A 57,671-nucleotide genomic window follows, 5' to 3' on the forward strand; every position below is an offset into this window, starting at 1 on the left:
GCAGCGATTGCAGTGTCTTCAAGTCGAAGAGTACGAATGCAGGCTGATGGAACGCGCCGATAATATTTTTCGCATGGGGATGGTTAACGGCTACTTTACCACCAACGCTGCTGTCATGTGCAAGTATCGTCGTCGGGATCTGCACGAAACGAATGCCGCGCATATAAGCCGCTGCAACATAACCTGCGAGATCGCCTACTACTCCGCCTCCAAGCGCAATAATCGTCGATTTGCGGTCCAGGCCCGCTTCAAGCGCTTTCGTAATCAAGTTCTCAAACATGGACAATGACTTCGAAGCTTCACCAGCTGGCACGACTGCCGATGCCACCGTATAACCCGCATTCGTCAAGCTCGATACTAGCGTATCTAAATACAACGGTGCAGTATTGTCATCCGAAATGATCATAAGCGACGATTTCTTGCTCACGCCATGCTGCTCAAGATATGCCGAGGTCTCCTGAAGGAGTCCTTCCCCTATATAAATCGGGTAAGAGCGTTCGCCCAAATCAACTGTTAGTTCTCTTACTACATTAGTACCGTCTACCATAATTGCGCTCCCTTCACCGGCTAATGGCAGCCCGGCTCAATATGCCCGTAACATCTTTGCTCATTATAGTACAGCCCCGCTGGTTTGACAAGAAACGTCAAAATCATGAACATGCTGATTTCTCTAGGTTTCTGCGGCATTTCTCGCTGTTTCAATGACCTCTGTGAATGCAAAAAACCAGCCGCAATTCATGCAGCTGGTTCCGCTTCTCGCCTTCACATTTAGTGCATTAAGGAGGCGCGTTCATTCCGTTCTGACGTCTCAACTGTCTGCATTGCTCCATCCATAATTGAACGCAGCTGTTCAATGCTCATGCCGACAATTTGCGCGCATTCCGAAATCGTGATCCAGCCCCGCCGGTAAGCGGCGAAGGCTTTTCGCTTATCCATCTTGTCCCTCCATGGTGTTCAATTCCATTACCCTAGTATAGCAACAAGATGGAGCGGTCATACATGATGATGCATTATTGAGAGAAGTGTATATTAGGCCGAATAAATCGAATGAAAAACCATTATTTTTTACGATAGAAGAATGTTTCCGCTGTCTCGAAGTCATATTGCTGCGGCGTAAAAATTTGTTCCGTGCTTCCGACGAATAGAATACCGCCCGGCTTCAGCGCATTCGAGAACCGCTGGTAGATCTGATGCTTGGCCTCTTCTGTGAAGTAGATCATGACGTTGCGGCAAATAATCAAATCATAAGGACCACCATATGGGTCATGCAATAGGTTGTGCTGCTTGAATCGAATGGATCGCTTAATTCGCTCATCCACTGAATAGATATCGCCGTCATAAGAGAAGTATTGATTCAAATAATGCTTTGGCACATCTCGGACTGATCGATCCTGATACAAGCCGCTCTGAGCTTTCTTCAGCACATTCTGATCCAGATCGGTTGCTGTAATCGTTGCGCGGTTCATAGCTCCCATACGGTCCAAAATCATCGCTGTCGTATACGGCTCATCACCGGTCGAGCAGGCCGCACTCCAGATTGAGATCCGATTACCACCCGTCAGAAGCTCTGGCAGGAAACGTTCCTCCAGCATCGTCCATCGGTTCGGATTGCGCCAAAATTCGGAGACATTTATAGTCATCCGGTCCAAAAACTCATCCATCAGCGAAGTCTCGCGCGTTAGAGCTTCGAAGTAAGCAGCAAAAGTTTGATAACCGTGCTTCTGGCGAAGCGTCGTTAAACGCCGCTTCATTTGCGTTTCCTTGTACTGGCCGAGATCGATTGCGGTTCGTTTCTTAATTTGCTCTACAAACTTGTCATAATCCGCATCCACCAAGTTGGCATCCTCCTGTCATGACTGCATCTGTCGCTAGATCCAACGTTGAATCGTTAGCTCATAATCGATCAACTGGTCGGGCTCGAAGAATAAAGCAATCTCACGCTCCGCATTCTCTACGGAGTCTGAGCCGTGAATCAGGTTAAACCGTGTATGTACCGCAAAATCCGAACGAATCGTACCCGGCAGCGCCTCAAGCGCATCCGTCTTCCCGATCAATGCACGGGTAAGGGCAATAACATTGTCCCCTCCCCACACCATCGCGAATACCGGCCCAGACGTCGTGAACTCAATTAGCGGCTCGTAGAACGACTTGCCTTTATGTTCAGCATAATGGCGCTCCGCAAGCTCTGGACTGATTCGCATGAGCTTGCTTGCAATGAGCTTCAGCCCTTTGCGCTCGAAGCGACCGACGATTTCACCAATTAATCCCCTCTGCACGCCATCAGGCTTTATCATCAGAAATGTTCTCTCCATCGTCATTAACCCCTTTCACATGACCAAGCCGTATCTTAATAATTCCGCTTATTCACAAAATGAGCGATATCCCTCAAGCTTTTCTTCGCCGGAATATCCGGAAGTCCTTCTAATGCAGCTAAAGCTTTCTTAATATAACGCTCCGCGAGCTGTTCCGACTGCTGAATGCCACGGCTGCCGCGGATGAGACGAATCGCTTCAGATGTGTCTGCAGTTCCATCTGATTCTCGAATCCGATCGATTTCTCGAAGCAGAGGCTCACGAATGGCAGGCTCCTGCAGTGCGAGCAGAACAGGCAGCGTCATATTGCCTTGGCGAATATCAGATCCAGGTGGTTTGCCGATCTGCTTAGCCGTCCCACATAGATCAAGCAGGTCATCGCGAATCTGGAACGTCATCCCGACGTTATAACCGTAGCGATACAGTTGATTCGCTTCCTTCTCGCCGACCTCGGCTGCTATTGCCCCTAGCTGACAGCTGATTGCAATGAGCAGTGCTGTTTTGCGACGAATGCGCAGCAGGTAGCGCCGAATCGACTGTTCCGTATTGAAGAAATCGCGAATTTGCTCCATCTCACCGATGCACATCTCCACCATTGCCTTGGACAAAATCTGATGGATGCGCGGATTTTCGAGCTGTGTAGCAACAGTAAGTGCTTTGCCGTGAATGAAATCGCCGGTGTACATGGCAATCCGATTGTCCCACTTCGACTTCACCGTCAGCTGTCCGCGACGAGTCTCTGCATCGTCAATAACATCGTCGTGAACGAGCGACGCCATATGGATCAGCTCCAGCGGCACCGCAACCCATTTCATCACATCGAGATTGTAATGACCGAACTTGCCCGAGAGCAGCACGATAACAGGGCGAATCCGTTTGCCGCCAGCTTTCAGCAGATGCATAGAAGTTTCGGTCAGCAACGCGTGATCCGACGTTACAGACTTCGCTAACTCCGATTCTATTACGTTAAGATCGCCCTTCATTCGGGCGAATATGTCCATTAGTTTCATTGGTTGGGTTCCACCTTAAGGTTTTTGCGGAGCAAAAACCAACTTCGTAAGCATAAGCTTAAGGTTTTGCGAATGCAAAACCAACTTTGTAAGACAACTATGCAAAAAATGCGATTTCCGGCTCGCGCTCTAGTAAGCCTAGTTGCGCAGCGTAACAGAAGTACAGCCGAAGCCCTTCCTGTTTGCGCTGACCGAAATCATATTTGAGCGTTCGAAAATAATGATCCCAATAGTCCGGTGTACCGCCGAGCTGTTTACATGCTTGTGTTACTAACGGACTAAGGTCTGACAAGCTTTTATGTTTACTATCTATCATAGCACGATGTACCGATGCAATGACATCATGATGTGCGGCCGCCGCATCTTTACGAACAGCAACAACAGCATAAGTCATTCCAAGGCCCGTAAATCGATGCCACATTTCACCTAAATCAAAAACTTGAAGTCCTTTATCCAGCCACGATGCATGGATTGCAGTATCGCCGATGAGAAGCGCAGCATCTGCATGCTCCAACATCAGGTCAAGGTCAGGCTCCATTGTCTCGTAAGACGGATTCCCTTCCAAATAGCAGGACATTAATATTTTGAGCAGATTAACGGAGGTAGCGGACGTGTTCGTTAAGGCAATACGTCCATTACGCACTTCGTCGAGCGGCTTCTTCGAGAATAACAGGATCGAATAAACCGTCCCCTCTGAACTTACCGATAAATCAGGAAGAAGTAAATATTGATCTGCATGATAAGCATAAGCAAACGACGACACAGCAGACATTGCCAGTTCGCCGTTCATGAGTGCACGATTCAGTTGTGCAGGAATGCGTGAGACGATGTGCGCACCATGCGGTGCTAGTACATCGTCCGTTGCATAATGAAACAATGGCCAGGCGTTTGCATAATCAATCCGGCCAACGGACAGCGGTCCATCACTCCGCATGTCCTTCACCTCCCCATCTCTTGAATAGGCGGTGTTCAATCGCCATGGTGTCTAATACTTTGCCAACCAAGAAATCGACGAGGTCGTCGATACTTTGAGGACCATAGTAAAAAGCCGGCATCGCCGGGATAAGCTTTACGCCCATTCTAGCGAGTGTCAGCATATTCTCAAGATGTATCGCATGCAGCGGTGTTTCCCTCGGCACAATGATGAGCTGTCGCCCTTCCTTCATCATAACATCCGCTGCGCGCGTCATCAGATCATCCGATATGCCATGAGCGATCGACGCTAGCGTTCCCATCGAGCAAGGCATAATGACCATCCCATCCACTCGGTAAGAACCGCTTGCAATAGAGGCGCCAATATCCGCATTCGGGTGGAAGGTCAATCGACCTCCACCTTCTATTTTACTGAAACGCTCCTCTAGTGCGGCCTGTCGGCGCGTAACATCCCAACCGAGCTCTTCTTTCAGAACTCGCCAACCAGCATCTGTTACAACGACATGGACGTCGGCCCCATCAAGAAGAAGTACCTCAATTAATCGGATGCCGTAGCATGATCCGCTTGCTCCCGTAATGCCTACAACCCACCGAGGAGGCCGTACGGCTATTTCGTGCTGCCGACCGGTTACCATTGATGCAGCACCAGCACATCAACGAGCGTAAAGGCAAATAATACGACGCTAAGCGTGCCGTTCATTGGGAAGAAAGCGATCTGAACGCGGCTTAAGTCATTCGGACGCACGAGCCAGTGTTGATAGAACAGAATGATAATGGCAATGATCGTACCGACCAGGTATGCCCAGCTTAAATCCGTCAGAGCAACTAGAGATGCGAAACAAATCGCTGTGGCGATATGGAACGAACGTGCAATCCATAACGCGCGGCTAATACCGAAACGCGCTGGAATTGAGTGTACCTTATGCTTGCGGTCAAACTCAAAGTCCTGAGTAGCGTATACCGTATCGAAACCTGCAAGCCACAATGCGACTGCTGCGTACAGAACCCAAGCGGCTGCATCGAACTTGCCCGTTACAGCAACCCACGCACCAAGCGGCGACAAGCCGATCGTCAGGCCAAGCACAACGTGACAGAGCCAAGTGAAGCGCTTCGTATACGAATACAGCACGAGCATGAATACAGCGACTGGCATCAGCTTAACGCAAAGCGGGTTTAGCTGAGTCGATGCCCAAATAAGTAAAGCGAATGAAACGGCAATAAATACAATGACTTCGCCAACTTTCAACAATCCAGCAGGGATAGCACGCTTCTCTGTACGTGGATTGAGCGCATCAATGCCTGCGTCAATGAGCCGGTTAAGTCCCATAGCAGCGCTGCGAGCTCCGACCATGGCAAGAATTATCCAACCAATCTCGGACCAAGTAGGAAGGTGGTCATTCTCAACAATACCGCCCAGAATGGCGCCCATGAATGCAAATGGTAATGCAAAAATCGTATGTTCAAACTTGATCATTTCTAAGAAGATGCGTACTTTCCGTATCATGCCTTGTCTTTCCCCTTTACGCCGATATGCAGCGCGGCGACGCCACCCGTCAAAGGAAAGGCTTGTACGTTCTGCAAACCGATTTCTCTATACATCTGAGCCAGCTCTTCGCGTCCCGGGAACGCTTTGAGCGATTCTGGCAGCCATTTGTATTGCTCATAGCTCTTCGCTACTAGGCGGCCCATAAGCGGTAAAATACGTTCGAAATATAAATAATAAATGCTCTTGAATGGCTGCCAAGTCGGCTTGGATGTCTCTAAACAAACAACCCGGCCGCCTGGCTTTACAACACGCTGCATCTCTTGCAGCACACGCGAATAATCTGCGACATTACGCAAGCCGAACCCTATCGTTGCATAGTCAAATGAATTATCAGGGAACGGCAGCTCCATCGCATTGCCCTGTATAAGCTCAATCTGATTGCTAAGCCCTTCCTTGTCCACTTTCTTCCTACCGACTTCAAGCATGTTCGAGCTAAAATCAAGTCCGACGGTCCGGCCATTCTGGCTCGCCTTCGCAATCGCAATCGTCCAATCGCAGGTGCCGCAGCACAAATCAATTGCTGTATCACCTGGCTGGACATTCATCTGCTTCATCGTAAATTTGCGCCACGCCTTATGACGGCGGAAGCTAATCAGATCGTTCATTAGATCGTATTTAGGAGCAACCTTCTGAAAAACGGACTGCACATGTGTTTCTTTCGAATGAGTATCCACGCTGTCACCTCGTCTCGCTATGCATCACCGGTGCTGCCAGCGATTGCAGGAATGAATCTGCAATGCTGTTCAACTCACCGGCGCACTGACTATTCGTCATATGCTCGATTACTGCCTTGAATTGTTCTACTTGCTGTGTAAGCATCCCCTCAAGCAGCACCGCAATTCGGTATCGACTTGCCAGCTCGATGCCTGTCTGCTGTACCATGCCCATATTCGCACGCTCCAGCAGCAGCTGTTTATCATCATTTGTTCCCTCTTGCATGATGTACCAATATCCCCAACTGTTCAATTGCAATTGCCGAGCTCGCTTCCATTCCTCGTGAATGGTTTCACAACGAGAGACTGTAATAAGAAGATCGTTCCATTGACTGGACAATCGTTCGTCCATTATCTCGCCAAATCTACGGAACAGCTCGGATTTGATGGAAGCACCATAAGCGATGTACTGCTCAGGGGATAAACGCTTCTCTTGCTGTTGACTGTAGAAATTCATTTTCAATCGGTTTACTTCGCACACCGCTTCACTCAGCTTTCGAACCATGCTGACTTGACCGGCCTGCGCAAGCAAGTTGTAGAATCGACTGCTGTAATAGTCTCCGCCCAGTACGTTCAATTGTCTGGCTCGCATCTCCCGCTCAGACAGCTGTGAAGGGTTCGTATCTATTCGATCATGTGTATCGAGTCCCATCTGAACGAGCGCGACGACGGTAGCAAATAGCTCATGATGTTCCTGCTTCTTGCTGTGTGCTTGCAAGCAGGCGACAAGAAGGCGAATCCGAGCTTCCGGAAACGCCGGCAATTCCGCATAAAGCGAAAGCATGTCATGCTCGGTGTATTTGCGAGTAAGTTGTACGATTCGGTCATGTATCATCTAAGAAAGCCTCCGAACAGAGCAGCAATGCTTGCTGTCCAATTATCTAAACTATTATAGCACAAACAGGCCTTCGCGCCTACGCATGCTCTTGTTGTTCACGATATTGCTACAGGAGGCTCATTATTCACTGCTGCTGCTCAATAAACGCTGCTGTACGCTTAGACTGCCATAATGGTGTAAAAGACAGGCGAAGCCGGTTTCGCCAGTACGGATCAGTCTCCGCTCCTTCAATGCCATGCCAGCCTTCTTCACCTAAACCAACCCATCGATCGGTCCGTCTTACATCTGCGGCAAGCAGCAGTCGATATGAAGCAGCTTGACCTTGCGTATGCTCGAACATGCTCGCCTCTGTATCCTTAGACGACTCGCCGATACGCAGCAGGACACGATCTACATTCGTAAGCTGTAGGAAAGACAGCTGCCAGATCTGCTCTGCATCCTTCATCAGCGTTCGAACCGCTTCATCATCGAGCATTTCATCTTCAGGTATAGTCAAATCGAGTGAAAGTGTTGAGGATGACCAGCCCACCCGCTTCAGTTGTGAATGAAGTGAGAGTGTCGTTAACCAATCGACCAGATTGGTGCTGTTCAACCTTTTCTCCGCAGAAGCAGTTGATGTCATATCACGCAGCACAGGTGCCGCTTCATGTGGATGTATAAACATCAGCATTCCTGTTATGATCGCTGTAACCATACTTACAGCCAGCATCGATCGGCCAAACCGCATAGAGGTTCCCCGCTTTCGCTTGTCCGCGATTACCAGCAGCGGCAAGCTTGTTCGTTCTTCCTCTTATTGTACGATTCGAAGCCAGATGTCATTCCAATACCGTGAACAACAAAAAAAAGCAGGCGATGCCTGCAGAGCTTCTTCCTGCTATCTAATTATCCGTCTCGATCGTTCCATACTTCGTCATGACAGTCGCTTTGCCACGGATTTTAATTGCAGAAGTGTGGTCCGTAAATTGGGCAATGAGCACCTCGCCGCGATCGAGCTTTTCCGTATGATGGAATTTCGTGTCGGTCCCGCGTGTCAGTCCGATGACAACGACGCCTTGATCCTTCGCCTTCACAACAATGTATTCACCTTGATTCGTGTTCTCCATGCCGCACCCTCCCTATATCGCGGATAATCCGCATCTCATTATCCTACAAAAAACTGCTCCCTTCGCTGTGTAAGAAAGCAGTGAACCCGCGTATGTATGACAAATGACAATTGACGCAAAGTTGACTCTATCAGAACTGTACATCTGATGTCAATAGAACGCAAATCTGCGGTCCGTCTAGATAATGAAAAACGCCCGGAGGAATGCCTGCCGGACGTTCACAATTGATATTAGTTGGAGCATAGGTCTTTCAGCGATTTGCCTGGTTTGAAAGCAGGCATTTTGCTTGCAGGGATATCGATTTCTTCGCCCGTTTGCGGGTTACGTCCTTTACGAGCTTGGCGCTCGCGAACTTCGAAGTTGCCGAATCCTACCAACTGGACTTTATCACCAGTTTGGAGTGCGTCCGAAATCGCGTCGAATACAGCGTCAACTGCTTTCGTCGCATCCTTCTTAGACAAATCTGTCAACTCAGCCACTTTAGCAATCAGATCCGTTTTATTCAATGGTTTCACCTCCCCTGATGGCAGCGTGAGACGGTTCATTATCTTCTGTTTTTCCGATTGTTCCGAAAATATACCTGAGACGAACAAACTTATAGTAATACAGCCGTTTCTCAATTACAAGTATGTGTTACATTTTCTAAGCCTTACCTATTCATACGCTACGAATTGTCACGAAATCAGCGTTTTTTTTTTATGAAAACCAACATGCAGCTGCGGGCATGCAAAAACCGCCTTCCCATGGCTGCTAAGCCAGCAGGAAGACGGTAGAGCCTTCATCCTCTTACAGAATGATTGCGATAAGTCCGCCAGAGCCCTCGTTGATAATACGGCCGAGTGTCTCTTGCAGCTTGTAGCGCGCATTGTCTGGCATCATTGCGATTTTGCCTTGGATGCCCTCTCGTACGATGGAGTGAAGCGATCTGCCGAAAATGTCCGACTCCCAAATCTTGATCGGATCGTTCTCGAAGTCCTGCATCAAGTAACGAACAAGCTCCTCACTCTGCTTCTCCGTCCCGATAATCGGCGCAAATTCTGATTCGACGTCCACGCGAATCATATGAATCGACGGAGCAGTCGCTTTCAGCCTTACACCGAAGCGTGAGCCTTGACGGATAAGCTCTGGTTCATCAAGCGCCATCTCGGCAAGCGATGGTGCAGCAATGCCGTAGCCTGTCGTCTTGACCATCTCAAGTGCCTCAGCGAATCGATCATACTCCCGCTTCGCGTGTGAGAATTCCTGCATAAGCTGCAGCAGATGATCTTTGCCTCGGATCTCGACACCGACGACTTCCATCAGTATTTGATCGTACAGCTCATCTGGCGCATACAGGTCGATTTCAGCCACGCCTTGCCCCATATTCATACCGCTGAGGCCTGCACGCGCGATGAAGTCGTAGTCCATAAATTGAGTGACTACACGGTCAACGTCACGCAGCCTGCGAATATCTTTCACCGTGTCACGTACGGAGTTCTCATAATTCGTACGCAGCCAGTGATTATCGCTCAGCACCATGACCCAGCTAGGCAGGTTAACGTTAACTTCGTGAACCGGGAACTCGTAGAGTACTTCACGGAGTACCGATACCACTTCATCTTCGCCCATCGATGCCGCGCTCAGCGCCATGACCGGAATATCATATTTGGCTTGAAGCTCGCTGCGCAGCTGCTGAGTTTCTTCACTGCGTGGGCGAGTCGAGTTAATGATGAGGACGAACGGTTTGCCAACTTCCTTCAGTTCGCCTACAACCCGCTCTTCAGCTTCAATATACGAGCCGCGCGGTATTTCAGCGATCGAACCGTCCGTTGTTACGACGACACCAAGCGTCGAATGTTCTTGAATGACTTTTCGTGTACCGATCTCCGCTGCCTCTTGGAACGGAATCGGTTCTTCGAACCAAGGTGTAGTGATCATCCGAGGACCATTTTCATCCTCATAGCCTTTAGCACCTTGCACCGCATAGCCAACGCAATCGACCAGACGAACGTTAACCTCAAGTCCTTCCGCCACCTTCAGCTTAACTGCCTGATTCGGGACGAATTTTGGCTCCGTCGTCATGATCGTTTTGCCGGCTGCACTTTGCGGTAATTCATCAATCGCACGGACACGGTCAGCATCATTCGTAATATTGGGAAGCACGACCGTCTCCATGAAACGTTTAATAAAAGTTGATTTGCCGGTGCGGACAGCGCCGACAACACCGAGGTAAATATCACCGCCGGTCCGTTCGGCAATGTCTTTAAAAATGTCCACTTTTTCCACTCAATATCCCTCCCAATTGATATTCCGGTACGCCGCCATCTCCACCGGACAAGAGGGGCAGGCTAGCGACTCTACTCGTACAACGTTTTGGACTAGTACTATCATATTGCGTTACGAGGACAAATATGCCCATTCACTTCATGAACATTTCTCCCCTTCCGCACGCGCCCGGCCTTCCACGAATCACTTATATGCCCTGCTATAATAAAAAAGAACTTTATCACGAAACGATGGTTTAACCATCGCTCGCCATAAAGCTCTCTCATAGATTTGCTATGTTACTTCGTATCTGGCTGCGCTTGAGGCTCGCCGTCTACCCATTGATATGGCGGCGATTTGACCGGCACCAGATCGGAAGATTGCGCGAGCAGTTCTCGCACATCGTCGCCTTCCTTCGGCGTGATACCACTCTTTTGTACCGCCTGGGCAATATCAAGACCATAGTCCAGATACACCTTGCCGCTGTCATCAATCATCGGAGAGATCGCTCTGCCGCTATAGATCGATAACAACTCCGGCTCTTTCTTGCCCAGCTTATCGAAGTCGATTCGATAATAGCCTGGGTAAGCCTCTTCTTTCTTTGGCAGCTCATTCTTTGAATCAGAATTGCCGTAGTCGTCAATCCAACGCTGGATATCGCTCACCTGCTGATAGATCGCGATGTCCATCAGCTTTACCTGCCGCGTCGTCTCTTCATTAATGATAATGTAGTAATAGTGACCTCCGCCTTCGAATGCCTGTGAAGGAGGATCTGTTATGTAATGACGGCTCTTCAGCTTCGCCCAATCCACGCGATACTTCTCATACTTCGGCGTGTCCGAGCCACTCGTAACGATTGGCAGCATGCCGGTATCGGTGAAATATTGATTGATGACAGTCTGCGCGTTCAGCACCGCATCTTTAGCCGGAATCTGATTCTGAACCAGCTGATCCTTCGGGTATAAGCAGCCCGTCGCTGTCGTCATGAAGAGGAGCAGCGCAAGCGCCGCTCCTCCCCGTCTAACGAAACGTCGGCTGGCTGCTGCTAGACGTATTCCTCGTTGCATAGCATTACAGCTCCATTTCTACCATAACGTATTATCATCGTCATGCTGCTGCTCAAGCAGCTTGCGTACTGCTGCACGCAGTGGGTCCTCTGGCAGCATCAGCTCAACCGACCCAATTACCTTCGCCTGGCAACCAAGTCGGTAGCCTTCCTCATGCAGACCGCCCAGCTTGCGTAATTCATTGTCACCAGTTGGTGATAGGCCGAATCGGTTCTCTCCCACATGACGAACCTTACACATCATACAAGATGCTTTACCCCCGCAACGTGTCACAATCGGAAGTCCTGTACGCCTTGCTGCATCCAGCACCGTTGTACCTCGTTTGATCATCGCCTTCTTACCGCTAGGCTGAAACGTAACTTCATAGACGTTATTATTCGTGCTCATCGCGTTCCTCCAAGCGTACGGCAGCCTCTCTTTTGAACAAAAAAACTACCAGCGAGTTCATCCCTATGTTTAAAAGTACGGCTTGTTGATCGCTACAATACGCCCTTCTGTTGACACGACTACCGCTTGACAGCCCAGTCGATAGCCTTCATCGAACTCCTCGGGCTCCAGCCGATCCCATTCTTCATCCGTAATTTCTCCAAGCAATTCCATGCCTTCGGTCACAAGACATCTGCAGCGGGCACAAGTTCCTCTCGAACATGAGAATTGCCAGTCGACATTTGCTTTCAACGCCAAATCCAGTATAGACTGTCCAGTAATTGGCTCGATGACAGCCGATTTAGTTCTCCCTTTTAACTCGAGCATACGCTTCAACCTCTTCTTATGTAAATACAGTAAATGCGCCGTATATAAATCCGAATACAAGCATAACGAACGCAACGAGCGATAATACAGCTTTTACCGCGCCTTTCGTCTTATATCTTGCGAACGATATTAGAAATGCCGAAAATGCCATTAAGCCGATGCCAACAAAAGAAATCCACATCTTCGTCATAGGATCCATTCGTAAATCACCTCACGTCCTAACGAATCTACCATCCATCCATACAAATGTGTTATGCCATATGTCGAATCATTCCGTACTATTATAGCAGAACACACCTGTTTGTCCCACTAACTGTTCTGTTCTGAATATGAACAAAAAAAGAAACGGCTAACCGTCAGATGCTTGACGGCGCCGTTTCGCTTTTCCCATATGCGTGAAAGCAATGACCGAAACCGGTGCTTCGGCCGAGTGCCGTCACTTTTTAATCATCATTTTCATAATCGTTTCGATGTTGTTCATGTTCATGCCGCTTGCTTTAACAGCTTTAACGATATCGTTAATCGTCTTATCGCTGACCGGAACTTTCGCCATAGAGGATACTTGTTTGATCAACTTCGTCAGTTCTGCCTCGCTCTGCAGCGTATTTGCCGTTACGCCGCTAGCGATTTTCTTCACTTCCGACTCCGATATCGCCTTGCCCGTTTTCTTGTTGACGGCATTCAGAACGTCCTTCGACAGGTTTTTATCGTTGCCCATCTATCCGCCGCCTCCTCTCCAAGCGCTGCAACTTCGATTCTTTAAGAGGTTGTTCATAAAGTCGTCTTTTGCTCACAAAGCAAGCCAAGAAGCTATTCGACATCGAATCTTGCGTTCTTCTCGGTGCTGAAAATCCGACTTTTTGAACTCGCACTTTAATGCGAATCGTACGCTGCTAGCATCATATGAGAGGGCTTTAGCTTTGGTGTAGGCCCCAGTCCCGAGCGACTTGCTCGCTTTCGTGTGTTCGTCCACGTCCCATCAACCGATTGACGGCTGTCGTTGGTTCAACGCCTTCGAACAACACACTATACAGTTGATCTGCGATCGGCATCTCAACATCATACTTCTGAGATAAGTACCTAGCAGCTTTCGTCGTCTTCACACCTTCGACAACCATGCCCATCTGCTCAAGCACTTCAGCCAGCGGAATGCCTTGTGCCAGTTTATGTCCTGCGCGCCAGTTACGGCTGTGCTTACTGTTACAAGTCACCACGAGGTCGCCTACGCCCGCCAGGCCGGCAAAAGTCAGCGGATTAGCCCCCATCGCCGTACCCAAACGACTAATCTCAGCTAGACCTCGGGTCAGCAGCGCTGCCTTCGCATTATCGCCGAAACCAAGGCCGTCGGTCATCCCAGCACCAATCGCAATAATATTCTTAATCGCACCGCCAACCTCTACGCCAACCACATCTGGATTCGTATAGACGCGGAAATAAGAATTAATGAAGGAATCTTGTGCTTGCTCTGCTCGGTTCTGATCCGCGGATGCGACAACAACCGTCGTCGGCTGCTGCTTCGCCACCTCTTCGGCATGGCTCGGACCAGATAGTACACACAATGAATCCTCAGGACGTCCCAACTCTTCCGATAAAACGGTTATCATCCGCTTCAGCGTTTCGGCTTCGAAACCTTTCGTTGCATGGATCACTAGCGCATTTGGCGACAAGAACGGCGCTGCCTGTCTTGCTACATCTCTCATCGCGGAGGATGGTGCAGTGAATAGCACGACTTCTGCACCTGCAAGCGCCTGCTCCATCGACGTCGTAGCCGTCATAGACTCAGGCAGTGGACAATCCGGCAAATATTTGTCGTTCCGATGTTTACCATTCACTTCGGCTGCTTGTGCTTCCGTCCGTGTCCAAAGCGTAACCTCGAACCCGTTCTCGCTGAGAACCATCGCTAGAGCGGTACCCCAGCTGCCGGCAACAAGAACGGCAGCTTTCCTTTTGCCGTTCTCAATGTTTGCGAATGTCATGATCTATCCTATCCTCTCTTCGCGCCAAGCTTGTTCTCTTTGCCTTGTACAAGTTTCACCAGATTAGAACGATGGCGTACAAAGGCAAAAACACAAATAAGCAAGCTTGCCCAGAGCATCGGTCCGCTGCCTGTCATGACGCCGATTCCAACAGGAACGAGCGCTGCGAACAGAAGAGAACCGACCGATACATAACGCGTAATGGCAATGACGGCAATCGCGACAACGCCAGCAATAAGCGCAGGAATGAACGCGAGCGTCGCAATGACGCCGACAGTCGTTGCAATCCCTTTGCCACCCTTGAAACGGAACCATACAGGCCAGTTATGACCTACGATGGCCGCTAGACCACACAGCACAGGTGCCCACGACTCATAACCACCATTCAATGCATGTCCGATCCAGACAGCGGCTACACCCTTCGCAATATCAAGAATGAAAACCGCGATACCCGGACCTTTCCCCAGAACACGCAAGGTGTTCGTCGCACCCGCATTGCCGCTGCCGTGCTGGCGAATATCAATCCCCTTCACCAAACGTGCAATGACAATGCTGAATGAAACCGAACCTAATAGATAACTGATTATTACCGCTAAGACTGCGTTCAACAAGCTCGTTCTCCCCTACTTGTCTAGCCAAACGACTAGTCGATTATGGTACGTATTGTCAATCGTCAATTATTATTAATCCGAATCGGATTTGCGTCTTGTGAACAGTCGAACCGGCGTGCCATCGAAGTTGAAGGCTGCACGGATCTTGTTCTCCAAGTACCGTTCATATGAGAAGTGCATAATCTCAGGATCGTTGACGAAAATGACAATCGTCGGCGGCTTCGTCGCTACCTGCGTTGCATAGTTAATGCGCAGACGTTTGCCTTTATCTGTAGGCGGAGGGTTGATTGCAACCGCATCAGAAATGACATCGTTGAGTACATGGGTTTGAATTCGCAACGCATGCTGCTCCGATACATGGTTCACAACCGGCAGCAGCTTATGTAAGCGTTGTTTTGTTTTGGCGGAAAGAAAGACAATTGGTGCATAATGCATGAACAAGAAGTTATCACGAACATCCTGTGTGAACAGCTGCATCGTCTTCTCGTCTTTTTCGATAACATCCCACTTGTTCACAACAAACACACTTGCCTTGCCCGCCTCATGGGCATACCCTGCAATATGTTTGTCTTGATCAATAATGCCTTCTTCACCATTAATCAGAATGAGTACGACATCCGCACGTTCGATTGCTTTCATCGAGCGCATGACGCTGTATTTCTCCGTCGTCTCATATACCTTGCCACGTTTGCGCATACCTGCCGTATCGATCAGTACATACTTCTGACCGTCACGTTCGAATGGCGTATCGATCGCATCGCGTGTCGTGCCTGCAATATCACTTACGATAACGCGCTCTTCACCGAGCAGTGCATTGACGAGCGACGATTTGCCCACATTCGGACGTCCGATTAGTGCAACACGAATAACGTCCTCATCATATTCCTCGTCAACCTGCTCTGGCAGCTTCTCAATCGCAGCATCCAGCAAATCACCAATGCCAGTTCCATGAGAGCCAGAAATCGCTACAGGCGTACCGAAGCCTAGGCCATAAAATTCATATACGTCGTCCATGCGGTTGAAGTTATCCACCTTATTCACCGCTACAACAACTGGTTTACGCGAACGGAATAGCATTTGTGCTACTTCGTCATCCGCATGGGTCATTCCGGCTTTTGCATCTACCATGAATATAATTACATCAGCTTCCTCGATTGCAAGTTCAGCCTGCATCCGAACCGATTTCATGATCTCGTCTTCACCATCGATCTCGATACCGCCAGTATCGATAATGCTGAACGCTCTGCCACTCCATTCGCCTGTTCCATAGATCCGATCACGGGTTACACCCGGTTTATCTTCTACGATGGCCAGCCGGTCGCCGATGACCCGATTAAAGATGGTGGACTTCCCCACATTCGGCCGTCCGACTATTGCGATAACGGGTCTTGCCATAACATTCCACTCCTTCGATCATACTCACGAATTACACTATAACAAAAAACATACGGCTTGGCTAACATTTCATATTAAGATTAACGACTATTCTTCTCTGCCATTGCTGCCAGCGAACCTAAATCTCCATTTCTCTGCAAACGTCCGCATCATCTTGAACACGAGTCCGATCACGCAGGTCGTGAATAATGCGAGCAAATAGCTATCCCACCAAGCCAAGGAACCAATTACAATTCCTTGCATCGGGTGCCCTGGTTGCAGCCAACCTACAAGAATCGGTTGTATGACCGATGCAAGTGTCACAACGACGAATCGCATCGTACTATTGGCAGGTGCCATCAACACAGCCGAAAGTCCTGTCATAATAGCCGCATCAAATGTCGCATTATAGAAGATTAACACGGGATCATTCAAATATAAAATGCGCAGCCAGCCTCCCATCATCGCCGACAGCAAGGATGCAAACAGCGCGTACACCCGTTGTAATGCCCCTTCATGCCGATATATCAGCAATGCTGCAACCGCCCAAGCAGTAAGCCAGCATACCGATAATTGAACGGCCAAGCTGCCATGGCCCTCCATCCACTTGTTAAATGTAACGGAGAACGGGGTCAACAGTATACAGCCTGATGCAACCAGCGTCAAATAGGGCATTGGAATTCGCTCAGCAATTAGTTCTTTCCAGCCAGTTGTGAATAAGATGAAGAAAATAAGTGTCAACCCCATCGTCAAATAACCGGCATTCATCGCATCATTCACCTCGCATGCCTTTATTATGCGCTCTGCTCAACAGTCGTAACCATATAGGGCTCCGCCCCTTTGACCCCTTTATTCAATTATTTTCTCTCAAGCGCTCTACCCTTACTTGTAGCAGTTAAACAAAAAAGCCCCCTCATCCGCATCTCGGAATCGGGGGACTTTTCTTATATGAATTCACACTCGGCTATTGCCGAGACGTGAATCATTTGAATTTGCTCAGTTTGTCGCCGAAACGCTCGCCAAGCGTGAAGCTCAGGCTTTGGTTGTTAGCGGCAATCGCTGCGCTGTGGTCTTCCTTAGGAGCACGAGCAGGACGCTCGCTGCGCTCAGCACGTGGAGCTGGCTCTGGAGCTTCTTCCGTTTCTTTGATGCTCAAGGAAACGCGTTTTTGTGCTGGGTTGAAGTCGAGCACTTTCGCTTTAACTTCTTGACCTTCTTTCAGCACTTCGAACGGCGTAGCTACGTGACGGTGAGCGATTTGGGAAATGTGTACAAGTCCTTCAACGCCTGGTGCGATTTCAACGAATGCACCAAAGTCAACGATACGGCGAACCGTACCTGTTACGATGTCACCTGTGTTAAAGCTGTTAGTAGCCGACTCCCAAGGACCTGGTTGTGCCGCTTTCATGCTCAGGCTGATTTTGCCTGCAGCTGGATCAACTTTGAGCACTTTGACGCGAACCGATTGGCCTTCGGATACTGCATCCTTCGGATGAGCAACATGCTGCCACGAAATTTCAGATACGTGAACGAGGCCGTCGATGCCACCGATATCTACGAATGCGCCGAATGGCGTCAGGCGTTGAACCGTACCGTCGAGCTCTTGGCCTGGCTCAAGCGAAGCCATAATTTTTTGTTTGTTTGCTTCGAATTCAGCTTCAAGAACCTCTTTAGCGGAAAGAATGACTTTGTTGTTCTCGCGGTCGATTTCTTTCACTTTCACGCGGAGCGTGCGGCCTTTGTAGTCTTTGAAGTCTTCAACGAAATGGCGTTCAACCATCGAAGCTGGAATGAAGCCGCGTACGCCTACGTCAGCCACGAGGCCGCCTTTGACTACGTCAGCAACAACAACTTCGATTACTTCACCGCTCTCGAATTTGCTTTGCAGTTCTTCCCATGCTTTTTCTCCGTCGATTGCACGCTTGGAGAGCACGAGTTTTTCTTTCTCGTCGTCGATGCTGACGACTTTCAGTTCAATTTCTTGACCAAGCTGAACAACCGTGGATGCGTTGTCGAGCTGTACAGAGGACAGCTCGCGCAGCGGAATGACGCCGTCATATTTATATCCAAGGCTAACTGTAGCTTGGTTGTCTTCGATTTTGACAATCGTTCCTTTGACCGTGTCGCCTTTCTTCAAGGACACGATGTTGTCCAAAGCATCTTGGCTGATCGTTTCCGCTGCTGCGGTTTCTTCAATCTTCGTTTCTTCTGACATGGAAAATTACCTCCTCAATTCATACCCCAACATTTATTTAAACCTGCCCGCTCCGATTGAAACAGCTCGGGAACAGCGTTTAAAACTTTATTTGCGAAGCGCCCAAATATGGTTCATAATCCGCTCAGTAACACGTTCCAAAGCATCTGAGGACGGTTCAGCAACAATATCAGACAAATCAACTGGTGGTCCATAGCGGACGACCGTCTTACGGAATAGTTTATAATTTCCATCAATAAAGACCGGTACAATTACGGCGCCGCTGCGAAGCGCAATCATCGCCGCGCCTTTCTTCGCTGCATCTCCGCTGCTCTTCCGCGTGCCCTCTGGGAATATTCCCATCATACCGCCAGATTTGAGCAGATCAAGAGATGCTCGGATAGCTTCTTTGCTCACACCGCCACGCTTCACCGGGAAAGCCCCAAGCGAATGGATCAGCTTGCCGAAGAGGGGAACATCAAACAGTTCTTTCTTCGCCATAAACTGAACTTTACGATCGAGTTTAATCCCAATCGTTGGAGGATCAAAGTTGCTAAGATGATTCGAACAGAGAATAACAGGACCTTGTGAAGGGACATGCTCCCGTCCTTGCGCTTCTAACCGGAACAATAGCCCATATAGAAGACGCAGAACAGCACGACAAAAGATGTATATCATAGTTTACTTCGCCTCCGCCAATTTGGTTCTGCTTAAATTGACGATGTTGTCCGCAACTTCATCGATCGTCATCGACGTACTATCGAGTACAATCGCATCCGGTGCACATACTAAAGGCGAAATCTCCCGTTCCTGATCCTTCCGATCCCGCTCTGCGATCTCTCGCTCCAGCTGTTCCAATGAAATGCTGTCACGGCCGTTCAATTCCTTGAACCGCCTGAGCGCGCGTTCTTCTACAGATGCTGTTAGGAAAATCTTCAGCTCCGCATTAGGCAGTACATGTGATCCGATGTCGCGTCCATCCATCACAACGCCTTTGCTTTGCGCCAATTGCCGCTGCATGGCTACTAGACGCAGCCGCACGCGTTCTACAGCTGACACTTGCGATACATGAAGCGTAACCTCGCGTGAACGGATATCCGTTGTAACGTCTTCCCCATTCAACAATACGACCTGTCCAGCTGCACCCGGCATCAAAGTAATAACAATGTTCTCAGCATGCACGCTGAGCATTTCTTTGTCATCAATCGAGATGCCATTGCGTAGTGCGCTAAGCGTTACTGCTCTGTACATGGCGCCAGTGTCAATGTAAATGTAGTTTAATGTCTCGGCGACTTTACGGGCTACTGTACTCTTGCCAGCTCCCGCGGGTCCGTCAATCGCGATGTTGATCCGGTCCCGGTCGCCGTCTGGATGCAATACCAACAGCGAACCCCCCTACTGAGATCAGCCTCAACGATAATACGTCCGCTGCTCCCGTTTACCTCTCAAGAAAAAAGCAGGCTCAGCCTGCGAACGTGAAAATTATACCACACTGCATTCCTCAATGCAAAGTGAGACTGACCTTCTGAAACGGCATCCCTTCTAGTTTTTCGGCGTTTGACAGGTGGTGTCGAATCCCATCGGAACGGAGTATAACTTGGGACAAAACAACCAGAATAAGGAGAGTCAGTACGATATTACGGAGCACTCGACTGACATCATCTGACAGTTTTCCGTATCGCTGACGCTCCTTATTGTCGCCTTCCCTTTGCTCTTTCTTCTCGTGATCAGACCTCTGGTTCTTATGGCCTGCTCTATGTACGCTTATATCATCCATCCACGATCACAACTCCCATAATTGGCGGTTAGACGTAGGATGTCCTATCCATTACATGCTTATGCGTCCCTATCGGTTGCGGAAATCGAGCTGCCGCTCGAAGCAGTAGCGAATGATCTTCTGTCGATCAGAGTCCGCAATCGTTTCAAACTTAGCCATTACGTGCAAACGACCCGTTGCAAGCGTATTCAATCGAACGATGACAGCCTGAAAAGGAGTGTGCTCGATTGTTCCGTTCTTGAATGTAAGCAATAGCCAGCACTCTAATGGCGTCGCTTCTTCCAGCTTAGTCTTCCCTTCGCAAATGAACGAAATGCCGCCGCCACCGACATCGTCAGTTAATGCATTGAATCTTTCGCCTTCCGGCGTCAGAACAGCGATCTCAAGCGCGGCCGCGACACGCAAATAGTTTCTGCGCTGCGTTTTCGTAATGGTTGCCGGATCAGGTTTCTGAATCCGAATAAGCGGTACCGTGTCATTAATAAACCCAGTTACCTGTGTTTCGAAAAAGTGTTGGACGCCTTCCTCGTTCACATAGACGGCAGTTAGTGCATCCCCAATTGAAGGCCGCTTGAACCTTCCGGTACGCTCATGAATAAACATTTCAAGAAAGAAATCGTTGTCACGCTCATCGGCAATGCGTGTCTTGTATTCGAACTCCAGTTCTTTTCCTTCCTGCAGAGCAGCAATGAACTGGAATTGGATCATCTGATTTATTTTTGGCAGCAAACGGCTCCCCTCCCATACGGCGATTATAGCACGTCGAATGGTGGGGAGCCATATCGAAACTTGTAATGGTCGTTCAAAAGTCCGCTTTTGATCACGAAGCGTCACAAGAAGTGTATTCGACTTCGAATCTTGGATGAAGCAGAGACTTCCGGTTCTCACGTAGCACTTCACTACGCTCCGATCCTCATTCCCCGCTTGATCCAATCTTCTTGGTGCTGAAAACCGAACTTTTGAACATGTATTGGTAGAGGCCGTTCAAAAAGCGTTCCTTTTATTTTAGCTCCGGCATTTCTTCTATTGATTCTTCCACGCCGGTCTCAGCATTAATATAGATTTTGTAACCCTCTTTGTTGATCATTCCCGTAAATTCGTAACACAGCGTCTCTTCATTCATCTCATTGAGAATCAACGCCAAGGATTGGGAACGAACTTTCATATCTGGATTAAGCGCCTTACGTGCCGCATCCTTCGTTATTTTCGCCTTAGGCAGCTTGCGTGCATGATGCTCGTATACGTAATCCGATGCCTGCAGGGCAACGACTTCGCCATTATCCAGCGCCACTTTGACCGTAATTTTCTCTGGATAAATAAGCACACCGTCCTGTACAGCTACAAAGGTGAACACACCTTCGTTGCCTACTTCGTCATAGCTTGCAGGCTTCATTCCTTTATAGCCGCGCTTGTTCAGGAATTCGTCTGCTTTTTGACGCGCCTGCTTCAGATCGATCGTCTTATTTGCTATATCACGCGGGTTCATGTACCAGATAAGAAGGCCGCCTTTTTGCGTAAAATCGAGCTCGATTTTGTCGCCGTTCGCCTTCTTGCCCTTTCCCGTGCTTTCGCCCCCACCAACCGTTGCAGAAAACGAAGCATACTCTGTGCCTTGTCCATTTTCTACGACACGGATATCCGCGCTAGAATCAAGCCCAAGGAAATCAGCAGCCTTCTTCTTAATCTCTTCCGGTGTGACGAGATTGCCACCGAGCATCTTGACCGTCCGTTTCTGATACATGCTCGCTACCGACGGACCCCAGTTCAGCTCTGGATATTCGCCGACCTTCTTATCAACGGTTTTGAATCCATCGATGATTGTATTGTCGTTCACCGACTTCTCCGAAGCGAGCGCTACCTCTACATCCATCCAACGCAAATGGTTCGACAGCACTTTTTCCTGCATCGACTGCAGATTATTCGAAATTTCGTCCGAGCGTTGATACAACGCCTTCAGCGTCTTGAACTCATCATCGGTCAATGGGTTCTTCGACAAATCACGAACAGCCGTCTTATAAGCAAAGTTAGAGATGCGAGACAAGAACTCCTCTGTCGTATTGAACGGCAGCAGCGTTAGTGGAAGCTGGTTTACTTCGTTCTGCGCCTGACTTGTGAGCCGCCATACGTTAATCAGACCTTTGCGATGATACGCCTGCGACTTCGCATTAACAGCCAATGTATTGCCGAGCTGCTTATGTACCTGCTGGACATGGTAGCTCAAATCGTGAAAAGCACGCTGATACTGGTTCTCTGCTTTTATGAGAATCGAGTTTTTCTCCTGGTGCTCTTGGTATCCCCAATAGATCGAACCGAGGCACAACAGGGTAACGAGCGGGAACATAATCGCACTCAATCGTTTATACATGACAAAAGCTCCTTTCTAGTCCCAAACCTGACGTTAGTTTGGATTACCGAAAGAAGCTTTATTCACCGAACGTGCCTACAATTGCCACGAATGTTATAGAAGGTTAAACCGGATGCTCTTCAATATCGAAATCGTACATGTTGTTGCATATACACTGTTTGAAGCCTGTGTCGATTCGTTCCTTCTCCCGCTTGCCGCGAAGCACAAATTTCTCCCCGCAAACATTGCAGCGAATTCGAACTTTAACTCGTTCACCTATCATGCTACGATCGTCCCTCCTGAAATTCCATTACGGAATCCAGTATGAACGGGAAAATTACAATTTAACCTCATCTTCTCGCGGCAGGAAGCGAAATGGTGACCGATTGGACGCGCGCTGCATATTTTTGAGTGCCCATATCCACATGGCAGCCATCAACGGCGGAATAATCCAGATCCAGCCGCGATCGAATGACATCAGCACCCAATCGTATAAGCCGTGGAACAAAATAGGCAGCAGCAAGGAGAGCGTCATGTAGCGCGAAGATCTTGTAGATGATGCGAACTTCGCTTTGCCCATGTAATAGCCCATCGTAATACCGAACAACGCATGTCCTGATACAGGGAGCAGTGCACGGAATAACAAGCTGCCAAAATCCGATGGCTGCGTCAGCGCGTACAGCACGTTCTCAAACGTCGCGAAGCCTAATGAGATGGATGCCGCATATACAATGCCGTCATATGGCTCATCAAACTCCGTGTGGTTGTAGATGATGTGATACAACACAAACCACTTCAGACTCTCCTCAACAGCGCCTGCGAGTCCAAATGCATGAAGCACTGGACTGTCGCCAAGCCATAGCTCAAGGCCGCGCTGGATAATCATAATCGGGAGCAGAAGCAGAACGCCGATTAGAAACATTCGTACAACCATATGAATCGGTTCCGCTTCATATTTATCCTTCAAGTATAAATAAGTGAGAAGGAAAACGCCTGGCGCTATTGATGCTGTTAGTACTGAAAACAGCATGTTCTCTTCTCACCCCTTCTTACCGTCATTTGTATTAGATCCAGCCGCGCAGTCGTGTTGCTTCTGCCGTCTTGCGTACGCCGGCCATATAAGCTGCTAAGCGCATATCGATTTTGCGTGTTTGGTGGATTTCATACACTTGGTGAAAGCCCTTGCGCATCATCGCTTCGAGCTTCTGATCGACCTCTTCTTCAGACCAATAGTAGCCTTGATTATTTTGTACCCACTCAAAGTAGGATACAATCACTCCGCCACCACTTGCAAGTACATCCGGAACAAGGAGGATGCCTCGTTCTGTTAAGATACGGGTCGCTTCCAGCGTCGTAGGACCATTAGCCGCTTCAACAATAACGCTCGCCTTAATATGGGGTGCGTTTTGTTCCGTAATTTGATTCTCGATTGCCGCAGGAACAAGCACATCACAATCAAGCTCCAGCAGCTGTTCGTTCGTTATCGTCTGCTTGAACAAGTTCGTTACTCCGCCGAATGAATCTCGTTTATCGAGCAGGTCAGGAATATCGAGTCCATTCTCATTATACAATGCTCCGTGCACATCGGAAATACCAATTACGACTGCACCAGCATCATACATGAATTTGGAAAGATAACTTCCGGCATTTCCGAAGCCTTGTACAACGACTCGTGCACCTGCTAATGGAATCCCCTTCATCCGCAGCGCCTCTGAAATCATGATTGCAACGCCACGGGCTGTCGCTGTCTCGCGTCCACGTGAACCGCCAAGCACAAGCGGCTTGCCTGTAATGAAGCCAGGCGAATCGAATTCACGAATGCGGCTGTATTCATCCAGCATCCAAGCCATGACCTGAGCATTCGTCATGACATCCGGTGCCGGAATATCTTTATTCGGTCCGACAATTTGGCTAATCGCTCTTACATAGCCGCGACTCAACAGTTCCAGCTCACGCATCGACATTTTGCGTGGATCACAAATAACACCGCCTTTGCCCCCACCATACGGAAGATCGGCAATTCCACATTTGAGCGTCATCCAGATCGAAAGCGCTTTAACTTCAATTTCATTTACATCAGGGTGAAAACGTACGCCGCCCTTGGTTGGTCCTACTGCATCATTATGCTGCGCACGGTAGCCGGTAAAAACCTTTGTCGTTCCGTCATCCATTCGGACAGGAATACGAACCGTTAGTATGCGCATCGGTTCTCTCAGCAGCTCAACCATGCTATCACTATACCCAAGTCTGCGCAGCGCCTGCTCAATGACAATTTGCGTGGACTCCAATACATTAGTTGCATCCGGTGACGTCATCTATGAAATCCCCCTTTATTTTTTGCGAGAGCCCCTGAGAACGGGACATTCACGAATGAGAAAGGATAGGTCAACCATCATTGTATCCACGTTAGTATCGTCGTCCCTTACTTTGCATATGCAGGTTACCTTGGAAAAATGGGTATCATGCTAACAGAAATAAAAAAACCTCTATCGAGGCCTTCTCAGCATGAGCGACCTACGAATAGAGGTGGTTTTGTAAGATACACGTTCATATACTGCAAGAAAAAGCATCCGCGCGCACATATGACTGGCGCAGGATGCTCTTTATCTGATTCCGCTTAGTAGGAGAAATATTGACATAACTGGCGAACAGCTCCCTCGTCCATGATAACTTTGCCATACTCTTCAAGTACAGCCTCCGTCACCGAGGTCGCTTCACCGAATTCGGCGAGAAGCGCAATGAGTGCATTATGTCTAGACGGATCAATACTAGACGGATCGATTGCCATAATATACTTACCGTTGTAAGAGAACAATCTGCCGTCATCCGTTAGTTCCGACTGACTCAGCTGCTTTGCAACAGCAATAACGTCTTCGAAATCACGGAAAGCGTACATCACCATATCGCTCTGCTCTAGCGTTACTTCCATCTCGTACACATCTTCATCCGATTCATCGTCCTCATGGATCGAATCGTCGGCGTGTACATTCAACTTGCCGCGTGTGACGATCACTACCATACCTTGCGCGGGAAGTGCGAACACCTCTACAGCAAGTGGACCACTGGCCTCAAACCCGAGTTCCGAATGAGCTTGATCCATCATTTCGCTGAACAGCTCATTCACTTTCGGAATTTCCCGCCACATGTCCTCCTTCTGAATTCCTCGCTCCAGTAGGTCGTCGAACGTCAGAAATATGCGTATTTTGTCTTGGCTCAGCCGTTCGATTTTCATGACAGGATCCTCCTATGCAGCATCTGTTATAACAAGGTATGAGAACGTCAATGATGTGTGATTCCCTCATGCCATATTCCTATGTTACCATGTCCGCCCTATGAATGCACTATTGCACACAAAAAAGGATCAGCCCTTTTCGTCAATGTATTGACGTTAGACTGATCCTATGTTTGGTTGATCTATTTATTTTCTTCAATTTAATGTGTAGTTGAGCTGCTGCCCATATTGATTGCACTGCTTCCATTACTGTCGCTTGAAGCCGATCTCATAATGGCCTCGGTCTCCCGCTTCACCTCAGGGTCACTCTCAATGAGCGCGCCGATTTGCTGCCATGCGGCGGCGGAGTTGCCGGCGGAAGCGGCTGACCGCTTTGGGGTAACATCAGCTGCCTCCTTGGTCCATGAGCGGAATTTGCGCTGCACGACTCGTCCGATCAACTTGTTCTTCGCCGATGACATCATCTCGCCCGTAGCATCAACAGCCCATGCAGCCATTCCTGGACGTTTGCGGGAAGCATATAAGGCTGCGGCCATACCGAGCAAGCCGCCGATAATAAATCCACTCATTCTCACCCTAGAATCGACTCCTTCTATTCAATATCCATCACTAAGACGTTCCGTCCTTAGTTTGCACTTCACCCTCATCGATACCCCCGTGAAATACAGGAAAAAACGCATACGATTGGCTTAGTAAAATATGATACAATGAAGGGCAACGAATTACAGCTCATTCAACACTCATCAGACGGAGGTCCGAACCCCATGAAACGCATGCTGAAAGCATCTGTTCCGCTCACGCTTGCTCTTGCTCTCGCTGCCTGCGGAGCAGCTGGCAAGAACAACTCAGAGACGGATTCACCACCAGCCGCCGTACAGCCGTCAGACGCAACCGACAAGCAGTCGGAAGCGACCGTTCCTGACACAACTGCTGCAGCACCGGACTCCACTGGAAGCACGACTACAACGACACCACCAGCTGCAGAGACGACTGATCCTGCACCACCTGAGGATACGAAGCCTGTGCAAGCAGAGCAAACGAAGCTGTATAAAATGAGCAAAGTATACCGATTCGTTCCCATCGACAAAACAACCACAACGGATAAGGTTGTGCTTCTAACGTTTGACGATGGTCCGAAAGACGAGAAGCAGGTCACAGAGATGCTCGATATTCTCGATAAACATAAAGCCAAAGCGATCTTCTTCGTAAACGGGTATCGTGTGAAGGTGCATCCTGAGCTCGTCAAGCTCATTCACGATCGCGGACAAACGGTGGGCAACCATTCGTGGGATCATATTGATTTGAAGAAAGAAAGCAAGGAGTCGATTGAGAAGCAAATCGGAGATGTCAGCAAACAAGTTGAGGATATTATCGGGGAAGCGCCAAAATTTTTCCGTCCCCCCTTCGGTTCTGGCAACGACAATGTCCGTACCTACGTCAAGGATAACGGCATGCTGTACATGACTTGGTCGAACGGCTCCTTGGATTGGGATACGAAAAATAAAAACAAGCCGGACGCAGTCATTGCCAACGTGCTAGAGCAGCTGCACCCTGGCGCGAACATTCTCATGCACGAGCTTCCTTGGACCATCGAGGCACTTGATGAACTGCTAACGAAGCTGGAAGCTAAAGGATATGGCTTCATTGATCCGGCTACTATTGAAACAGATCCCGATGCTGCAGCAACGACAACTGCCGCTAAGGACGGAGCCGCAACTGCATCAACAGTGAAATAAAGCTATATAATAAAAAAAGACCTAGCCCAAATGGCTAGGACGGTGAGTTCGACTGCTTGCCAAACCAGAACAATGTAACGATGAGAATCATCAAAATAAAAATAAGAGCATTATAAAATATTTGAGCGGTCTGCTGCTTATTAGACGGATGTTGCTTTCGTCTAGGCGGCAGGCCGTTTTCGTCTTCCTCTATGTGAGTCTCCTCGTTAGGCTCTTGCTGCCTCAAGTTGGCTCGAGCTCGCCTCGAACCGTATTTTTCCATCCTGCTCATGCCTCATCGTACCTCCGAAAGCGAATAATGAGCCCCATAACTGTGTCGACTAGAAAATGTGTAAGAATCGGTGCCCATAATGTCCCGCTCTGGATGTAAATCCAACCCAGACCATAGCTAATTGAGAAAACGAGTCCTGTTGGGATCCAATGACGTAAATAGCGAACATGTATCGCTGCGAAAATAATACTTACCCAGTAGGGACCAAACGTTTGCTGCATCGCGCCTCTGAAAAGCATCTCCTCACAAATTGCAACGACAAGAGATATCAATACAATATGCCATACCGGACGCTTCCTAAACAAGCGCTCATTTATGCCGCCATCATCGTTCGCCTGTTCAGGAACAAACCTGCTAATCAGTACGTCTACCGCGATGACAACTGCTGTCAAACCGACTCCATACATCCAGAAATTTGATTGCGCCGGAAATTCTAATAAACGAAATGGGTTGCGATGCTGAAATAATAACCACACAATACCGATAATAAGAGTAAGTAATTGCGTAGCATACAAGTTTATTAACAAAACTTTGTCATCGATTTGGTCCACAGACACCTGGCGAAGCTTAATTTTTTTGATGTCAATTTTTTTCATAACTAACCGCCTGTTCTGTAAACGTTGTATTCCCTTTTTTCCTTTAATCGCCTATACTAATACCACATTCGCTTTCTTTCATCAAAATTCGATTAATTAATACATAAATTTTACATAAATTATACCATACTGTGAAGGGGATTTATCCGAATGAATAAAAGCTTGTCCCGTTCTGAAATGCTTATTAGCCTAGGATTTCTTTTCATGTTGATATGCGCTGTAGGTGCTTTCTTCTTCGGCGTAGAAGTGGGTAAGAATCGAACGACAACGCAACTGGAAGCCAGTAAAGAGTCCACAGACAAGAAAACCGTCTCCGGTACACTGCAGCAGCAGGATCTCGTTTCGTATTATCACACTGTATTTATGCCATTCCGAGAATTTCAAAACGAGTGGATCAACGTAGTCGAGAACGCGAATACAAAGCAAACGACCGATCTTCCAACTGAATTGAAACGACTTGCTTCTATGTCACAAAAAACATTCAATCAAATCTCTGCTGTCAGCATGCCGATTTCTACACCGCTTGAGCAATCTCAACAGCAGCTGCTGAAAAGCATCGCTTCGTTCCAAACCGTGTCCAAGCGACTGTCGACCAGCAAAGACGCTCAATCTGTTGCACAAGTGCTCACAGCGATGCATAAGGATGCCGATTATAAAGCAGCAGTCGCTAAGTCTCTGCAAGGTCAGCAATCTTATTACAGTGCTATGGTTCAATGGGCAAGGACGATCAATCCTGATATCCCGCAAGCCAAAGGTTTGCCAGATACGATGAACGTATCATACTGGAACTCGCTTCCTCTAATCGTAAAAAACAAACTGAGTGCTGACCTGATCGCAGCTAGCGGTTCAGTTGTGAACTACTACCCGCAGGACCTGACTAGCCGTATTGATGAATTCATTAGCTCTGGACAAGCAAAGAAGCTAAAATATGATCTTGTTGGTCCAATTACGGAACTGTTGATCGATACTCGTGCGGTTCGCAGCGGTGACTTCAAGAGCAGCATGGTTAGCCAATATTCCAAGCAGCTGCTGCCGCAGCTGCCATTCTTCCTTACAGATGAAGCTTAGCGTCGAATTGGATCGATGTCAGTCGTATTGAAATCCTTTAAGTTCAGCAACGGCTGCGATGCCTCCTACTATATTGTGGAGCGTGTCGTAGCCGTTTTCTTGCATATAACGGCATACAGCCACACTACGAACACCGTGTGCGCATAATATGTACCATGGCTCTGATTTCGCTAAAGAAGCAAGCTGATCCGGAAAGATGCTCATCGGAATGTGCGTTGTTCCATCGAGCCGGTAATAGTCCCACTCATGATGCTCCCGAACATCGATGATTTGATCAGGCTTGAGCGAACCGTCGGCAAGCAGCTTCAGAAGCGCATGGGCGTCTATATTTTCCCATTGGTTCACAGCGTTTCCCCTCCCTATGACATTGAATGAATCATATCGGAAAATTCACAGATCGGCAAGTTTCGGCATTGCATTCCACTTGTCAACTGCTCTAAAATAGTAAATGTCAATTACGAAAATGACGAATGCACAACTGATTTTGATTTGGACATGCTTCCGTCCCGCTGCTGCATTATCGTATCGGGTTATGTTTTTTACCGCATAAGAATGAATATGTTTTCGTTTCAGGAAACATGGATCAACTATTCTTCTTGTCGGAAAAACTACCTTTGTTCGAATCCACCCATTCGCCATCACTGATTTTTAGTCGAATGACTCCTTACATGGAGTTTTTCCTACATATTTATCGCAACACCATTCTTTACAATCAGACAGGAGGCAATTTCCACATGTTTAAAGTGTTAGTATCGGATCCAATCAGTGACCTCGGCATTCAGAAGCTTGTAGATGCCGCAGACGTAGCGGTAGACAAAAAACCAGGTTTGAGCGAAGATGAGCTCGTTGCTATCATTGGCGAATACGATGCCCTTCTCGTTCGCAGCCAAACGCGTGTAACTCCGCGTATCATGGAAGCAGGCAAGAAATTGAAGGTTGTCGGCCGCGCAGGCGTTGGCGTTGACAACATCGATCTGGAAGCAGCTACACAACGCGGTATTATCGTTATCAATGCACCCGACGGTAACACGATTACGACTTGTGAGCACACGTTCGCAATGATGATGGCTGTAGCACGTCACATTCCACAAGCTTACCTGAAAACGGTTGGCGGCGTATGGGATCGCAAATCGTTCCTCGGCGTTGAGCTTCGCAACAAAGTGCTGGGCGTTATGGGCATGGGCCGTATCGGCAGCGAAGTTGCAAAACGCGCGAAAGCATTCGGCATGGAAATTCTCGGATATGACCCGTTCCTGACGGAAGAGCGCGCTGAGAAAATGGGCATTAAGCTTGCATCGGTAGACGATATCATCCGCAACGCTGACTTCATGACGGTTCACACGCCGCTGACGCCAGAAACGCGCCACATGATCTCGCGCAAGCAATTCGAAGTCATGAAGCCTGGCATGCGTATCGTAAACTGCGCACGCGGTGGCATCATCGATGAGCTAGCTCTCGTTGAAGCAATCGATCAAGGTATCGTTGCAGGCGCAGCGTTCGACGTATTCGAAGTTGAGCCACCGGCAGAAGATCACCCATTCCTGACAAACCCTAAAATCATCGTAACGCCTCACCTTGGCGCTTCGACGGTCGAAGCACAAGAGAACGTTGCAATCGACGTTTCGGAACAAGTACTCCACATTCTGCGCGACGAGCCGTTCATCAACGCGGTGAACATGCCTCCAATCCCTGCGAACGTTCGCAGCGTACTACAGCCTTACTTCCCGCTCGGCGAGAAGCTCGGCAGCTTCATTGCGCAGTTGACGGCTGGCGCAGTAAAAGAGATTGTCATAAGCTATGCAGGCGATCTGGCTGATGTTGATACGCAGCCGCTTAATCGTTACGTCGTTCGCGGTGTGCTTGCTCACCACCTCGGCACAGACCAAGTCAACGTTGTTAACTCGATGCACCTGGCGAAAGAGCGCAGCGTAAATGTTGTAGTCAACAAATCGAGTGTTGCGAAAGACTTCACGAACCTCGTGACGGTAACCCTTCGCACAGAGGAAGCTGAGCGTAAAGTATCTGGAGCACTGATGACAGGCTACGGTCCACGTATCGTTCAAATTGACAGTTATCCTGTTGACGTCGCACCAGAAGGAAATCTCCTTCTCGTGTCGCATACGGATAAGCCAGGCATTATCGGCAGCGTCGGTACAAAGCTCGGCAACAACGATGTCAACATTGCAACGATGCAAGTTGGTCGCAAACTTGCCGGCGGCGACGCACTCATGGTGCTCACAGTCGACAAGCAAGTACCAGCATCGGTCATCGATGATATTGTAACACTGCCAGAACTGCACAAGGCGAAAGTAATCAGCCTGTAATAGAATAAATCGAAAAATCGCCAGAAACGTAATGTTTCTGGCGATTTTTTTGTCGATTGTATGAGTACGAGCCGCTCAATTTACAGAAAATTAACCTTTAATAACGGTATTTGTTCCACGTTGAACAAGATTAACTCCTATCTTCCAACAAAAAAAGCGCTCATTAAGATGAGCGCTTTGACAACTGATGATTTAAATCGACAGGCAGCAGAATAGTAAATGTCGTTCCCTTGCCGATCAAGCTGTCCACCTGTATTCGACCATGATGGCCTTCTACGATGTTTTTGACAATTGCAAGTCCTAAACCAGTACCGCCCGATGAGCCCCGTTTACGCGACTTGTCGGCCTTATAGAATCGTTCGAATATGTACGGCAGATCATCGGAAGGGATCCCCTCCCCTTCATCCGCGATTCGAAGGACAACATACGCCGGATCCGTCTGTCCCGGATCAGGTACTCCCCAATCTCCTGACAGCGATATCGTTGCTCCGCTTGGCGTGTGACGCATTGCGTTATCCAGAAGGTTCGTCAGTACCTGCTCCAGGCGATCCTCGTCAGCAGCCTCTACATTAAGAGGAGGAGACTCCGGCAACTCGCACGAGAGACGAATGTCTCGATCCTTCGCATAGGCTGCAAACTTACGATGAACACGTCTGACCAGCGAATCAATATCACATGGCATAAGCTTAAGCTCGTTATGCCCTGCTTCCATTCGTGCCAGATCAAGCAAGTCCTTCACAAGCCGCCCCATCCTCACCGATTCATCATGAATAACTTGGACCAGCTCATCCCGTTCTTCTGGTGAATCTGCGAAGCCATCGAGCAGCGCTTCACTGTAGCCCTGAAGCATTGACAGCGGTGTTCGGATCTCATGAGAGACGTTAGCTACGAAATCACGCCGCAGCTTCTCGAGTTTGAATTCTTCGGTTACATCCCGCACCACCGCGACCGCACCACGAACGGAATCATTTGATTTGAGCGGCGCCATGACGACCGACCAGACACCGCTGAGAAAGTGAATCTTATCGCTCGTGTCCACACCTTCAGTGATGACGTGGCCAAATAATTCAAACAGCGGCTTCGGCACACCTGGACGGGAGATGTTCTCCTCATCCTCCGCCCAATCGAGCGAATTCCAATGTGCCATCAGCTTGTCGCCTGGCGGATTGGACATCGTCACATTCCCTTCCGCATCGAAGGTCATGACAGCGTCAGACATACTACGAAGAATACTCGCAAGGTGATTCTTCTCGAGGCTTAAATCCTTAATGAGCGAATCGAGATCATTAGCCATGCGGTTGAACGCATGAGCCAGATCACCAATCTCGTCCGTCGAACGTATCGGAACACGCGTCTCATAATCGCCACCTGAAATCGATGCAGCCGCCTTCTTCATCTCGATAAGCGGCTGCGTGATTTTGGACGATAGGAAGAAAGCAAAGAACGTCGATAACATAAACCCGATTATCCCCGTTACAATAAACAACACTTTAACCTGATGAGAAGTCGTGTCCTGGAAGTTGATATCGATATATTGAAGAAGGAACATGCCGAGGATGAGCAGAACGACTGCAACGAGTACGATAATGGTCATCCATAGCTTGCCGACTACACTTCGCAAAAGCCATCCTAACTTCATCAATTACTTTGACACCTCTAGCTTGTAGCCAACGCCCCATACGGTCGTAATCATCGAGGCTGCTTCAACTGACACTTTGTTCAGCTTCTCCCGCAGACGCTTCACATGGGTATCAACGGTGCGCAGATCGCCGAAGAACTCATAGTTCCAAACGTCCTTCAACAGCTCTTCACGAGAGAACACCTTGTCCGGCGATACAGCCAAGTAGTGCAGCAATTCATATTCCTTCGGCGTCAAGCTGACCTCTTGTCCACCAGCCATGACACGATGCGCATCATGCTCAATGATGAGATGCGGCAGCACGATGTTGTTGCTCGAATTCGATTCCTTCGTCAAGAAGGCAGTAGCTGACGAGCGGCGAAGAATGGCCTTCACACGGTAGATGACTTCGCGTGGGCTGAACGGCTTCACGACATAGTCGTCTGCACCTGCTTCGAAGCCCTGTACGCGATTCATCTCTTCGCCTTTAGCTGTGAGCATGATGACCGGCGTCGCTTTCACCTGACGCAGTCTGGAGCATACTTCCACACCATCAATACCTGGAAGCATAACGTCGAGCATGATGAGATCATAATCTTTGCCTGCTGCCATTCGAAGTGCAGTTTCTCCGTCCTCTGCTTCTTCGATTTCGTATCCTTCCTTCTCCAAATACATTTTGAGCAGGCGGCGAATACGCTCTTCGTCGTCTACAACTAAAATGCGATGCGCGTAATCTGTCATGAAGACACAGCCCCTTTATCGTTTAGTAAATGGTTAAACACCTGCATACGAGTGTAAGCCTGCGATGATGAGGTTTACGCCAATTAGCGTGAACCAAACGATGACGAAGCCAATAACGGCCAGCCATGCGGAGCGATGACCTTGCCAGCCGCGTGATAGACGGAAGTGCAAGTATACGCTGTAGTACAACCAAGTAATAAGCGCCCATACTTCCTTCGGATCCCAGCCCCAGAACCGGCCCCATGCCTCGTTCGCCCAGATCATCGCGAAGATGAGTGCACCGAGCGTAAAGACTGGGAAGCCGATTGCAATAGCACGATAGCTGATCTCGTCCAAGTCGCTTGGCTTAACGCCATCCATCAACGGATGGATCACCGCGCCGAGCGGTTTGCGGAACAACAGTCGGAGCAACCCGTAAAGGACAGTACCCGCGATGATGGACCAGATGACTGTATTAAGCTTCCGTCCAGCGTTGATACCATTCATCCAAGACGGTGTCTCGAACCAAGGCTTGTTCATGCCGAGGAACGAATCAACGGATACAACTTGGCTATTATAAGGCTTGAAGATAGGCGGCAAATCGTACTGCACCTGCTCAACCGTAGTAATCGTCTGACCTGATGTGTCAACCGTTACATTCTCTTGTGTGAAATGCGCTTCGTAGCCCGCGCCGCGGAACGAAAATACGATTGCGATAAAGCCGATTACGACGACAATAACATAAAGCGTGAACTCGACCCAACGCTGCTCTTTGCGTGCTTTAGCATCCTTACGAGTATAATCGACCACACGAAGCAAATACATAAGTCCAGCTGCAAAACCGACCGCGAAGAACGCTTCTCCGAGAGCTGCTGTCGTAACGTGGATTTTGAGCCAGTACGAGTTAAGCGATGGGATGAGCGGCTGCACATCCTTCGGGAATACTGAAGCGTAAGCAACGATAATAACAGCAAGCGGCGTTGCGAACATACCAAGCAAAGGCTTGCGGTAAATCAAATAAATAATCGTAAAGGCGATCATGATCGCCATCGCAAGGAACGACATAAACTCGTACATATTACTTGTTGGAATCTGACCGCTTCCATACCAACGTGTGAAGAAGAAGGTCAAGTGGCCAACAAGGCCTGCCGACGAGGTAATGAAGGCAATACGGCCCCAACGTTCCGTATGATTCTTCGACTCCCGATTGCTCCAGCGCTGGCCTGCAATGGCGATCACATAGAACATAAACGCGAAACAGTATAAGGCGAATGCCACTAAGTATGCATGTCCGCTAAAATCTACCCAACTCACGAATTATAACCCCCGTTATCGAGCTTGTCCCGCTCGACCGTAATGCCCATTTGCTCCAGCGCCCAAGCCGTCTCAGAACGCATGCCGAAATGGTTTTTGTTCGTATGCGCGCCAAGCGACAGCTTGCCGTCATCAATCCGCAGCCATATACGGCGGTGATGCCAATAAGCTCCCATCAGCAAACCGAGCATACAAATGCCAAGGCCAACCCACACATAAGGAAGCGCCCGATCGACCCGGATTAACAAGTAGCTCGTATAGGAGCTGAACTTGACATTCTCCATTCCATCGACACGGATTTGTACCTTTGATGCGACTGCCTGGTTAATTTGATCTTGACTGAAACGTTCTTTATCTTTCTCTAGCGGGAAGTACATGTACGGCTCGCCCTTCTCGTCCAGTCCCGGTCCTTTCACAATAAAGATGAAAGCCGGTGATTTCGGATCCCGCGATTTCGTAATCGGACTGCCATCCTCGTCCAAAGCGAACTCCATGTAATTCGCCTTCAGCTCGAGTGTATAAGGACCCACCTCGAAGTTTGTCTTCGGATTCTTCATTGGAAGCTCGAACGGCCCATAGGTTTGACCCGTCTTCACATCTTCAATAACTGGGCTGACCGACTGCAGCAATGGTGAATCATCGTAACCGATCTGATAGAGTTTAACGCCGCTATAGCTCATCGGATGGTTCACCGTAATGTCGTATTGCTTGACCTCTTTGAGCTCGGGCTCGATACCTGGCTCGCCACATGACTTCACGCATTCGTACAGCACAGCGTGGGTCTCGTACAGCTTCGGCCGCTGCTGCTGCTTCAACCGTTCTGGCAGTTCTGTCTCAGTATAATACTCGACAGTGAATTTCTCGTTCTTCACATAGTAGTCGGTACCCGACACTTGAACCGTCTCTCCGTCACGTACGGCGATGGTGTTTTCTTCCGTCCAGTGCGGAATCGTCCGTGCGAGCAGCGCGAGCAGCAGAATGATTAGACCGATATGGTTGATGTATGGGCCCCAGCGGCTGAATCGGTTCTTCTCCGCCAACAGTGCGGTGCCATTAATATGTACTTTATAACGCCGACGCTTCAGTTGATTGCCGAACGTTTGAACCCATTGCTCGGCATCTCCTTCAATCGAGCCGGTGTAAGATGTCTTCTGACGTGTAATGAACTGCAGATGTTTGCGAATCTGCTGCTTGTTCAATGCACGGTACAGCGGGAGCACCCGGTCAAGACTGCATATGACTAGTGACGTACCAATCATGACGAGCAGGCCGACGAACCACCATGAATCATACATGGAAGATAGTCCGATCGCATGATACAGTTCTCCGCTCCACCCATACGCTTCCTTGTAATAATCAGCATCATTACCCTGTGGATATATCGTACCTAGAGACGCGCCGACCAACGTAATAATGATAATGATTACGGCGATTCGAACCGACGAGAAAAAGTTCCATACCCGATCCAGCGGGTTCGGATTCTGCTTCTGTGACCGTCTAGCTACGCCGTCATACCGCATCTCAAGCGGTTCATCTGATTCTACGAGCGGCTTGCCGCATGACTCGCAGAGCAGCGTGTCCGGCGGGTTCTGGTGGCCGCATTCGCACTTCGTATTCTGAAACAAAACGTAAAGCCTCCTTCTGCGCTTCACTCTTATCACGAGTCAAATCAACAACTAGGATTGCAGCAGCTGTTCGACACGCGAATCGATGTCCTGTTCACTCATCCCGCCAACGAAGATGTCCATTATGGTGCCATCCGGCTTGACGAAGAATGTGGTCGGATACTGGGATAAGCCGTACCTTCGCTCAATGACTCGATTCGCATCCCTTAGAATCGGGTAATTAAGCGAACGCTCCTTGACGAAGTTGTTGACGGTTAAATCATCCTCGCTTAGGTTGATCGCCAGCACTTCAAAAGACTTGTCCTTATACTTGTCGTACATACGCTGAAACTCCGGCATCTCCGTGACACATGGCGGACAGAATGAACCCCAGAAATTAATGACGACTGCCTTCCCTTGATAATCTGCCAATTGATGCGACTGACCGTCCAGATCAAGCAACGTAAAATTCGGCGCTGCCCCGCCGACCTCCGGACGACCATCATCGGACGCAAACAGCGTCTTGCCGATCGCATATCCGCCGAGCAGCAAGACGCCGAGCAAGATGACGATCTGAATCGGCTTCCGATTTTTGCCCAAGCCTAATCACCTCTAGTAGATTGCAAACCAACCTTCAATCCATTCAAAATACATCTGGAACAAAAATTCGACGGCATTCGCAACAATGCCGTCATAGAACCAATAAAACTACTGAACCAAGTTACCCCTTACGCGTACGTGTAGGTCTGCCGTTACTTGACGGACCTGGCCGCTGACCTGAACGCGGCGCCTGTCCTCGGCTATCCTGTGATCTGCCGCCGCTTCGACCTGAATCAGACTGCTGCGGTTTACGCGTACTGAACGCTGATTGCCGGGCTTTGGCAGCCTCACGCTGAGCAGCTGCACGCTCACGCGCCGACTTCGGTTGGCTTGCAGCTTGTTGTTGAGGCGCGCTGCGCTTGCGGCCTTCCCCAGCACTCGCATTCTTCTCATAACTGCCAATTGCTTTCTCGATAGCAGCTTCTGCATAGGACTTGCGGGAACGACTATTGCTCGAACGCGAGCTGGAAGACGATGTCTTCGCTCGATCAGGTTTGCGGTCCTCGCGAGCTTCAGTAGACGCCGTATTCAAACCTTTCGGCTTCGGCTTCGGCTTCCATTCTGGCTTCTTACCGTTACGGTTCGAAGCAATTGGATTTTCCTTGCCTTCTGCCTTCGCTGCTTCTGCACGAAGCTCTGCTACTTCCTTCGGCGTAAGCGGACGCCAGCCGCCTCGCTTCAGATTTTGCAAACCGAGCTCACCGAATTTGACCCGCTTCAGTCGCAATACAGGATGACCAATCGCATCGAACATCCGGCGCACTTGACGGTTGCGTCCTTCGTAGATCGTAATGCGGATCGTCGCTTCCTTGTTATCCAACTCGATGTCCTGATACTCCACTTCAGCCGGAGCCGTCATACCATCCTCCAGCTCCACACCTTTACGAAGCTGATCCAACTTCTCGCCGTGCGGTACCTTTTCGACCGTTGCCAGATAAGTCTTCGGTACGTGGTGCTTCGGATGCGTCAATAGATTGGCGAATTCGCCATCGTTCGTCAGCAGAAGCAGTCCTTCGGTATCATAATCGAGACGTCCGATTGGATAGACACGCTGTTTAATGCCTGCCAAAAAATCCGACACGACCTTGCGGCCTTGCGGATCCGATGCGCTCGTAATGACGCCCTTCGGCTTGTTCAGCATGATGTACAGCTTTGCTTCCGTCTCAATCGGCTTCCCGTTCACGGTAATCACATCTTCATTCGGGTCGGCTTTAGCACCGAGCGTCGTGACTTGGACCCCGTTCACTTCCACTTGTCCAGTCAAGATAAGCTCTTCGCATTTGCGCCGAGAGGCAATGCCTGCTTGCGCCAATATTTTCTGTAAACGTTCCAACTTTTTCACCTCACCCTCCATATTAACTTTAAGCACGAAAAAGCACAAGGTCGGTGCTGACGGCCATCACGCCATCTCGCCCGCACTTGTGCTTCAGCCTTGCTGCTAGAGGAAAATTCAAATTTGACAATTTATTGACGCACGCCTACAACGGTCGCTTAGCTGAATAAAAGCAGGCAAACCGCTATGGAAGCAGCGAATCCAACAAGATCGGAGAACAATCCAACCTTCAACGCATAACGGGATTTGCGGATGCCAACAGCACCGAAATAAACGGTGATGACATACAAAGTTGTATCCGTGCTGCCTTGAATCGTTGACGCTATCCGACCGATCATCGAATCAGGTCCAAATGATTTGATCAGATCCGTTGTATAGGCAAGTGAACCTGCACCTGTCAGCGGCCTAAGCAATCCTAGCGGCAGCACCTCGGCAGGCACACCTAGCGGTGCGAGCAATGGTTTGAACACCGATAACAGCATATCCATCGCACCTGAAGCACGGAACATGCTAATCGCCACCATCATCCCAACGATATGCGGGATAATGCTAATGGCAGTGCCAAACCCATCCTTTGCCCCTTCGACGAACGTCTCGTAGACAGGTACTTTCTTAAATGCTGCATATAAAGGAATGAACACGATAAGTGCGGGGATCATCCAAACCGATAATGTTGACAGCCATTCAACCAACCGCCTCACCACCTTTTCCTGCATGCGGAGGTGCGGTATAAGGAGGCGTCATTGGCGGACGCTTCGAACGTGAGGCTCGGCTGCGATACCAACGGTCAGCAAGTATGGCTGCGGCAGTGGCAACAGCTGTTGCCGCGATTGTAGAGCCGACGATCTCGGCTGCATTGGCCGATTCGTATTGAAGCCGAATCGCAATGAGCGTCGTCGGGACAAGCGTTATGCTGGAAGTATTGAGAGCTAGTAAGGTACACATAGCCGGCGTTGCTGTCTCTTGATCCGGGTTTAGCTTCTGCAGCTCTTGCATCGCTTTAATGCCCATTGGTGTTGCGGCATTGCCAAGTCCAAGTAGATTAGCCGCCATATTGCTCATGATATACCCAAGAGCAGGATGGTTACGCGGAACGTCTGGGAACAGGAAGCGGACGGCAGGCCCGAGCATTCTAGATAGTACGCGCAGCAGACCTGCATCCTCCCCGATTCGCATTAGGCCGAGCCAGAAGACGAGAATGCTGATCAGGCCAAAACTGACCGTCACTCCCGTCTTTGCTCCATCAAACGCTGCTTCTGTAACCGCCTCGAGCTTACCCGTCACCGCAGCAGAGACCACGCTGACGACAATCATGAACAACCAGATCCAGTTCACCATCGGCTGCTCACGCTCCTCCCCCGAATAATGCTCGTACGACGGCGCGCATTGTATGTGAGAATGAATAGTCGCTTGCTCCTGCGCTTGCCGCATTGTCTAGTGCTGGAAGCGGACGCTTCTCTTTCCACTGTAGTCGGCTGCTGGTGGAGTCATACACAGGAACAACGCCAATTGTATTGCCGCTAAGCTCCCATTCTAAAACTCCACGTTCACCGAGTGCATACGGCGTGCTCGTATTGCTAATAAGCGTCAACTTGGAATGCAGCTGGTCAGCTTCCCCGCTCGCAAGCGGATAACGGAACGTACGGCCTGCAGCTAGCGGGTAACCGCTAATTGGCTGACCTTGCTGCGCTACAACTTTAAGCTTGTAGTGTTCAAAGCCCCAATCCAACATATTGCGATGGTCAATCCAATCATCACGATCGTTGATCGTCACAGCTGCGAGCTGCTGTCCATTACGCGTTGCGGAGCTTACAAGGCAGCGAAGTGCCATTTTCGTGTAGCCGGTTTTGACGCCGTCCGCACCCTCGTACATGGCCAACATCTTGTTCTTATTCGACCACTGATAATCCCAGGATTCATTCGGATTCGGCGCTTTCTTTATCCGTGTCTTAACGATTGTGGCGAATGTCGGATTGTGAAGCGCATAAGCGGTCAGTTTCGCTAAGTCGTTCGCAGACGAGTAATGCCCGTCCTCATCGAGACCAGATGGATTCATGAACTGTGTGTTGGTGAGGCCAATCCATTCCGCCTTCTCATTCATCATCCGAACAAAACCTTCGACCGAGCCTCCAACATGCTCGGCGATAGCCGTTGCCGCATCATTGCCGGAGCGAAGCATGAGGCCATACAGCATGTCCTCCAGCTTCATTTCCTCTCCCGCCTTCAAGTAAATCGAGGAGCCTTCTTTACCAGCAGCACGTGCGCTTACCTTCACTTTATCGGAAAGATCGGCATTCTCGATCGCAACAATTGCGGTCATGATTTTCGTCAGACTGGCGATTCTAAGACGCTGGTCCCCACTCTTATCGTACAAAATCCGGCCTGATTCTACGTCGATCAACGTTGCTGCCTTCGCGTGCGTCCCAAGTGGCGGAACATTCGCAGCCGCCTCGACGGCAGCAGGTCCGAACCCGAGCGCAGTTGTCAGCAGCACGAACGCAACGGCAGCATATGACAGCCGCCTCATCGACTGATGACGGCGCAGCAACTTCATGGACATGCGGTTGAAACCTCCTGTCGAAGTCCTTTACGACACATTACAAGCAATGCGAAATAGACGCTCAAAAATGTGCCTGCTTGTACAGCATATGTCCAAGCAGCCGTCTTTATGCTCCGGCAATCTCCATAACAAAAACGGCAGTCACCTAGTCGGCGTGCCGTTATCAACTCTAACCGTTCAGCGGTCGACTAATCGAGCCACCCTTTCTTATTGGCGATCGCGATCGCTTCAATCCGATTTTTCGCATCTAGCTTGCGAATAGCCTCGGACAAATAATTACGTACCGTGCCCGCACTTAGGTGCAAATTCCCGGATATTTCTTGGGCAGATAATCCCTCACCCGCCAGCTTCAGCACCTCGCGTTCACGATCAGTTAACGGATTCTCCGCTTCCCACAGCGAAATCGCTAGCTCCGGGCTCACCGCTCGTCCACCATCATATACACGTCTCAGAGCAGCGCTTAATTCGTCGATAGGAGCGTCTTTGAGCAGGAAGCCGTGAACGCCGGCGCGCATCGCGCGTTGAAAATAACCCGAGCGCGAGAACGTCGTCAAGATGACGACCTTACATGCATAACGTCGTGCAACCAGCTGCTCCGCGACATCCAATCCAGTCAAGATAGGCATTTCGATGTCCAAAAGACAAATATCCGGCTGCAGCAAATCAATAAGCTCCAATGCCTTCTCACCATTCTCTGCCTGCCCGACTACTTCTATGTCATCCTCCATGTCAAGGAGCGCGCTCAGCGCCCCTCTTAACATCCCTTGATCTTCTGCAATGATAACTCTCATCCGTTGTTCTCCTCTCTGCCAGTTGAAGAACGATTCACATAAGGAATCGTAATCGACACTCTTGTACCCCTTGAGCCTTGTTCTTCGCCCTGTGGCTCAATCGTGATCGTGCCTTCCACCAGCTTCAAGCGCTCACGCATTCCTTTGAGACCGTTGCCTTCGCACCCGCCTTTGCCAGATACTGAACCATCGATGCCTTGTCCATTATCCGAGACGATTAACATCAAGCAGTCATGCATACTCGTTCGCTCGATTGTGCAGCTAGATGCACCGCTATGCCGAACGACATTCGTCACCGTCTCTCGCAAGCACATGCCTAAAATATTGTTGATTAAAGGCGTGACCGAGCCTTCCCGAAATCGCCCCTCCAAATGAGGCTCTATATTAGCCGCCTCAAGAATCTGCAGCGCGTTATGAATCTCGGTATCTACCGTCGCCGTATTAAGCCCAGATACCAGCTCTCTTACTTGCTGAAGCGCTGCACGTGAAGTGGCCTGAATATCTCTTACTTCTTGTATAGCACGTTCCGAATTTTTGAGAATTAGCCTTTCGGTCAGCTCGCTCTTCAGTGTGATGAGCGATAACGAATGCCCAAGCGTATCGTGCAAGTCCCGCGAGATGCGAGCTCGTTCTTCGTTGGCTGACAGGATCGCGATTTGCTCGTTCGCGATGTCGAGTTTTTCTCTCAGCTCCTTGGATCGCCGTCCGAATCGAATCGCCATCGGCATGAACAACATAATGAGCATGGCGGGAATAACACTGATTAAGTCGTCGCTAGTCAGTTCGTTGCGATACACGACAAGAATAGAAACCAAAAATACAGACAAGGAAATCCATGTAATCATAAACTTGCGTCTGGTCGGCATCATACCGATTAAAGGGGTTAGGTAAAAGCCCATGAACATAAACGATGGATCGACTTGCAGCGTAAACAATATGATGACCGCCATCAAGGCATAGGTAAGTACAAACCTGCCCCGCTCATGCAAAATGCAGTAGACGTAGATGACGGCAAAAACAGCGATAACGAAAAGACCAATGATCATCTCCCCTGCCGGACGCTGGAATACAACGTGCAGCGGAAACGCAAGATAAACGAGCCAAATAAACGAAATGAACAAAGGCGGTCTCGATGGAGACCGCTCGCCGAATAAAAAATGCAAGATTGATTTTATCAATTAGACCGCTTCCTGTTTTCTCATAATATAGGATGATAGTATCACGAAACCGATCACATATGCACCAAGAACGAATACGCCGTTCCAATCAAATGCTTCGCCTCCGATCAAATTCCAAGCACCGTGTCCCAGCCAGTAGGTTGGCATTGCATGCGCAATCGCGCGCATCGTATCCGACATCGACTCCACCGGAAACCAGAGGCCGCCCAGCATAGACATGCCCAGATAGACGATCATACCAACTACCTGCACGACATCGGAGTTCCGAATCGTCCCCACAAGCGTCCCAAGCGCCATAAAGGAAAAGCTGCCAAACCAGATCCATAAGCCACTTTCGATCCATTGTGCCGCCGATAGCTCAACGCCTTTGACCGCGGAAGCGATAATGAACAATATGATGATCATGCACAAATTGATCAATCCTTGCGCGATTACCTTCGATAGAACAAACGCCCAAGAAGGAAGCGGCGTAATGCGAAGCAGTCTAGACCAGCCTTGCGACCGTTCCCTGGAAAACTTCTGGCTGAGCGTTGTAATACCCGAGCCAACCACGCCATATGCCGACATCGACATCAGATAATAAGCCGCCCAGTCGATGCCGCCTACCGTAAGATCGCCATCCATCGAACTAGTGAAAATAAAGTAAAAAGCAATCGGCATAATGATCGTGAAGAAAACAAACCGTTTATTCCGCATCGTGCGAAGCAGCTCCGACTTCAATTGCGCGAGTGCCGCTCTTCTAATGCTTGTATCCATGTTCATTCCAACTCCCTTTCTATCCTCTTTATTGGTCCTCTTTAGCGCTGCTTACGAGCGAACGGAACGCTTCCTCCAAGCCGCCGCTTTGTATCTCGATATCCTTCATCTCCACGCCTCGCGTAATCAGTTCAGCGATCAATCTGTCTGTATCATTGCTATACAATCGGACTCGCCGGCCGTTCCACTCCGCATCCGTTACGCCTGGGATTTCGTATAAATGATCGTTCGTTACGGTAGAGCCCGCCGTGAACGTGATCGTACGACCGATCGTCGTCGCTTTAATTTGACTTGGAGTGCCATCGGCTGCGAGCTTGCCGTCGTTAATGACGACGATCCGGTCCGCTACCTGGTCCGCTTCCTCTAAGTAATGCGTCGTCAGCACGATCGTGCGTCCTCGGCCTGCCATCGCTTTGACCGTATCCCAAAACAATTGACGGCTGGTTACGTCCATCCCAACGGTAGGCTCGTCGAGGAACAGCACCTCTGGATCACCCGCAACCGCCATCGCGAATCCTAATCGACGCTGCTGTCCTCCGGACAACGTGGACGCCATTTTGCTCCGTTCGTTTGTAAGACCGCTTATTTGAAGAAGTTGTTCGAGCGGGAGCGGCGTCTTATAGTAATGACGGAAAAGATCGATCGTCTCCGCTACCGTCAAATTATCAATAACGCTGACATCCTGCAGCATGGCGCCGATCCGATCTCGGACGCTGCGATCCTTTGGATCACCGCCAAGCAGTTTCACGCTGCCGCTCGTAGGCTGGATTAGCCCAAGAATCATGGATACGGTCGTTGTCTTGCCCGCTCCGTTTGGTCCAAGCAGGGCAACTACGCTGCCTTTCTCTACGTTTAACGATAAACCGTCGACTGCTTTTTTCCCTTTATATACCTTCGTAATATTGCTTAATTGAATCGCCCATTCCTTCATCGTTATATCCCCTGCCTATCTTCAATGTTCGTTCATCCGGTTCGATCAGCTGACTTCCTTATATTACCTGAACCAAATTGGAGCGGGTAGATTATTTTAACATCTGTTTCGCATGACAAATGTCATATATATGTACGCATTCAGAATTCAGACTTTAGAACATACAAAAAGCCCGTACCGGCTAGCATAGCCGATACGGGCTTTCATGTTTCATCAGAGAAGCGGGGACTCCGTAATGGAATCGTGGTGGTGATCATTTTGCTTCAGCATACCTTGGATACGATCGAAAACATGTGGAGCAGAATCAATAACGCGCTCAATGAGATGCGTATTGTTGTCGAGCGGTACGACCTTCACGCCATGCGTGCCAACGACGAGGAACGCGATTGGTGTAATGGAAACACCACCGCCGCTGCCGCCGCCAAACGGCCCTTGCACAGAAGCGTTTTGTCCTTCATGCGGCGTCGTTGACGACTGACCATTGCCATTAAACCGGATATCACTGCCGCCGGCAACGAAACCGAAACCAACCTTAGAGATCGGCATAATCACACTGCCGTCTGGTGTTTGAACCGGGTCGCCGACAATCGTGTTGACGTCGACCATTTCTTTAATATTTTCCATCGCGGTCTGCATGAGACCTTCAATCGGATGATTGGACATTGCTGCTCCTCCTCGGTGCGATATGGATAAGGACTTCCGTACGCTTTCTGTATTGTGCTCGTACAGACTGCAGATTATGTGCATGCACCCTCAGGCCGAGCTTCCAACTACTTGCTTTAGCGAAAATAAAAACAAGCGTCCGGTCAGCGAACGCTTGTTTATCAGTTGAATGAATTCTAGTCTTGAGAAACCGCAAGCTCCCGCTGTACATAATGAACCAGGTCGGCAACTGTAGCCAAATCCATATATCGATCATCATCGAGAATCGTAATGCCCATGTTGTTCTCAAGCTCATCTAGAAAATCATAAAGCTCGATTGGGCTATTCGTAATGCTTTCGCGAATGCTTGTTTCCAGTGTAATTCGAGATTGAGGAATAGCAAACGTATGTGAGATCATGACAACGATTTCTTCAAATAGCTCCGTTTGTTTCATTCGTATCCTCCTCTTGAAAATCCATGCTCCGTACATATATTTTGGAGGACCAATAACGAAATGTCAATATTTAGTTGAATTATACAATTGCAGTAATGGCCGGTTGATGATCTTGAGCATACATCTGTGCATCGAACATTCGTCGGTATAGATCACATTCCACTAGCAGCTCTTCATGCTTGCCAATCGCTTGGATTTGACCTTGATCCATAACAATAATGACGTCAGCATCTCGAACCATATACAACCGATGAGCGATCGTAATCGTTGTCTTCCCTTCTGACAATCGATTCAACGCTTGAACGATATCCCGTTCTGATTCAGAGTCAAGCGCAGAGGTCGCTTCATCAAGCAGTAAAATGGGTGCATCTCGAAGCATGGCTCTTGCAATAGCGATTCGTTGTCTCTGACCGCCTGATAAGCTGCCCCCATGCTCGGCTAGCTCCGAATCCAGCCCATCAGGGAGCCTCATGACGAAATCCAGAGCATTCGCAGCCTGCAGCGCGTCCAGCATCTCCTCTTCACTAGCATCCGCTTTACCGTACAACAAGTTGTCTCGTATTGTCCCTGTGTAGAGTCTAGACTCCTGAGGCACCAACGAATAGTAGCTGCGCAGCAGGGAAAGCTCCATCGTTTCTTGACTTGCCCCATTGAGCTTAATTACGCCACTTTGAACACGATATAACCCAAGCAGCAGCTTGAACAAGCTGGTTTTACCCGACCCGCTTGGACCAACAACACCTACACGCTGACCTTTTATAATCGTGAAAGAGATATTGTTGACTGCTGGATTCAATACGCTGGATTGCAATGCGTCTTCATCGAACGAATGGGAATAATCGAATTGGACGTTCTCCACCTCGAGCTTTTCGAATACAGCTTTACGCTCAGACGATGGATCAACGTGTACGAACGTTCGCTGCTCGACCTCACGATCGATTAGCTCGAATATGCGATTCGCGGCACCAAAAGACTGCTGAGCGGCTCCCCAAGTGCCTGCGAGATTCGTGAACGGCCATGTCAGATGATTGAGCAGTTGGATGAAAGCTAACAGACCGCCAACCCCCATCTTGCCCTGCGTGACAAAGTATGCGCCGAATACGAAAGCTACTATAAACGATGTCAGTCCGATTCCACTGCCGGTTCCTGCGATTGCCGCTTGAAGGTGAGCACCTTTTCTTTCTGTTTCTGTCACCTCACTGCTCAAACTGCGGAATTTATGCAATAGTTTGGACTCAAGTCCGAATGCTTTAAAAAGTAAACTCGTATTTAAAATGTCTTGCAGAAACGTAAGCTGACGCTCCTGCCGCTGCTGTTGCTGAATGGAGTTGTTCATTATAGGTTTGCCGAATAGGATACCGATCAGAAGAGTGGTCGGCCCGATGAGAAAACAGATAATGGCGAGCGGCCAATAGATTTGAAGAAGAAAAATAAAAGCAGCAATAGCGAGCAGCGGATTGCGGATCAGCTGCAGCAATGTATTGCCGAATAAATCACCAATCGCAGCATTATCATTCGTTAGACGAGCCGTGAGCTCGCCCGAGTGTGAGCGATCAAACTCAGATTGCGTAAGCCGAAGTACAACATCCATCGTATCGTCGCGAAGATCGCGTCGAATACGGGACGATACAATGCCTTTCAAGAAGGCGTCTCCATATTGGAATAGCACGGTCAATACGAGAATCGTAGCACCCGCGACTATGAGGATGCTCCACTGCGATTGGTCTCCTGAGGCTGCCACATTCGTCATCCTGCTTAAATATTGTGCAACACTAAGTTCAAGGCCAATACCGACAAGCATGCTAATGAGCAGTCCTACATACAACAAGCGATATCGCTTCGTATAGCTTATCAACCTTCTAAAGATAGTGCCTTTAGCGACCTCCACATTAACGCTCCTCTCCACTTCGGCCTGTCAACACTCGAACCGCATCATGCAGCTGTGCAATGACTCGATCCTTCTGAATTCGGTAGTAGTGTCGATTATCTGACTTGTGAAGCTCAATCAAATCAGCAGCTAACAAGAAACCGGCATGATAGGTTACCGCACCAGGGGTGATGCCAAGCTCCTCTGCGAGCTCCTTGCCAAACCGCTGCCGCTCACGCAAGAGCAGCATAAACTCTAATCTTTTTTTATCGCTCAGCGCTTTGAACAACTTCTCCAGCTTCTCTGTATCCACCGCTTCTCCAAAATAGACATCGTTATTAATGCCCATGCTTGCCCAATTTGAAGGCGTATTACCTGCGTATATAGCATTACCAATATGCGCTGAAACACTGATATGAATGATTGTTGGCTTGTCAATGACCGTCGGGTCAACCAGAAGAAAACGACGTAGAAATGCCGCAGGGTTGTCCTCAAACATTGTTCGATAGCGTTCTACAGCAGCATAAGCATCCTCCTTCATGCGAGTAGCTATTGTTTGGAAGAAGCGTGTGTTGTATTGCTCAAACAGCCGCATATACCGTTCTTTTGTTTCTTCCGGTTGAGCCAGACATTCCAGCAAGGATTGCTTTTGATTCCGTTCCTCGTTGAAGTCCATGGCCTCAATACGAGTACGGAGCTTGACTAAGTCATGTTGAATTCCTTCCCATGTCTCGCCTAGAAGCAACTCATCCATTTTATTGAAGCATACCCCGAGCACCATTTGTCCTACGATCTCTTGTGCCGGAGTAACAGCGAGCCTAGATAGCCAACTGCCCACATCTGTCTGATCCTGATCCTGGAACACGGATAATAAAAACCCAAGTGAGATTTCAGGATGCATGGTAGATTTACCGAAAAAAAATGAAAGCTCTCGGCTTTGGTAAGGCGTGAGTGTCTGACCTGCTTGCTCAATGAGACGAATTACTTCCGTGTTCATATCGATCATGAGCTGTTCGGCATGCTGCCGAAGAAGTGAGAGATTCGCAATCAGATCCATTGAAAGAATAAACTCCATGCTTTCAACGTACGTAATCGTGACAAGCCCGCTTAAACGTTCATTGTCAGTATCGATACCATCAATATCAGTCATTGTCTGATTCTCCTATTAAGTTTAGTATTTATTGAATCCATCTCATTCACGTTTAACATTTATTAAACAACACTTATTCTATTTGCATCCACTCCAGTTGTCAACAAAACCCAGTGCTGAAAAACAAAAAAAAGAGCAGCCTCAGAGCTGCCCTTCGAACACATCGTGAATTGTTTCCTTACTTTTCGCATCTAAATCTTCGGCAATACACGCTGTAGACCAGTCGTTCCAGCCTTCATTTTACGCATCGCATTGACTAACCGGAGTCCGGCTATGCCTGCTTGTCCAAGCCGCATCCTAGCTGCAATTTTCCATTCAGATACGATACAGGTTCGGTTATAGGCAGGCTGCACATCAAGGACAGGTGAGGCCATCAACTGCATAAACTGCGAAGCAACACCAACAGCCGTAGTCTTAACGGACCAAAGCATGCCGGTACACATTGCTGTCCACATGGCGTCGCCGGTCCCTACTTCCGTCACCCACCGCCACTCTTCGATCTTCACATTTGCAAGCACCTTCTTAACCAGGCTTGCCGTATCTTCTATTTGCGTGACGATCATTTTGAGCCGATTCGTTAGGCTGAGCACGCGAGCTGCATCCATTTCCTCTTCCTGTTCACCGTGACCCTGCATATTGTTCTTCTCGGTTCGCACCTTAATGCCTCGATTTGTCCATTCCAGCACAGGCATTCGCCACTTCAAGCGGACAATGCCGAATAACGCCTTGATATGAATCTCCAGGTCATCGTTCAAGTTGATCTTCTTCATTTGAGCGGTCAGTACGATTGGTGAGAACCAGATGAGCATTCCGATCAAAAAAAAGAGACCTGCAGCAGCCCACCATATCCAACCATGTGAAAAAGCCGCCATCTGCGGTTCCCCCATCCTCCAAGCATTTGGCTTGTGTGCCGCTTATCGTCATGACAAGCAGCAGTTGGTTATAGTATGACCCAGCTTACAGATCTCATGTGAACTTTATTCTTCGTCTTCCTTCGTGGCCGCGATATCACGCGGTGCAGATGGAATTGGCGGCAGCTCATCGAACGTCATCTGTCGACCATCAAATCGTTCAAACAACATGTTCGAGCCATCGTCAAGATCGTCTACCGTAACGTTCGCCGGCTCTGGCAGTGCGCTTAGCGCAGATAAACCGAAGTAATCCAAGAATGCCTTCGTCGTCCCATAAAGAATGGGCCGGCCAATTGCCTCCGCACGGCCAACTTCTTCGATGAGGTCCTTCGAGACAAGCGAATGAATGGCTCGATCGCTCTTCACGCCACGAATTTCTTCAATATCGACACGCGTAATCGGCTGCCGATACGCGACGATCGACAGCGTCTCGAGCGCTGCTTGCGATAGGCTGGCTCGTGCTGGTGAATAAGCCATTCGCTCGAAATAAACAGCATGCTCCGGATTCGTCGTCATCCGATATGAGCCTGCAACCTCCGAGATTTGCACGCCTCTTCCTTCGCGCTTCAAATCGCATTTCAAATCGTAGACAAGCTCCGCCGACAATTGATTATCGATCTGCAAAATCTCAGCAAGCTGTCTGGCATTGAGACCTTCCTCTCCTGCCATATACAACAAGCCTTCAATAATCGACTTGTAGCTCTGATAGTCCATTATCCGACGTTTCTCCTCTCCAATGAATGACGATATCGTCGAACGTCTGATGCTGATGACAGCGAATGTGCTTCATCTTCATCAGCTCCAATATCGCCAGAAACGTCACAACAATCTCATGACGGTCCATATTTTGCTTGATCAACTTCGAGAATCGTACCGTCTCGTACTGTTTAAGCACTTCGATAATCTCGCGAATGCGATCCTTAACCGAAATTTCATCACGTTTAACCGTAGCAACGAAATTACGACGAACCGCTCTTCGCAGCGCCTTCTGAAAAGCGCGTACGAGATCATCGATATGCAGACCTTCTACCGGATTCGACGGCTGCTCATGCATGAACGGAGTCAAATCTTCAGGCTCCTTCGCAAAAACAAGACTGCGCTCGAACTCCTTATCCCGAAGCTCGGCTGCAATCAGCTTGTACTTACGATACTCCAACAGGCGCTGAATCAGCTCTTCCTGCGGGTCTGGCCCATCGTCCTGCCAATCCTCGAACTCATCGAGCTCAATGACTGGAGGCTTCGGCAGAAGCTGCTTGCTCTTGATTGACAGCAGCGTAGCAGCCATGACAAGAAACTCGCTCGTCACTTCGAGCTCAAGCTCCTGCATGGCTTGCAAATAACTCATATATTGATCGGTAATCTCGCTGATGGATACCTCGTGGATGTCGATCTCAGCTTTGTCAATCAAGTGAAGCAGCAGATCGAGCGGTCCTTCGAATGTTTCCAGCTTATACGTCACCGTCACGGCGTCGTCCTCCCGGGTGATGATCGGCTAGGCTATCGTCGTACCCGCAGCAGCAGAACCTGCTGCGGGTACGAACAGCTTAGCAGCTGCAAATTCGATTAGCCTTGAAGCTGGCGCGACAGGTTCGCCATTTCGATTGCAGACGCAGCTGCTTCCCAGCCTTTGTTGCCCGCTTTCGTACCTGCACGCTCAACCGCTTGCTCGATCGAGTCCGTCGTCAAGACGCCGAAGATAGCAGGAATGCCCGTTTTCAATGCGATTGCCGCTACGCCTTTAGCTGCTTCGTTGCACACGAAGTCAAAGTGAGGCGTTGAACCACGGATAACTGCGCCCAGCGTAATAACAGCGTCATATTTGCCGCTCTCAGCCATTTTCAGGGCTGCGAATGGAATTTCGAATGCTCCTGGTACCCAAGCGATTTCAATCTCGGATTCTTCTGCACCATGGCGTTTCAGTGCGTCAAGCGCGCCAGACAGCAGCTTCGTTGTAATGAATTCGTTGAAACGACCTACTACGATACCATATTTCAATCCTTGCGAGACTAAGTGTCCTTCATAATGTTTCATTGTTCATCTTCCTTCCATGTGGATACGATTAGAATTAATTAGATGCAATAATCGTCATATATTTTGTTCAACGTAACCCGATCAACGACCTCCAGGCCGTAGCCCTCAAGTCCTTTGATCTTGCGTGGATTATTCGTGAGCAGACGCATTTGGCGCACGCCAAGATCTTTCAAAATCTGAGCGCCGATGCCATATTCCCGCAAATCCGGATGAAATCCAACTTTCTTATTCGCCTCGCCCTTGTCGAATCCCTGCTCCTGAAGCTGATAAGATTTCAATTTGCTAAGCAAACCTTCACCTTTGCTATCCTGCCGCATATACAGCAGTACCCCGTTGCCCGCTTCATTAATCTGCTGCATTGCCGCATCAAGATGCTTGCCGCAGCTGCATTTCTTCGAATGGAACACATCGCCCGTCAAGCACTCCGAGTGAACACGTACGAGCGTTGGTTTATCCGGCGTGATTGTACCTTTGACATAAGCTAAATGAACTTTATCATCGATTTGGTTCGTATAGCCGATCACTGTAAAATCACCAAACTCGGTCGCAAGCGGCGTTTCGACTGCGCGTTCTACGAGCCGTTCTTTGCCGTTACGGTACTTGATCATCTCTTCGATCGAGATCAGCTTCAAGTCATGCTTCTGCTTGAATTCGATCAAATCCGGAAGACGCGCCATCGTGCCGTCTTCTTTAATAATTTCACAAATAACCGAGGATGGCTTTGCACCACACATGTTCGCTAGATCAATCGCGGCTTCCGTATGGCCGGCACGGCGAAGTACGCCGCCTTCCTTCGCAATAAGCGGGAAGATGTGGCCCGGTCTGCGAAAATGTTCCGGCTTCGCCGTTCCATCGATAAGCGCCATGACGGTCATCGAACGCTCGTGAGCAGAAATGCCTGTCGAAGTGGATACATGGTCCACGGAAACCGTAAACGCTGTTCCGTGATAATCCGTGTTATGATTCACCATCGGTGGCAGATTGAGCTCTTCTGCACGCTCGCTTGTGATCGGTACACAGACGAGTCCACGCGCTTCGGTAATCATGAAGTTGATCGCTTCCGGCGTCGCTTTCTCCGTCAGTACGATAAGGTCGCCTTCGTTCTCGCGATCCTCATCGTCAACAACGATAATCGGCTTCCCCTGCTTCAAAGCCTCTATAGCTTCCTCAATCGAATCAAAATAAGCAGACGTATCGCCCAGTACTCTCTCGGCGCTTTGTGTATGCTCTGACATGGTCAATCCCTCCTTACATCAGGATCTTTGAACGGAGTTCAAAGTCACTCTGCTCTACATCAGGATCTTTGAACGGAGTTCAAAGTCACTCTGCTCTACATCAGGATCTTTGAACGGGAGTTCAAAGTCACTCTGCTTACTAAAAGTCACTCCGCTTTCCAAATTGATCCTATCTACTCCATTCTTATATCCTCACATAAATCCATTATCCGCCAAGAAGGATGCGCTCAAACCACTTCGACCTGATGGACGTGAGCCGCCTTCGCTTCCGCGATAATGAAGAAGATGATCGATATATTTGCCAAGAATATCAGCCTCAAGATTGACAGTGTCGCCCGGCTGTTTGTCGTAGAGCGCCGTCTGAGCGAGTGTATGCGGAATTATCGATACAGCGAACGAACCGCCCTCCGCGCGAATGACCGTAAGCGAGATGCCGTCGATCGTGATCGAGCCTTTCGGAATGACATATTTGGCGAACGGCTCTTCATCTTCTGCTCGTATGGCGAATACAACTGCATTCGCATCAACAGTACGAGAAAGGATGACGCCTGTTCCATCAATATGCCCTTGCACGATATGACCACCGAAGCGTCCGCCAGCTGCCATCGCTCGCTCTAGGTTTACCTTCGAGCCAGGCTTCAAATCTTTCAGATTCGAATGCCGATAAGTCTGCGGCATGACATCTGCTTGGAACGATGTCCGCGTGAACGAGATGACCGTCAAGCAGACGCCGTTAACAGAGATGCTGTCGCCGATCGCGACGCCGTCTACAATATGAGAAGCCTCAATCGTCAGCACCATCGCTTCACCCGCACGCGAAGCGCTGCGCAGCTTCCCTACTTCTTCAATCAATCCTGTGAACACGCCGATTAACTCCTCTCTGCAGCCCCACGCCGATTAGACGGATAGCCAACGATAGCCATGTCATCACCATGTTGCTCATATTTAACAGCTTCCAATATTATGGCATCTGCCATCTTGTCAAAGCCGCCAAATTCGAATGCTGCAGGCGCTGCCGCGCCGCCGCCAATTAGCTTCGGTGCGATAAACAAGGCGATTTTGTCAACAAGCCCTGCCTCCAGCATCGAGCCGTTCAACCGACCGCCGCCTTCCAGCAAAATCGAACTAATCTCTCGCTCACCCAGCAGCCGCATCGCTTCAGCAAGATCGACATTTGGTCCATCGCCGCATTCGATCACTTCTACACCAGCCGCCTGCAGTGCTTGACGTTTGTCAGGATCAGCGCTGGCTGTTGTCAGTACAATCGTTGGTGCCTCGCCATCGGTTACGACACGAGCGTCGAGTGGAATCCGGAGCTTCGAATCAACAATGATGCGAGTTGGATGCAGGGCAGGCACTTCAAGGCGCGTCGTCAATTGTGGATCGTCTGCCAGCAGCGTACCGATGCCGATCATAATGCCTGCATTCCGGTGCCGCATCGTATGTACCGCTTGCCGCGATACAGCACCCGAGATCCAGCGGCTATCGCCTGTACGTGCAGCAACCTTACCATCAAGTGTCGAGGCAGATTTAAGCGTGACATACGGCAAACGCGTCAGAATGTACTTGTTGTAAGCTTCATTCATGGCGAGAGATTGATGCTCAAGCAAGCCGTGGGATACTTCAATGCCTGCTTCTCGCAATCTAGTGACACCGTTGCCCGCGACTTGCGGGTTCGGATCTAGCGCTGCAATAATAACACGGGCAACCTTTGCCTCGATGAGCCGATCGCAGCATGGCGGCGTCATCTTCCGGTAATGACTGCAAGGTTCTAGCGTGACGTAAGCAGTTGCGCCTTCTGCTTCTGCTCCTGCCATTCGGAGGGCATTTACTTCCGCGTGGCCTTCGCCCCGCTTCAAGTGCGCACCAAGTCCAACGACACGCCCTTCTTTCACAATGACACAGCCGACGACGGGATTGACACTCGTCTGGCCGCTTGCACTCTCTGCCATTTGCAAAGCAAGCTTCATATAGAATTCGTCATTCATGATTGCAGACATAAATAAAAACCCCCCAACCGGCAAACTGCCGACGGGGGGATGGGTAACGCATGCGCTTGTACGCTAGCGTTATTCACGTTGTGAAATACATTCAATAAGCCGCATACGCAAGGTGAACCGACTGCCGCCGTCTTATAAACGGCGCGTTACGTTTCATTCCGGAGAAATATAAGCTTATAAATAAGCTGAAAACTTAAGTAGTCTTATATTTCATGACGAAACGGCTGTCGCCGAAAATCGGCGCAGTATCGTTCATTCCGGTGAAATATAAGCTTACGTATAAGAAAAAACTTATAAAAGTCTTATATTTCGTGCAAGGGTTACAATACCGTCTATTAAAATATGGACAGCAAAGAAACCCGTACGAATGGCGTACTTGTTGAATGCGTTCCCCTTCTCCCATCCAGACTATACTGTCGGTCCCGGAATTGCACCAGGTCCACCGAAGCCTCCTCTGCGCGCATGACGCGAAAGAAATTACGAGACCTCGGGTCACGGACTGACGCCGGAAGCCTGCGCCGTTCAAACGGTAGCAAAGAGCAGCTTCCAAACGATCACCGCCGGTTCGGAATTTCACCGCACCCCGAAGGAAAGTCGCCTATAATGATACATATTCACCGCAAACGTGCGGCAACGATATAGTTTCGTAAACTATACCACTCTGCTTACTAATTTGCAAGGTGAAACGGCCGCCGCCGGCCTTGAAGCCGCACAGCGCTTCTCGTTCCGAATTCCGAAGGAATCCAAGAAGCCGCGGGATCATCGACAGTAGAATGTCGTGTCCTCGCGGCTTCCTGAGGAAGGACGAGATCGCGATTATACTTCGACGATTTCGACCTTTTCCATTTTGTCGCGGCCTTTGAATGCGTCTACCTGCTCCATGCCTTCAGCAACTTTGCCGAAAACCGTGTGAACGCCATCAAGGTGCGGTTGTGGTTTGTAGCAGATGTAGAACTGGCTGCCGCCCGTATTACGGCCAGCATGTGCCATTGCAAGCGTACCACGCTCATGTTTGTTCGGATTGATCTCACAGTTGATCGTGTAGCCAGGACCACCAGTGCCAGTGCCGCTTGGGCAACCGCCTTGTGCGACGAATCCTGGGATAACGCGGTGGAATACCAGTCCGTTGTAGAAGCCTTCGTTAGCCAGCTTCTCGAAGTTCGCTACCGTATTCGGTGCATCTTTCTCGAACAGGTCGATCTTAACGACAGCGCCGTTCGAAAGCGTGATGTGTGCTTGTTTAGCCATTACCGTTCAACTCCTGATTCCTCAAAGTGATCTCGCGAATGCACGCTGTGCGATTGCTTATACAGTCGTCTTACGGAGACGTTGTGGAATAACGTCGTTCGCTACGATGTCATTCAGCGATTCGCGTTTAACCGCCAGCGATGCTTCGCCGTCCTTGACGAATACGACAGCCGGACGACGAATCCGATTGTAGTTGCTCGCCATTGCGTAATTATACGCTCCCGTGCAGAATACAGCAAGCAGGTCGCCGCTTTCGGACTTCGGCAGCTCGAGATCCCAGATGAGCATGTCGCCGCTCTCGCAGCATTTGCCGGCTACCGAAACCGTCTCTTCATTCGCTTCGTTCGCACGGTTAGCGAGAAGCGCATCGTACTTCGAACCGTACAGTGCAGGACGCGGGTTATCTGTCATACCGCCGTCAACTGCGATATATTTGCGCACGCCTGGAATTTCTTTATTCGTGCCGATCGTGTACAGCGTCGTACCCGCGTCGCCAACCATACTGCGGCCTGGCTCGATCCAGATCTCTGGCGTTGGGTAGTTAGCAGACGTGAAGTTCGAGATGATCGCATCAGCAATAGCGTTAACATACGTTGCAAGCGGAAGCGGCGTGTCGCCTTCAACATAACGGATGCCGAAGCCGCCGCCTACGTTGATAACGGAGAACGTTTTGCCAAGCTCATCGCGTACTTGTACTGCGAATTT

General features: G+C 49.3%; 63 protein-coding genes, 1 pseudogene and 1 riboswitch (2 of these 65 cut by a window edge). Of the genes and pseudogenes, 3 read left to right on the forward strand and 61 right to left on the reverse strand.

Translation table 11 applies throughout. The features are described 5' to 3' along the window. From aroB to DFQ01_RS08205, 33 genes are all read right to left on the reverse strand, one after another. Positions 1-547: the start of a 3-dehydroquinate synthase gene (aroB, locus tag DFQ01_RS08050; protein ID WP_110043386.1), read on the reverse strand. 578 nt of this gene lie to the left of the window's left edge; only the first 547 of its 1,125 coding nucleotides appear in the window; the start codon lies at positions 545-547; its stop codon lies off the left edge, out of view. A 221-nt stretch (positions 548-768) separates the two neighbouring features. Further along, positions 769-936, reverse strand: coding sequence for a hypothetical protein (locus tag DFQ01_RS31025; protein WP_174812649.1), 168 nt, complete (start codon positions 934-936; stop codon positions 769-771). 122 nt (positions 937-1,058) lie between these two features. After that, positions 1,059-1,835, reverse strand: a complete 777-nt coding sequence (locus DFQ01_RS08055) for a CheR family methyltransferase (RefSeq protein ID WP_110043387.1) — start codon at positions 1,833-1,835, stop codon at positions 1,059-1,061. Between the two features lie 33 nt (positions 1,836-1,868). Further along, positions 1,869-2,312, reverse strand: coding sequence for a nucleoside-diphosphate kinase (gene ndk / locus DFQ01_RS08060; RefSeq protein WP_110043388.1), 444 nt, complete (start codon positions 2,310-2,312; stop codon positions 1,869-1,871). A 35-nt stretch (positions 2,313-2,347) separates the two neighbouring features. Continuing rightward, on the reverse strand, positions 2,348-3,322 hold the full coding sequence (locus DFQ01_RS08065) for a polyprenyl synthetase family protein (protein ID WP_110043389.1): 975 nt from the start codon (positions 3,320-3,322) through the stop codon (positions 2,348-2,350). 97 nt (positions 3,323-3,419) lie between these two features. Then, positions 3,420-4,256 (reverse strand): menaquinone biosynthesis protein, encoded by an 837-nt coding sequence (locus DFQ01_RS08070; protein ID WP_110043390.1) that lies wholly within the window; start codon positions 4,254-4,256, stop codon positions 3,420-3,422. After that, positions 4,246-4,890, reverse strand: a complete 645-nt coding sequence (locus DFQ01_RS08075) for a UbiX family flavin prenyltransferase (protein ID WP_110043391.1) — start codon at positions 4,888-4,890, stop codon at positions 4,246-4,248. The genes DFQ01_RS08070 and DFQ01_RS08075 overlap by 11 nt, the downstream gene beginning before the upstream one ends. After that, positions 4,884-5,759, reverse strand: coding sequence for a UbiA-like polyprenyltransferase (locus tag DFQ01_RS08080; protein ID WP_110043392.1), 876 nt, complete (start codon positions 5,757-5,759; stop codon positions 4,884-4,886). The genes DFQ01_RS08075 and DFQ01_RS08080 overlap by 7 nt, the downstream gene beginning before the upstream one ends. After that, positions 5,756-6,475 carry a demethylmenaquinone methyltransferase gene (locus tag DFQ01_RS08085; protein WP_110043393.1) on the reverse strand — a complete coding sequence of 240 codons (720 nt, stop codon included), beginning with the start codon at positions 6,473-6,475 and terminating at the stop codon, positions 5,756-5,758. Before DFQ01_RS08085 ends, DFQ01_RS08080 begins: the two co-directional genes overlap by 4 nt. Positions 6,476-6,479: 4 nt before the next feature. After that, positions 6,480-7,349, reverse strand: coding sequence for a heptaprenyl diphosphate synthase component 1 (locus DFQ01_RS08090; RefSeq protein WP_110043394.1), 870 nt, complete (start codon positions 7,347-7,349; stop codon positions 6,480-6,482). 127 nt (positions 7,350-7,476) lie between these two features. Further along, entirely contained in the window at positions 7,477-8,124 is a 648-nt protein-coding gene (locus DFQ01_RS08095; RefSeq protein ID WP_110043395.1) for a hypothetical protein, read from the reverse strand. Positions 8,125-8,230: 106 nt separating this feature from the next. Then, positions 8,231-8,455, reverse strand: coding sequence for a trp RNA-binding attenuation protein MtrB (gene mtrB, locus DFQ01_RS08100; RefSeq protein WP_110043396.1), 225 nt, complete (start codon positions 8,453-8,455; stop codon positions 8,231-8,233). A gap of 230 nt (positions 8,456-8,685) precedes the next feature. Continuing rightward, positions 8,686-8,961, reverse strand: coding sequence for an HU family DNA-binding protein (locus DFQ01_RS08105; protein ID WP_110043397.1), 276 nt, complete (start codon positions 8,959-8,961; stop codon positions 8,686-8,688). A 280-nt stretch (positions 8,962-9,241) separates the two neighbouring features. Beyond that, the gene (gene spoIVA, locus DFQ01_RS08110) at positions 9,242-10,720 is read right to left on the reverse strand and encodes a stage IV sporulation protein A (protein WP_110043398.1); all 1,479 of its coding nucleotides are present in this window, start codon (positions 10,718-10,720) and stop codon (positions 9,242-9,244) included. A gap of 278 nt (positions 10,721-10,998) precedes the next feature. Beyond that, positions 10,999-11,766, reverse strand: a complete 768-nt coding sequence (locus DFQ01_RS08115; RefSeq protein WP_110043399.1) for a hypothetical protein — start codon at positions 11,764-11,766, stop codon at positions 10,999-11,001. Positions 11,767-11,784: 18 nt separating this feature from the next. Next, complete coding sequence (locus DFQ01_RS08120; RefSeq protein ID WP_110043400.1) at positions 11,785-12,153, reverse strand: 2Fe-2S iron-sulfur cluster-binding protein; 369 nt, start codon at positions 12,151-12,153, stop codon at positions 11,785-11,787. A 69-nt stretch (positions 12,154-12,222) separates the two neighbouring features. Next, positions 12,223-12,519: a 2Fe-2S iron-sulfur cluster-binding protein gene (locus DFQ01_RS08125; protein ID WP_110043401.1), complete on the reverse strand. Its 297-nt coding sequence runs from the start codon at positions 12,517-12,519 to the stop codon at positions 12,223-12,225. Between the two features lie 16 nt (positions 12,520-12,535). Beyond that, on the reverse strand, positions 12,536-12,718 hold the full coding sequence (locus DFQ01_RS08130; protein ID WP_110043402.1) for a DUF2768 family protein: 183 nt from the start codon (positions 12,716-12,718) through the stop codon (positions 12,536-12,538). A gap of 237 nt (positions 12,719-12,955) precedes the next feature. Further along, positions 12,956-13,237 (reverse strand): stage VI sporulation protein F, encoded by a 282-nt coding sequence (locus tag DFQ01_RS08135; RefSeq protein WP_110043403.1) that lies wholly within the window; start codon positions 13,235-13,237, stop codon positions 12,956-12,958. A gap of 196 nt (positions 13,238-13,433) precedes the next feature. Continuing rightward, positions 13,434-14,495, reverse strand: a complete 1,062-nt coding sequence (locus DFQ01_RS08140) for an NAD(P)H-dependent glycerol-3-phosphate dehydrogenase (protein ID WP_110043404.1) — start codon at positions 14,493-14,495, stop codon at positions 13,434-13,436. An 8-nt stretch (positions 14,496-14,503) separates the two neighbouring features. Further along, positions 14,504-15,106: a glycerol-3-phosphate 1-O-acyltransferase PlsY gene (plsY, locus tag DFQ01_RS08145; protein WP_110043405.1), complete on the reverse strand. Its 603-nt coding sequence runs from the start codon at positions 15,104-15,106 to the stop codon at positions 14,504-14,506. Between the two features lie 72 nt (positions 15,107-15,178). After that, positions 15,179-16,501: a ribosome biogenesis GTPase Der gene (der, locus tag DFQ01_RS08150; RefSeq protein ID WP_110043406.1), complete on the reverse strand. Its 1,323-nt coding sequence runs from the start codon at positions 16,499-16,501 to the stop codon at positions 15,179-15,181. An 87-nt stretch (positions 16,502-16,588) separates the two neighbouring features. Further along, positions 16,589-17,248 carry a YphA family membrane protein gene (locus tag DFQ01_RS08155; protein WP_110043407.1) on the reverse strand — a complete coding sequence of 220 codons (660 nt, stop codon included), beginning with the start codon at positions 17,246-17,248 and terminating at the stop codon, positions 16,589-16,591. A 214-nt stretch (positions 17,249-17,462) separates the two neighbouring features. Continuing rightward, positions 17,463-18,695: a 30S ribosomal protein S1 gene (gene rpsA / locus DFQ01_RS08160; RefSeq protein ID WP_110043408.1), complete on the reverse strand. Its 1,233-nt coding sequence runs from the start codon at positions 18,693-18,695 to the stop codon at positions 17,463-17,465. An 87-nt stretch (positions 18,696-18,782) separates the two neighbouring features. Next, on the reverse strand, positions 18,783-19,352 hold the full coding sequence (locus DFQ01_RS08165; RefSeq protein WP_110043409.1) for a lysophospholipid acyltransferase family protein: 570 nt from the start codon (positions 19,350-19,352) through the stop codon (positions 18,783-18,785). A 3-nt stretch (positions 19,353-19,355) separates the two neighbouring features. Further along, positions 19,356-20,057, reverse strand: a complete 702-nt coding sequence (gene cmk, locus DFQ01_RS08170) for a (d)CMP kinase (RefSeq protein ID WP_110043410.1) — start codon at positions 20,055-20,057, stop codon at positions 19,356-19,358. A 463-nt stretch (positions 20,058-20,520) separates the two neighbouring features. After that, the gene (locus tag DFQ01_RS08180; protein ID WP_110043412.1) at positions 20,521-21,180 is read right to left on the reverse strand and encodes a flagellar brake protein; all 660 of its coding nucleotides are present in this window, start codon (positions 21,178-21,180) and stop codon (positions 20,521-20,523) included. Positions 21,181-21,451: 271 nt separating this feature from the next. Continuing rightward, on the reverse strand, positions 21,452-22,816 hold the full coding sequence (gene ypeB / locus DFQ01_RS08185) for a germination protein YpeB (RefSeq protein ID WP_110043413.1): 1,365 nt from the start codon (positions 22,814-22,816) through the stop codon (positions 21,452-21,454). A 103-nt stretch (positions 22,817-22,919) separates the two neighbouring features. Further along, positions 22,920-23,078, reverse strand: coding sequence for a hypothetical protein (locus DFQ01_RS31030; RefSeq protein ID WP_174812648.1), 159 nt, complete (start codon positions 23,076-23,078; stop codon positions 22,920-22,922). 54 nt (positions 23,079-23,132) lie between these two features. After that, on the reverse strand, positions 23,133-23,825 hold the full coding sequence (gene prsW / locus DFQ01_RS08190) for a glutamic-type intramembrane protease PrsW (protein ID WP_110043414.1): 693 nt from the start codon (positions 23,823-23,825) through the stop codon (positions 23,133-23,135). Between the two features lie 34 nt (positions 23,826-23,859). Beyond that, on the reverse strand, positions 23,860-25,110 hold the full coding sequence (locus DFQ01_RS08195; protein ID WP_110043415.1) for a Glu/Leu/Phe/Val family dehydrogenase: 1,251 nt from the start codon (positions 25,108-25,110) through the stop codon (positions 23,860-23,862). Positions 25,111-25,412: 302 nt separating this feature from the next. Then, the gene (locus tag DFQ01_RS08200; RefSeq protein WP_110043416.1) at positions 25,413-26,027 is read right to left on the reverse strand and encodes a genetic competence negative regulator; all 615 of its coding nucleotides are present in this window, start codon (positions 26,025-26,027) and stop codon (positions 25,413-25,415) included. A gap of 200 nt (positions 26,028-26,227) precedes the next feature. Beyond that, entirely contained in the window at positions 26,228-26,602 is a 375-nt protein-coding gene (locus tag DFQ01_RS08205; protein ID WP_146216844.1) for a hypothetical protein, read from the reverse strand. A gap of 198 nt (positions 26,603-26,800) precedes the next feature. Between DFQ01_RS08205 and DFQ01_RS08210 the strand changes: the two genes are divergently transcribed. After that, positions 26,801-27,763, forward strand: a complete 963-nt coding sequence (locus DFQ01_RS08210) for a polysaccharide deacetylase family protein (protein ID WP_174812747.1) — start codon at positions 26,801-26,803, stop codon at positions 27,761-27,763. Between the two features lie 267 nt (positions 27,764-28,030). Here the strand turns inward: DFQ01_RS08210 and DFQ01_RS08220 are convergent, their stop codons facing one another. After that, positions 28,031-28,630, reverse strand: a complete 600-nt coding sequence (locus DFQ01_RS08220; protein ID WP_110043420.1) for a CPBP family intramembrane glutamic endopeptidase — start codon at positions 28,628-28,630, stop codon at positions 28,031-28,033. A gap of 204 nt (positions 28,631-28,834) precedes the next feature. On the opposite strand from DFQ01_RS08220, the gene DFQ01_RS08225 reads away from it, so the two are divergent. After that, positions 28,835-29,698 carry a hypothetical protein gene (locus DFQ01_RS08225; RefSeq protein ID WP_146216845.1) on the forward strand — a complete coding sequence of 288 codons (864 nt, stop codon included), beginning with the start codon at positions 28,835-28,837 and terminating at the stop codon, positions 29,696-29,698. A gap of 18 nt (positions 29,699-29,716) precedes the next feature. On the opposite strand, the gene DFQ01_RS08230 is transcribed toward DFQ01_RS08225, so the two are convergent. After that, positions 29,717-30,043 (reverse strand): rhodanese-like domain-containing protein, encoded by a 327-nt coding sequence (locus DFQ01_RS08230; protein ID WP_110043422.1) that lies wholly within the window; start codon positions 30,041-30,043, stop codon positions 29,717-29,719. A gap of 389 nt (positions 30,044-30,432) precedes the next feature. Between DFQ01_RS08230 and serA the strand changes: the two genes are divergently transcribed. Further along, positions 30,433-32,022 carry a phosphoglycerate dehydrogenase gene (gene serA, locus DFQ01_RS08240; protein WP_110043424.1) on the forward strand — a complete coding sequence of 530 codons (1,590 nt, stop codon included), beginning with the start codon at positions 30,433-30,435 and terminating at the stop codon, positions 32,020-32,022. 163 nt (positions 32,023-32,185) lie between these two features. Here serA and DFQ01_RS08245 read toward each other — a convergent pair whose 3' ends face one another. From DFQ01_RS08245 to lysA, 26 genes and pseudogenes are all read right to left on the reverse strand, one after another. Beyond that, positions 32,186-33,661, reverse strand: coding sequence for an ATP-binding protein (locus DFQ01_RS08245; RefSeq protein ID WP_110043573.1), 1,476 nt, complete (start codon positions 33,659-33,661; stop codon positions 32,186-32,188). A 3-nt stretch (positions 33,662-33,664) separates the two neighbouring features. Continuing rightward, positions 33,665-34,381 carry a response regulator transcription factor gene (locus DFQ01_RS08250; RefSeq protein ID WP_110043425.1) on the reverse strand — a complete coding sequence of 239 codons (717 nt, stop codon included), beginning with the start codon at positions 34,379-34,381 and terminating at the stop codon, positions 33,665-33,667. Positions 34,382-34,414: 33 nt separating this feature from the next. Further along, positions 34,415-35,674, reverse strand: a complete 1,260-nt coding sequence (ccsA, locus tag DFQ01_RS08255) for a cytochrome c biogenesis protein CcsA (RefSeq protein WP_110043426.1) — start codon at positions 35,672-35,674, stop codon at positions 34,415-34,417. After that, a complete protein-coding gene (resB, locus tag DFQ01_RS08260; RefSeq protein ID WP_110043427.1) occupies positions 35,671-37,299 on the reverse strand; it encodes a cytochrome c biogenesis protein ResB in 1,629 nt (542 codons plus the stop codon). The genes ccsA and resB overlap by 4 nt, the downstream gene beginning before the upstream one ends. Before the next feature lie 51 nt (positions 37,300-37,350). Beyond that, entirely contained in the window at positions 37,351-37,878 is a 528-nt protein-coding gene (locus tag DFQ01_RS08265) for a redoxin domain-containing protein (protein ID WP_110043428.1), read from the reverse strand. Between the two features lie 631 nt (positions 37,879-38,509). After that, positions 38,510-39,211: pseudogene (locus DFQ01_RS31540) on the reverse strand (pseudouridine synthase); the annotation flags it as partial. Between the two features lie 158 nt (positions 39,212-39,369). Next, entirely contained in the window at positions 39,370-39,870 is a 501-nt protein-coding gene (locus DFQ01_RS08275; protein ID WP_245946586.1) for a spore maturation protein, read from the reverse strand. Positions 39,871-39,895: 25 nt separating this feature from the next. Next, on the reverse strand, positions 39,896-40,549 hold the full coding sequence (locus DFQ01_RS08280) for a nucleoside recognition domain-containing protein (RefSeq protein ID WP_110043431.1): 654 nt from the start codon (positions 40,547-40,549) through the stop codon (positions 39,896-39,898). Between the two features lie 7 nt (positions 40,550-40,556). Beyond that, the gene (locus tag DFQ01_RS08285; protein WP_110043574.1) at positions 40,557-41,765 is read right to left on the reverse strand and encodes a D-alanyl-D-alanine carboxypeptidase family protein; all 1,209 of its coding nucleotides are present in this window, start codon (positions 41,763-41,765) and stop codon (positions 40,557-40,559) included. A 194-nt stretch (positions 41,766-41,959) separates the two neighbouring features. Further along, positions 41,960-42,562, reverse strand: coding sequence for a response regulator transcription factor (locus DFQ01_RS08290; protein WP_110043432.1), 603 nt, complete (start codon positions 42,560-42,562; stop codon positions 41,960-41,962). Then, entirely contained in the window at positions 42,559-43,740 is a 1,182-nt protein-coding gene (locus DFQ01_RS08295; RefSeq protein WP_110043433.1) for a sensor histidine kinase, read from the reverse strand. Before DFQ01_RS08295 ends, DFQ01_RS08290 begins: the two co-directional genes overlap by 4 nt. Beyond that, a complete protein-coding gene (locus DFQ01_RS08300; RefSeq protein ID WP_110043434.1) occupies positions 43,741-44,496 on the reverse strand; it encodes an ABC transporter permease in 756 nt (251 codons plus the stop codon). A 28-nt stretch (positions 44,497-44,524) separates the two neighbouring features. Next, a complete protein-coding gene (locus DFQ01_RS08305) occupies positions 44,525-45,427 on the reverse strand; it encodes an ABC transporter ATP-binding protein (RefSeq protein WP_110043435.1) in 903 nt (300 codons plus the stop codon). A 213-nt stretch (positions 45,428-45,640) separates the two neighbouring features. Further along, on the reverse strand, positions 45,641-46,090 hold the full coding sequence (gene ytfJ, locus DFQ01_RS08310) for a GerW family sporulation protein (protein WP_110043436.1): 450 nt from the start codon (positions 46,088-46,090) through the stop codon (positions 45,641-45,643). A gap of 176 nt (positions 46,091-46,266) precedes the next feature. After that, the gene (locus tag DFQ01_RS08315; protein ID WP_110043437.1) at positions 46,267-46,524 is read right to left on the reverse strand and encodes an acyl carrier protein; all 258 of its coding nucleotides are present in this window, start codon (positions 46,522-46,524) and stop codon (positions 46,267-46,269) included. Between the two features lie 79 nt (positions 46,525-46,603). Then, entirely contained in the window at positions 46,604-48,412 is a 1,809-nt protein-coding gene (locus tag DFQ01_RS08320) for an ABC transporter ATP-binding protein (protein ID WP_110043438.1), read from the reverse strand. A 1-nt stretch (position 48,413) separates the two neighbouring features. Beyond that, on the reverse strand, positions 48,414-49,541 hold the full coding sequence (locus tag DFQ01_RS08325; protein WP_110043439.1) for a winged helix-turn-helix domain-containing protein: 1,128 nt from the start codon (positions 49,539-49,541) through the stop codon (positions 48,414-48,416). Positions 49,542-49,732: 191 nt separating this feature from the next. Next, positions 49,733-50,413: a DUF2953 domain-containing protein gene (locus tag DFQ01_RS08330; RefSeq protein WP_174812646.1), complete on the reverse strand. Its 681-nt coding sequence runs from the start codon at positions 50,411-50,413 to the stop codon at positions 49,733-49,735. Between the two features lie 105 nt (positions 50,414-50,518). Next, positions 50,519-51,166, reverse strand: a complete 648-nt coding sequence (gene scpB, locus DFQ01_RS08335) for an SMC-Scp complex subunit ScpB (protein ID WP_110043441.1) — start codon at positions 51,164-51,166, stop codon at positions 50,519-50,521. Then, positions 51,135-51,917: a segregation and condensation protein A gene (locus tag DFQ01_RS08340; protein WP_110043442.1), complete on the reverse strand. Its 783-nt coding sequence runs from the start codon at positions 51,915-51,917 to the stop codon at positions 51,135-51,137. Before DFQ01_RS08340 ends, scpB begins: the two co-directional genes overlap by 32 nt. Positions 51,918-52,015: 98 nt before the next feature. Continuing rightward, complete coding sequence (gene ribH / locus DFQ01_RS08345) at positions 52,016-52,483, reverse strand: 6,7-dimethyl-8-ribityllumazine synthase (protein ID WP_110043443.1); 468 nt, start codon at positions 52,481-52,483, stop codon at positions 52,016-52,018. 38 nt (positions 52,484-52,521) lie between these two features. Beyond that, entirely contained in the window at positions 52,522-53,718 is a 1,197-nt protein-coding gene (locus DFQ01_RS08350) for a bifunctional 3,4-dihydroxy-2-butanone-4-phosphate synthase/GTP cyclohydrolase II (protein ID WP_110043444.1), read from the reverse strand. 192 nt (positions 53,719-53,910) lie between these two features. Beyond that, positions 53,911-54,582: a riboflavin synthase gene (gene ribE / locus DFQ01_RS08355; protein ID WP_110043445.1), complete on the reverse strand. Its 672-nt coding sequence runs from the start codon at positions 54,580-54,582 to the stop codon at positions 53,911-53,913. 5 nt (positions 54,583-54,587) lie between these two features. After that, a complete protein-coding gene (ribD, locus tag DFQ01_RS08360; RefSeq protein ID WP_110043446.1) occupies positions 54,588-55,718 on the reverse strand; it encodes a bifunctional diaminohydroxyphosphoribosylaminopyrimidine deaminase/5-amino-6-(5-phosphoribosylamino)uracil reductase RibD in 1,131 nt (376 codons plus the stop codon). Positions 55,719-56,105: 387 nt separating this feature from the next. Then, positions 56,106-56,313: riboswitch (FMN riboswitch) on the reverse strand. Between the two features lie 221 nt (positions 56,314-56,534). Then, complete coding sequence (locus DFQ01_RS08365; protein ID WP_110043447.1) at positions 56,535-56,966, reverse strand: peptidylprolyl isomerase; 432 nt, start codon at positions 56,964-56,966, stop codon at positions 56,535-56,537. Between the two features lie 57 nt (positions 56,967-57,023). Next, positions 57,024-57,671, reverse strand: partial view of a diaminopimelate decarboxylase gene (gene lysA / locus DFQ01_RS08370; RefSeq protein WP_110043448.1) — the 3' portion only. Its footprint extends 678 nt past the window's final position; the window shows 648 of its 1,326 coding nt (coding positions 679-1,326); its start codon lies beyond the right edge, outside the window — the gene reads right to left on this strand; the stop codon is at positions 57,024-57,026.

It is taken from the genome of Paenibacillus cellulosilyticus, from assembly GCF_003182255.1.
GTDB classification, from domain to species: domain Bacteria; phylum Bacillota; class Bacilli; order Paenibacillales; family Paenibacillaceae; genus Paenibacillus_T; species Paenibacillus_T cellulosilyticus.

What these genes read in the sequence shown, in the direction of transcription:
- DFQ01_RS08305 (WP_110043435.1), bottom strand. Translation starts at nt 45,427, where the DNA reads ATGAAGGAATGGGCGATTCAATTAAGCAATATTACGAAGGTATATAAA.
- DFQ01_RS08315 (WP_110043437.1), bottom strand. Translation starts at nt 46,524, where the DNA reads ATGAAACAAACGGAGCTATTTGAAGAAATCGTTGTCATGATCTCACAT.
- DFQ01_RS08135 (WP_110043403.1), bottom strand. Translation starts at nt 13,237, where the DNA reads ATGGGCAACGATAAAAACCTGTCGAAGGACGTTCTGAATGCCGTCAAC.
- DFQ01_RS08365 (WP_110043447.1), bottom strand. Translation starts at nt 56,966, where the DNA reads ATGGCTAAACAAGCACACATCACGCTTTCGAACGGCGCTGTCGTTAAG.
- DFQ01_RS08300 (WP_110043434.1), bottom strand. Translation starts at nt 44,496, where the DNA reads ATGGATACAAGCATTAGAAGAGCGGCACTCGCGCAATTGAAGTCGGAG.
- DFQ01_RS08065 (WP_110043389.1), bottom strand. Translation starts at nt 3,322, where the DNA reads ATGAAACTAATGGACATATTCGCCCGAATGAAGGGCGATCTTAACGTA.
- DFQ01_RS08075 (WP_110043391.1), bottom strand. Translation starts at nt 4,890, where the DNA reads ATGGTAACCGGTCGGCAGCACGAAATAGCCGTACGGCCTCCTCGGTGG.
- DFQ01_RS08275 (WP_245946586.1), bottom strand. Translation starts at nt 39,870, where the DNA reads ATGATCCCCGCACTTATCGTGTTCATTCCTTTATATGCAGCATTTAAG.
- DFQ01_RS08285 (WP_110043574.1), bottom strand. Translation starts at nt 41,765, where the DNA reads ATGAAGTTGCTGCGCCGTCATCAGTCGATGAGGCGGCTGTCATATGCT.
- DFQ01_RS08210 (WP_174812747.1), top strand. Translation starts at nt 26,801, where the DNA reads ATGCTGAAAGCATCTGTTCCGCTCACGCTTGCTCTTGCTCTCGCTGCC.
- DFQ01_RS08225 (WP_146216845.1), top strand. Translation starts at nt 28,835, where the DNA reads ATGTTGATATGCGCTGTAGGTGCTTTCTTCTTCGGCGTAGAAGTGGGT.
- DFQ01_RS08200 (WP_110043416.1), bottom strand. Translation starts at nt 26,027, where the DNA reads ATGAAAATCGAACGGCTGAGCCAAGACAAAATACGCATATTTCTGACG.
- DFQ01_RS08140 (WP_110043404.1), bottom strand. Translation starts at nt 14,495, where the DNA reads ATGACATTCGCAAACATTGAGAACGGCAAAAGGAAAGCTGCCGTTCTT.
- mtrB (WP_110043396.1), bottom strand. Translation starts at nt 8,455, where the DNA reads ATGGAGAACACGAATCAAGGTGAATACATTGTTGTGAAGGCGAAGGAT.
- ndk (WP_110043388.1), bottom strand. Translation starts at nt 2,312, where the DNA reads ATGGAGAGAACATTTCTGATGATAAAGCCTGATGGCGTGCAGAGGGGA.
- DFQ01_RS08155 (WP_110043407.1), bottom strand. Translation starts at nt 17,248, where the DNA reads ATGAATGCCGGTTATTTGACGATGGGGTTGACACTTATTTTCTTCATC.
- DFQ01_RS08090 (WP_110043394.1), bottom strand. Translation starts at nt 7,349, where the DNA reads ATGATACATGACCGAATCGTACAACTTACTCGCAAATACACCGAGCAT.
- DFQ01_RS08220 (WP_110043420.1), bottom strand. Translation starts at nt 28,630, where the DNA reads ATGAAAAAAATTGACATCAAAAAAATTAAGCTTCGCCAGGTGTCTGTG.
- DFQ01_RS08350 (WP_110043444.1), bottom strand. Translation starts at nt 53,718, where the DNA reads ATGTCAGAGCATACACAAAGCGCCGAGAGAGTACTGGGCGATACGTCT.
- DFQ01_RS08070 (WP_110043390.1), bottom strand. Translation starts at nt 4,256, where the DNA reads ATGCGGAGTGATGGACCGCTGTCCGTTGGCCGGATTGATTATGCAAAC.
- DFQ01_RS08330 (WP_174812646.1), bottom strand. Translation starts at nt 50,413, where the DNA reads ATGGCGGCTTTTTCACATGGTTGGATATGGTGGGCTGCTGCAGGTCTC.
- DFQ01_RS31025 (WP_174812649.1), bottom strand. Translation starts at nt 936, where the DNA reads ATGGATAAGCGAAAAGCCTTCGCCGCTTACCGGCGGGGCTGGATCACG.
- DFQ01_RS08115 (WP_110043399.1), bottom strand. Translation starts at nt 11,766, where the DNA reads ATGCAACGAGGAATACGTCTAGCAGCAGCCAGCCGACGTTTCGTTAGA.
- DFQ01_RS08290 (WP_110043432.1), bottom strand. Translation starts at nt 42,562, where the DNA reads ATGAGAGTTATCATTGCAGAAGATCAAGGGATGTTAAGAGGGGCGCTG.
- rpsA (WP_110043408.1), bottom strand. Translation starts at nt 18,695, where the DNA reads ATGTCAGAAGAAACGAAGATTGAAGAAACCGCAGCAGCGGAAACGATC.
- serA (WP_110043424.1), top strand. Translation starts at nt 30,433, where the DNA reads ATGTTTAAAGTGTTAGTATCGGATCCAATCAGTGACCTCGGCATTCAG.
- DFQ01_RS08250 (WP_110043425.1), bottom strand. Translation starts at nt 34,381, where the DNA reads ATGACAGATTACGCGCATCGCATTTTAGTTGTAGACGACGAAGAGCGT.
- prsW (WP_110043414.1), bottom strand. Translation starts at nt 23,825, where the DNA reads ATGCTGTTTTCAGTACTAACAGCATCAATAGCGCCAGGCGTTTTCCTT.
- ribD (WP_110043446.1), bottom strand. Translation starts at nt 55,718, where the DNA reads ATGTCTGCAATCATGAATGACGAATTCTATATGAAGCTTGCTTTGCAA.
- ypeB (WP_110043413.1), bottom strand. Translation starts at nt 22,816, where the DNA reads ATGTATAAACGATTGAGTGCGATTATGTTCCCGCTCGTTACCCTGTTG.
- DFQ01_RS08120 (WP_110043400.1), bottom strand. Translation starts at nt 12,153, where the DNA reads ATGAGCACGAATAATAACGTCTATGAAGTTACGTTTCAGCCTAGCGGT.
- ribH (WP_110043443.1), bottom strand. Translation starts at nt 52,483, where the DNA reads ATGAAACATTATGAAGGACACTTAGTCTCGCAAGGATTGAAATATGGT.
- der (WP_110043406.1), bottom strand. Translation starts at nt 16,501, where the DNA reads ATGGCAAGACCCGTTATCGCAATAGTCGGACGGCCGAATGTGGGGAAG.
- DFQ01_RS31030 (WP_174812648.1), bottom strand. Translation starts at nt 23,078, where the DNA reads ATGATAGGTGAACGAGTTAAAGTTCGAATTCGCTGCAATGTTTGCGGG.
- DFQ01_RS08165 (WP_110043409.1), bottom strand. Translation starts at nt 19,352, where the DNA reads ATGATATACATCTTTTGTCGTGCTGTTCTGCGTCTTCTATATGGGCTA.
- ytfJ (WP_110043436.1), bottom strand. Translation starts at nt 46,090, where the DNA reads ATGTCCAATCATCCGATTGAAGGTCTCATGCAGACCGCGATGGAAAAT.
- DFQ01_RS08080 (WP_110043392.1), bottom strand. Translation starts at nt 5,759, where the DNA reads ATGATACGGAAAGTACGCATCTTCTTAGAAATGATCAAGTTTGAACAT.
- scpB (WP_110043441.1), bottom strand. Translation starts at nt 51,166, where the DNA reads ATGGACTATCAGAGCTACAAGTCGATTATTGAAGGCTTGTTGTATATG.
- DFQ01_RS08125 (WP_110043401.1), bottom strand. Translation starts at nt 12,519, where the DNA reads ATGCTCGAGTTAAAAGGGAGAACTAAATCGGCTGTCATCGAGCCAATT.
- DFQ01_RS08245 (WP_110043573.1), bottom strand. Translation starts at nt 33,661, where the DNA reads ATGAAGTTAGGATGGCTTTTGCGAAGTGTAGTCGGCAAGCTATGGATG.
- DFQ01_RS08130 (WP_110043402.1), bottom strand. Translation starts at nt 12,718, where the DNA reads ATGGATCCTATGACGAAGATGTGGATTTCTTTTGTTGGCATCGGCTTA.
- DFQ01_RS08195 (WP_110043415.1), bottom strand. Translation starts at nt 25,110, where the DNA reads ATGACGTCACCGGATGCAACTAATGTATTGGAGTCCACGCAAATTGTC.
- DFQ01_RS08280 (WP_110043431.1), bottom strand. Translation starts at nt 40,549, where the DNA reads ATGGTGAACTGGATCTGGTTGTTCATGATTGTCGTCAGCGTGGTCTCT.
- DFQ01_RS08325 (WP_110043439.1), bottom strand. Translation starts at nt 49,541, where the DNA reads ATGACTGATATTGATGGTATCGATACTGACAATGAACGTTTAAGCGGG.